We start from the raw sequence: 56735 nt of genomic DNA, 5'->3' as shown, positions 1-56735 counted from the left end.
GGGTCAGCCGGTCAGCCGGTCAGCCGGCGGCGCTGCGCGCGCGGGGAGGGTGGGGAGGGCGGCGGGACCATCGGGCCGATGTCCCCATCCGGTGCCTCGTCAATGTCGACGACCACCGGTGCGTGGTCGGATGCGCCTGTGCCCTTGCGGGTCTGCCGGTCAACCCAGACCGCTCGTACTCGCTCGGCGACCGGGCCGCTGGCAAGGGCGAGGTCGATGCGCATTCCCTTGTTCTTCGGGAACATCAGCGACCGGTAGTCCCAGTAGGTGAAGATCTGTTCGTCCGGCCACCGTTTGCGTGTGACGTCCACCAGGCCGAGGGCGGTGAGCTCCCGCAGGGCCTGTCGCTCGGCCTCGGTGACGTGGGTGGCGCCGACGAAGTCGGCCGGGTCCCATACGTCGGCGTCGGTGGGAGCGATGTTGAAGTCACCGCAGGCGAGTACCGGCGTGGTCGTCAGGGCTTTTTCCACGCATACCCGTAGCGCGGCGAGCCAGTTGATCTTGTAGGTATAGTGCGGATCGTCCACTGCCCGGCCGTTTGGCACATAAAGCGACCAGACTCGGATGCCACCGCAGGTCGCGGCCAGCGCCCGGGGTTCTGGCCCGGGAAAGCCGGGAGCGTCGGCGAGTCCCCGCTCGGTGTCGCCCAGGCCGACTCGCGAGAAGATCGCGACGCCGTTCCATCGGCCCTCCCCGTGATGTGCGACGGTGTAGCCGCGCCGGAAGAGATCTTCATCGAAGAGCTCCAGGAAGGCGTCATCGGAAAGCTTGGTCTCCTGTAGGCAGACCACGTCCGGCTGGACCCGGTCCAACCATTCGATCAGACGCGCCTGCCGTGCCTTCGCCGAGTTGATATTCCACGTCGCTACTCGCACCACCCGACGTTAGCCGGCTCGTGCCGCCCTCGGCCGAGGCGGTGTCCTCAACCGGACTGTTGTGAATCGGCGCGGTCGCGTTGGATGCGGCGTTGCGGGCGGATACCGTCACCGGGATACCGCGGGCGGATGCAGGCGGCGCGCGGAACACCCGGAGAGGGGGCTGCCCGTGGCTCGCGACAGGCTCTTACCGATGCCGCGGCCGGTGGTGACGGTGGCGGTCGCCACCGGGCTCGCCGGGCTTGTCGGGCTCGTCGGTTGTGGCTCGGTGTCGCAGGAGACGAGGCAGGCCGGTACCAGCGCGGTCTGTGCCCAGATCGACGCGCGGTCCGCCGACATCCGCGCGAGCGCGCAGACAGCCCGCTTGGCGGCTCTGGTCGTACGTGATCTCGCGCCGGACGGGGACATCCGTGATCTTGCTGATCGTGTCTCGCGGAACCCGGGAGAGATCAGCCTGAGGGGGCGGCTCGCAGACTGGGTCAATGACACATGCGCACGATGACAGGTCCGTAACGGGGATCATATAACAAAGATCTTCCACGCGGGCAAGGGCCCTTCTGACAAAGGTCTCACCGATGCAGTTGTCATGCGACTTGCAGATCGTAGCCCTCTTCCTACCGCCGGTACCGCAACGTTGCGCCGGGCGTCCCGCGCGGCGTTCGTCGGTTCAACGCGATCGGCGGTCACCGTCCCGGCCGGCTGAAACGCGGCCCCGGCCAGCTGAAGCACCGTCCCGGCCGGTTGAGGGCAGGGGTGGTCCGACTGGTGGGAATGCCGTTGAAGGAGAGGCGACTCGTGCGACCATCAGGCCGTGACCACGCCGGCGAACGCCTCCCAGGTCGAGGATCTGGTCCTGCTGGAACAGGCCGGGCACGCGCTGGATCTCCTGTTTTTCTGGGGGCACCATCCACCGCGGGGCAGTGGCCGTGGCGTCGGCGTGGGCTGTCTGAGCCAATGGTGGCCCTCCGCGTTCACTGTGGACGGTCTGCGTTATCCGACGGCTGAGCATTTCATGATGGAACGCAAGGCCCGGCTGTTCGGCGACGTGGCCGCGGCACGGGCGGTTCTCGCCGCGGCTGATCCGGCAGCCGCGAAAAAGCACGGCCGGCAGGTCCGCGGTTTCGATGAGGCAGTGTGGAGCGAGTGCTCCTTCGACATCGTGGTCCAGGGCAACGCCGCGAAGTTCGACCAGCATCCGCCGTTGCGTAATTATCTGCTCGGTACCGGCGAGCGGGTACTGGTGGAGGCCAGTCCGCTGGACCGGGTGTGGGGGATCGGCCTGACCGCTGACGACATACGTGCGCAGGCTCCGTCAGCCTGGCCGGGACGCAATCTTCTTGGTTTTGCGCTCATGCGGGTCCGGGCGATGCTGCGCGCGTCCACCTCGAGCGCGTCCGGGTAACGCGACCACCCTCCTCCCCGGACAGGGGCTCCCGCCGGAGCCTGACACCGCGATTGTGACCAGCGCCTCGCCGGTGCTTCCGCGCGGCCGCGCCAGGTATCCGCCGCCAGGCAGCCGTGCCAGGCAGCCGAGGCAGGCGTTTCCAGTAGACGTCTGCGCCACTGTGTCCGGATGCTCCCGGCACCCGGGCGCCCTCAGCGTAATGATCAAAACGAGCGGCGCCCAGAGCGGTGTGGGGAGGACGGCAATGACAGACGGTAGTATTTTCGCACGGCCAGGGATCGTTGCCGGGGTGGACGGCTCGCCTGGTTCTGTCGAGGCACTGCGGTGGGCCTGGCATACCGCGGCCATGCATCGGCGCTCTGTGACCGCTGTGCTGGCATGGACTGCGGACGGCCAGCCCAGGACCGTTCACCGGCAGGCGTGCGTTACTGATCGCGACGGGCTGACCGCGACGGCGGCTGCGGTTCTCGACTCGGCGGTTGCTCGGCTCCCGGCCTGCCAGCCACCTCCCGCGGTGGTCCGGCGGGTGGTCCACGAGCCCGCGGTGATCGCCTTGCTGGCGGCGTCGAAGCACGCGCCGATGGTGGTCGTGGGCTCGTGCGATCATGGTCTGCTTCATTGCTCTCCCCGCGGGTCGGTGGGCCAGGCGGTCGTCCAGCACGGCGCGGTTCCGGCCGTCGTCGTGCGGGGGCGGGGTTTCGGTGTGCCCGGCGACCGCCGGCCGGTGGCTGTCGGTGTGGACGGTTCGCCATCGTCGCTGGCCGCGCTGGCGTGGGCGGCCCGTGCGGCGACATACCGTGATGTACCGCTACGGGTGATACACGCGCTGGAGGTCGCGTCCACGCCCTATCCGGAGTTTCTCGCCTCGTCCGGCCGAGCTCTTGTCGATCAGGCAAACGATGTACTCGACGATGCGCTCGACAAGGGGCTGCGGGACGTTTCACCACGGCTGTGCGTCAGCAGCGAGGTGGTCGTCGACTCGGCCGCCCGTGCCCTGCTGCTGGAGTCCACGACCTCGCAGCTGCTGGTGATGGGCGCCCGCGGGCACGGGGGCTTCGCTGAACTCCTCCTCGGCTCCGTGAGCGATCAGTGTGTCCGCTACGCGCTCTGCCCGGTCGCGGTCATCCGCCCGCCCTACAGCTGATCGACGGCGGTGACGTGCAGCACGGCGGCGCCGGCTTCGTCCGAGGCGGCAAGGTCCACCTCGGCGCTGATGCCCCAGTCGTGGTCGCCGGCCGGATCGTCGAAGATCTGCCGAAGCGTCCAGCGTCCCGGCTCGGTGTTGATGATGAGGAGTCCCGGTCCGCGGGCGTCGGGCCCGGTGCCGATCTCGCCGTGCAGGTCGAAGTACGGCTGGAGGGCCTGTGCCCACCGGTCGCGGTCCCAGCCTGCGTCGGCGTCGAGCGCGCCGAGATCGTCGTAGCGGCGCAGCGCGGCCAGCTCCACCCGACGGAACAGCGCGTTGCGGACGAGGACCCGGAACGCGCGGATGTTGGTCGTCACCGCGGGCGGCCGTTCGTCGATCCGTGCCGAAGGCGCGTCCGGCGTCGGGTTGCGCAGCTGCTCCCACTCGTCGAACAGGCTCGAGTCGACCTGCCGGACCAGCTCGCCCAGCCATTCGGTCAGATCGGTGAGCTCCTCGGTCCGGGCGTCCTCGGGCACCGTCTGCCGCAGGGCCTTGAAGGCATCGGCCAGGTAGCGCAGGAGCAGCCCCTCGGAGCGGGCCAGGCCGTAGAAGCCGATGTACTCGACGAAGGTCATGGCTCGCTCGTACATGTCCCGGGCCACCGATTTGGGCGCGAGCTCGTGATCGTCGACCCAGGGATGGCCACGCCGGTATATCGCGAACGCGGCACCGAGGAACTCGTCCAGCGGCTTGGGGTAGGTGACGGCGTCGAGCAGCTCAAGGCGACGCTCGTACTCGACGCCGTCCGCCTTCATCTGGGCGACGGCTTCACCGCGGGCCTTGAACTGTTGCGCGGAAAGGACCTGGCGTGGATTGTCCAGCGTGGCCTCGATGATCGACAGAACATCCAGCGGATAGCTCGGCGAGCCCCGGTCGAGCAGCTCGAGCGAGGCGAGCGCAAAGGGCGACAGGGGCTGATTGAGCGCGAAGTCGAGTTGCAGGTCGACGGTGATCTGCACGGTGCGTCCCGTCTCGTCCGGGGTGGCGAGTTTCTCGACGATGCCGGCGGCGAGCAGCGCCCGGTAGATGGCGATGGCCCGGCGGATGTGCTGGCGTTGCGCCGGACGCTGCTCGTGGTTGTCGGTGAGCAGGTGCCGCATGCCGGTGAAGGCGTCGCCGGGACGGTTGATCACATTGAGCAGCATTGAGTGGCTGACGGTGAAACTCGACGTCAGGGGCTCGGGCTCGGCGGCCACGAGCCGTTCGAATGTCGGCACGCCCCAGGAGACGAACCCCTCCGGCGGCTTCTTGCGGACGATCTTTCGCCGTTTCTTCGGGTCGTCGCCGGCCTTGGCCAGGGCGCGTTCGTTCTCCACCGTGTGCTCGGGCGCCTGCACGACGACGGTGCCGACCGTGTCATAACCGGCCCGGCCGGCCCGGCCGGCGATCTGGTGGAACTCCCGGGCGCTCAGGTGGCGGGTCCGGGTCCCGTCGTACTTGGACAGCGCGGTGAACACGACCGTGCGGATCGGTACGTTGATCCCCACACCGAGAGTGTCGGTACCGCATATGATCTTCAGTAGCCCGGCCTGGGCGAGCAGCTCCACCAGCCGCCGATACTTGGGGAGCATGCCGGCGTGGTGGACACCGATGCCGTGGCGGACCAGGCGGGACAGGGTCCTGCCGAACCCCGCGGTGAACCGGAACCCGCCGATCATCTCGGCGATGGCGTCCTTCTCCGCCCGGGTGCACACGTTGATGCTCATGAGTGACTGCGCCCGTTCCAGCGCCGACGCCTGGGTGAAGTGAACGACGTAGACAGGCGCCTGGTGGGTGTTCAGAAGCTCTTCGAGCGTCTCGTGCAGCGGGGTGGTCACGTAGTGGTGGAACAGCGGCACCGGGCGCACAGCGGAGCGGACGACCGCGGTGGGACGGCCGGTCCGGCGGGTGAGGTCCGTTTCGAACCGGCTTACGTCACCCAGGGTCGCCGACATGAGGATGAACTGCGTGCGGGGCAGTTCCAGCAGCGGCACCTGCCATGCCCAGCCCCGGTCGGGGTCGGCGTAGAAGTGGAACTCGTCCATCACGACCTGGCCGACGTCGGCGTCGGCACCGTCGCGCAGGGCGATGTTCGCCAGGATCTCGGCGGTGCAGCAGATGACGGGAGCGTCCTCGTTGACAGCGGCGTCCCCGGTCATCATCCCGACACGGTCCGTCCCGAGCGTGGCGCACAGCGCGAAGAATTTTTCCGACACCAGCGCTTTGATGGGCGCGGTGTAGAAGCTGCGCTGTTTGTGGGCCATCGCGGTGAAATGGGCACCGGTGGCCACGAGGCTCTTGCCGGACCCGGTCGGGGTGGTCAGGATGACGTTGGAACCGGAGACCACTTCGATGAGCGCCTCGGACTGCGCGGGGTACAGGGCGAGCCCCTGGCCCTGCGCCCACGCGGTGAACGCGTCGAAGATATCGTCGGGCTCCGGAGTTGCGGGCAGCTGGTCGGCGAGCGTCATGGTAAATCCGATGGTGCCTGACGGATCGCGGACCCGGGGCCGCGACGGCCGGCGTTTTCAGGGCCGGCGCCTTCAGCTCCCCTCGACGACCTGACCAGCCGTGACCTGCCACTGACGCGTGGTGTGGACCACCTCGAGCATGCGGCGGTCGTGGGTCACCAGGAGCAGGGTGCCGGTGTAGTCGGCCAAGGCCGCTTCCAGCTGCTCGATCGCGGGGAGGTCAAGATGGTTCGTCGGCTCGTCCAGCACCAACAGATTGACCCCGCGTGCCTGCAGCAGCGCGAGCGCCGCGCGGGTGCGTTCGCCGGGTGACAGGGTCGTGGCCGGCCGTTTCATATGATCCGCTCGCAGGCCGAACTTGGCCAGCAGCGTCCGCAGGTCGGCGGTGACCAGCTCGGGCAACAACCGGGCGAGGACGTCGAGAACCGGGGCGTCGACGGTGAACAGCGCTCGAGCCTGGTCGACCTCGCCGACCAGCACCCCGGAACCGAGCGACGCCCGGCCACCGTCGACCGGCAGGTGGCCGAGGATCGCCGCCAGCAGCGTCGACTTGCCGGCTCCGTTGGGCCCGGTGATGGCCACCCGGTCGCCCCAGTCCAGCCGCGCGGTCACCGGTCCCAGGGTGAAGCTGCCGCGACGTAGGACCGCGTCGGTCAGCACGGCGACCACGGCACCGGAGCGCGGGGCCGCCGCGATCCGCAGCTCCCATTCCTTGCGCGGTTCAGGGACGACTTCCATGCGTTCGATCAGGCGTTCGGTCTGCCGGACCTTGGCGGCCTGCTTCTCCGACGTCTCAGCGCGCAGGTTTCGCCCGATCTTGTCGTTGTCGGTGGACTTGCGGCGGGCGTTCCGCACGCCCTTGTCCATCCAGGTCCGTTGGGTCTGGGCGCGTTCGGTCAGCGCGCCGCGACGGTCGGCGTACTGCTCATAGGCCTCCCGGGCGTGCCGCCGGGCCACCTCCCGTTCGTCGAGGTAGGCCTGGTAGCCGCCGCCGAAGAAGCTGACCTGTTGCTGCGCGAGATCCAGCTCCAGCACCGCGGTGACGGTACGGGCGAGAAATTCCCGATCATGGCTGACGACCGCCACCGCGGCCCGCAGCCCCGTGACGAACGTCTCCAGCCGGGCCAGCCCGTCGAGGTCGAGGTCGTTGGTCGGCTCGTCGAGCAGGAAGACGTCGAATCTGCTGAGCAGCAGCGCGGCGAGCCCCGCGCGGGCCGCCTGGCCACCGGACAGCGCCGTCATCGGCACGTCCAGGTCGATCGTGAGCCCGATGTCGGCCGCCACCACCGCCGCGCGTTCGTCGAAGTCGGCGGCCCCCAGCGCGAGCCAGCGGTCCAGCGCTGTCGAGTAGGTGTCGTCCGAACCGGGCTCCTGACGGGACAGGGCGGCGGCCGCGTCGTCCAGCCGGCGCCGGGCGTCGGTCACGTCAGCGCGCCGGGCGAGGAAGCCATGCACGGTCTCGCCGGGACGGCGATCGGGCTCCTGCGCGAGGTAGCCGACCGAGGCCGTCGACGGGGTGCGTACCACCGTGCCGTGCTCGGGGCTGGCCAAACCCGCGAGCATGCGCAGCAGGGTGGACTTGCCCGCGCCGTTCGCCCCGACCACTCCGATCACATCGCCTGGGCCGAGCACCAGATCGACCTGGCTGAACAGCGCTCGCCCGCCGTATCCGGCAGCCAGGCCCTTGGCGACGAGGGTGGCGTTCACACCCAGACGTTACCGGCACCGCCGAGCGAAGCCACCCGAAGCGTCTCGCCTCCGGTCGGGGCCGGGCCATCCGCCCTGGGCGTTGCCTGTCAGCGGCTGACGTTATCGTTGGTACGCCTGTCGTACGGGATGTGTCAGCAGGTGCAATCAGTGCCGGTCAACTGCTGGTGATCAATTGGTGGGGAGCGCAAGCGGTGGTTGGTGTCGCACGCCTGGCGGCGATCTCGTTCGACTGCTCCGAGCCCCATGCGTTGGCTCGGTTCTACGCGGAGTTGACCGGCGGCGCGATCGCCTTCAGCAGTGAGGACTTCGTCGCGGTCAAGGGGCCGCCTGTCTGGATCACAGCGCAACGGGTCCCGGACCATCGACCCCCGACGTGGCCCACGGGCGGCATCCCGCAGCAGGCGCACATGGAGTTCGCAGTCGAGGATCTTGAAGCGGTGCAGGCTCAGGCGATTGCCATCGGCGCACGGCTTGCCGACGAGCAGCCATCCCCGGACCGGTGGCGTGTGCTCCTCGACCCGGCGGGTCACCCGTTCTGCCTGACGACTCTCGTGCCCGCGGACTGACGGCTGGTTCGGCGTGGGTGGGACTCGGTGGGGGACGTGGGGGTTCCGGGGGGCTCGGCCCCCCGGGCTGGTATGGCGGAACGATCTGGTTCGGCGTGGGTGGGACTCGGTGGGGGACGTGGGGGTTCCGGGGGGCTCGGCCCCCCGGGCTGGTATGGCGGAACGATCTGGTTCGGCGTGGGCGGGACACGCCTCACCCAGAGTGGAGCGGGTGACCGGGATCGAACCGGCATGGCCAGCTTGGAAGGCTGGGGCTCTGCCATTGAGCTACACCCGCGGAGCGTCGCTTACACTACCCCGTAGGATACTGAAGCAACGCCTCGGGGCGTAGCGTAGTGGCTAGCGCGCCTGCTTTGGGTGCAGGAGATCGGGAGTTCGAGTCTCCCCGCCCCGACCGGTAATCTCGGCGCGTCCATCCGATCCACTGCCGCATCAGGAGTTAGCCGCGCCGTGAAGGCCACCAAGGAGACCCTAAGTCCCACCCGGGTCAAGCTGACCGTCGAGGTGCCCTTCGACGAGCTCAAGCCATCCGTTGACGCCGCCTACCGCAAACTCGCACGGGAAGTCCGGGTTTCCGGCTTCCGGCCGGGCAAGGTGCCTCCGCGCATCCTTGACCAGCGTCTTGGCCGGGGAGTGATCCTCGAGGAGGCCATCCAGAACGCCTTGCCGCGCTTCTACACCGATGCCGTGCAGCAGGAGGACGTAGACGTTCTGTCCCGTCCCGAGGTCGGCATCAGTTCGTTCGAGGACGGTGCCCCGCTGGTTTTCACAGCGGAGGTGGACGTCCGGCCGGACATCGTTCTTCCCGACTATGACGGCCTTGAGGTCATCGTTGACGCGCTCGAGGTGACTGACGAGCAGGTCGATGCGGAACTGACGACCATGCGTGAGCGCTTCGCCGTGCTCAAGCCGGTCGAACGCCCGGTGCAGACCGGCGACTTCATCTCCCTCGACCTTTCCGCGACCGTGAACGGTGAGGTCGTCGAGGGTGCCGAGGCTGCCGGTATGTCCTACGAGGTCGGTAGCGACACCTTGATCGACGGTCTGGACGCGGCGGTCATCGGTGCCGGCGAAGGAGAGAGCCGTACCTTTGTGACCGAACTGCTCGCCGGTGAGTTTGCCGGCAGCTCGGCCGAGGTCACGGCCACCGTCCGGGGTGTCAAGGAGCGTGAGCTCCCCGAGCTTGACGACGACTTTGCCACCACCGCCAGCGAGTTCGACTCGCTGGCGGAGCTGCTTGCGGACATCCGGGAGCGTCTTGTCCGTGATGCCGAGCGCAACCAGCTCGGGCAGGCGCGTGAGCGTGTTCTCGACGCTCTGATCGAGCGTGTTGACGTGCCGTTGCCGGTCTCGGTCCTCGATGGCGAGGTCGAGGCTCGCGAGCATCGTTTCGTTCATGATCTTGAACGGATGGGCGTTGACCGTGAGACCTACCTCAGAACACTTGGCCGGACCGACGAGGAGCGCCTCGACGACGTGCGGCGACTCGTCGAGAAGGCACTGAAGTCGCAGTTCATCCTGGACGCTGTGATTGATGCCGAGCGGTTCGGTATAGATCAGGGCGAGCTGATGGAGCAGGTGATCGGTCGGGCGCAGCGCATGGGCATGAGTCCCGAGGTCTTCGCTCAGCAGCTCGCCCAGGGGGATGGCCTTTCGGCGATCATGACTGACACGCTGCGGAGCAAGGCACTCGCCTTCCTGCTGCGACAGGTGAAGGTCGTTGACACGGCTGGAAGCGAGGTGGTGCCGCCTGATCAGTCGTCACCGATCGTCCTGCCGGACGAGGACATCGAGGACATCGAAGAGGTTGATCTTGATGTCGATGCCGCCACGGACACCGATGCGGAGGATGCGGGCGGGTCGACCGATCCCGCGCCCAGCGGCTGAGTCGCCCAGCGGCTGGTCCGTCCGTGGCCGGGTGAACGGTTGTCAGTGGCCCCCGGATATCCCGTCCGGGGGCCACTGCGCGTTCCATACGGCCGGAGCGCCCGCTGGCCTGGGCCTGCGGCTGGTCAGCCGCGCGGTCGTGGCTTTGTGATGCCGCCCCACGCTGTAGCGCCCGGCAACAGGGACGCGGCGCCGCGGGGCTGGGGCACGCACCTCGCCGTGTTGTCGTCAGTCGGCGCCCAGCACCAGGGCGCCTTCCTCCGCAACCTTGCCGGACCGGGCGCGGATGGGCCGCTCACTGATCGAACGCCCTATCCTCGGGCGCTCTTGGTCTCTCCAGGGAGTCGATTGCCCGCAATGCCCGGATTAACCGCCGCTGGGCCAGCCCGCCCTCACGCCCAGCGCGAACATCGAGGGTGAAGTCCCGGAACTGGCGCGGGTCACAGATAGTGTCGAGACGGTCAGATCAGCCGTCGCCAGCGCGAGGAAACCGAGGAGCTAACCGTGGGTAATATCGCAGCCCCGAGCCTGGTCGCCCCACAGCTGCGTTCGCCGGGGCAGGGTGGGGTCGGTTTCGACGAACAGGTCTTCAACCGTCTGCTCCGCGAGCGGATCATTTTCCTGGGTTCGGTAGTCGAGGATCAGATCGCCAACGCGATCTGTGCCCAGCTGTTGCTACTCAACGCCGAGGACCCGAGCCGGGATATCTTCCTCTACATCAACTCTCCCGGTGGATCCGTCAGCGCTGGTATGGCGATCTATGACACGATGCAGTACGTGGAGAACGATGTGGCGACGGTTGCGCTTGGGCTCGCCGCGTCCATGGGACAGTTCCTGCTGTGCGCGGGTGCGTCCGGCAAGCGGTATTCGCTTCCGCACGCGAAGATCATGATGCATCAGCCGTCCGGCGGCATCGGTGGTACCGCCTCCGATATCGCCATCCAGGCTGAGCAGATGCTCTACACCAAGCGCATGATGCAGGAACGGATCGCATTCCACACCGGCCAGCCGATCGAGCAGATCGAGCGGGATTCCGACCGCGACCGCTGGTTCACGGCCGAGGAGGCCAAGGACTACGGGTTCGTCGATCACGTCGTGGCCCAGGCCCGCCAGGTTCCCAGCGAGCGCTCGGTCAGCTAGCCGCGTCCCGCGGACACTCGGCCGACACCGTCGACATCCGGTAACCGACCACCACCCGCCGTCGCGGAGGCACCCACCATGTACCAACCGATCATCGGCCAGAGCTCGAGTGGCGCGCTGCCCGTCAGCCACTACGGGATCCCGCGTGTCATCGAGAAGACCAGCCGTGGTGATCTTTATCTTAATCCTTATGAGAAGTTGCTGCGGGAACGTATCGTTTTCCTCGGTATCCCGATCGATGACCTTTCCGCGAACGACGTGATGGCGCAGTTGCTTTTCCTGGAGTCCGAGGACCCCGACCGGGATATTTCGATCTATATAAACTCACCGGGTGGATCGTTCACCTCGTTGACCGCTATTTACGACACGATGCAGTTTGTCCGCCCGGACATCCAGACGATCTGCATGGGTCAGGCGGCGTCCGCCGCCGCGGTGCTGCTCACGGCGGGGACGCCGGGGAAGCGTTTCGCGCTGGAGAACAGCCGTATCCTGCTGCACCAGCCCTCTGGGCAGGGCGAGGGACAGTCCAGCGACCTCGAGATTCAGGCCAGGGAGATCCTGCGGATGCGCTCCCTGTTGGAGCGGATGCTCGCCAGGCACACCAGGCACACCGAGGAAGAGATCCGTCGGGACATCGAGCGGGACAAGATTTTCAGCGCGGCCGAGGCGCAGGAGTACGGGTTGATCGACGAGGTCATCCGGACCCGCAAGTCGTCGCAGCTGTTGGCGGCGCCGGCAGCGGGCCGTTAGCAGCAGGGACTGGGGGTCCGGTGGCCAAAGGCGGCGCGATGATGGTTTGCGCGCCGCCGGAGGCCTGGGTTGGGCTGGCTGGGCCAAAGGCGGCGCGATGATGGTTTGCGCGCCGCCGGAGGCCTGGGTTGGGCTGGCTGGGCCAAAGGCGGCGCGATGATGGTTTTGCGCGTCGCCGGAGGCCTGAAGGCTGGCTGGGCCAAAGGCGGCGCGATGATGGTTTTGCGCCGCCGGAGGCCGGGCCGGGTGCCCCGTCAGCGTTGTGCAAAAGCCCTGTCCGGAGGGCGCGGACGCGTGATGATCTGCCCGATGACCGTGGCTGACCTACACGAGCCGCACGATAGGGCTCTCACTGGACGGCTTCAGGGGGTACGGTCCCCACGGGGAGGCGGACAGCCAGCTCAAAGCCGTCGGCGTCAGGGCACAGCCATCGGCGGCGGGTAGACGCGGATGTGGATATACAGCCCAAAGCCGCTGGCGTCATGACGCAGCCGCTGCCGGCGGAGGGCAGGATAGTAACAGACAGGCGACGACCGGGCGGCTTGGCCGCCCCTGACCTGCAGGCGACACCATCGTCTGGACGAAGGGACTGAGTCCTCGGTGGCACGCATAGGTGACGGCGGTGATCTGCTCAAGTGCTCGTTCTGCGGCAAGTCCCAGAAGCAGGTGAAGAAGCTCATCGCTGGGCCCGGCGTCTACATCTGCGACGAGTGCATCGATCTCTGTAACGAGATCATTGAAGAGGAGCTGTCGGAGTCCTCGGATCTCAAGTGGGACGAGCTGCCGAAGCCGCGCGAGATCTACGAGTTCCTGGACGGCTACGTGGTTGGTCAGGAACAGGCCAAGAAGACCCTGTCGGTTGCTGTCTACAACCATTACAAGCGAGTCCAGGTGGGTGGTGGCGCGGGTAGCGACGCCAAGGGCGATGTTGAACTGGCGAAGAGCAACATCCTTCTGCTGGGGCCCACCGGATGCGGCAAGACGCTGCTGGCGCAGACCTTGGCCCGGATGCTCAATGTCCCGTTCGCGATCGCCGACGCGACCGCGCTCACCGAGGCCGGTTATGTCGGTGAAGATGTTGAGAACATTCTGCTCAAACTCATCCAGGCTGCCGACTATGATGTCAAAAAAGCCGAGACCGGTATCATTTATATTGATGAGGTCGACAAGATCGCGCGCAAGTCGGAGAATCCGAGTATCACCCGGGATGTCTCTGGCGAGGGTGTCCAGCAGGCGCTGTTGAAGATACTGGAGGGAACGACCGCGAGTGTTCCGCCGCAGGGCGGCCGCAAGCATCCGCATCAGGAGTTCATCCAGATCGACACCACGAACGTCCTGTTCATCGTCGGTGGGGCTTTTGCCGGGCTTGATCGAATAATCGATTCGCGGATCGGTAAGAAATCGCTGGGATTCCGCGCGGTCCTGCATGGCAAGGATGATCCGGATATTCCCAACGTCTTCACCGACGTCATGCCCGAGGATCTGCTCAAGTACGGCATGATTCCCGAGTTCATCGGCCGGCTGCCAGTGATCACCAGCGTGTCGAGCCTCGATCGGGAGGCGCTCATCCGCATCCTCACCGAGCCGAAGAACGCCTTGGTCCGGCAGTACAAGAAGTTGTTTGAGCTGGATAATGTTGATCTTGATTTTACGGGTGACGCCCTGGATGCGATCGCGGACCAGGCGATACTGCGGGGAACTGGCGCCCGCGGGCTACGGGCGATCATGGAGGAGGTCCTGCTGTCGGTCATGTACGACATACCGAGCCGCAAGGACGTCGCCCGGGCGGTGGTGACCCGCGAGGTCGTTCTTGAGCACGTCAACCCGACGCTCGTGCCGCGCGACGTGGCCGCCTCCAAGCGGGGTCCCCGCCAGGAGAAGTCGGCCTGATGAGCAGCCGGCCTGGCATCCCGGCGGACGCCGACGCCGACACAGCTGGGCTTGCCCGGGTGGAGAAGGCGCTGACCGAACGCTTCCCGCACCGGATGCTGCCCGATCTGGACCGTATGCGCGACCTCGTCGATCTGCTGGGCCAGCCCCAGCGTGCCTACCCCTCGATCCACTTGACGGGGACCAACGGCAAGACCTCCACCGCCCGCATGGTGGATTCGCTGCTGTGTGCCTTCGGGATCAGACCCGGCCGTTACACATCCCCGCATCTGGAGAGCGTGACCGAACGTATCTGCCTGGCCGGTCGCCCCGCGCCCGCCGCTACCTTCACCCAGGCATACGACGACGTCATCCCCTACGTTGAGCTCGTTGACAGCAGGCATCCCGAACGGGTCACCTTCTTCGAGCTGCTGACCGCGATGGCGTTCGCCGCCTTCGCCGACGCGCCGGTCGATGTCGGTGTCATCGAGGTTGGTATGGGTGGGAGCTGGGACGCTACCAACGTCCTGGATGCCGGGGTGGCAGTGGTGACCCCGATCTCCCTCGACCATCGGGAACTCGGTGCCACGCCTGGCGCGGTCGCGGTGGAGAAGGCCGGCATCATTCACGCCGGTGCGTTCGTCGTGCTTGCCCAGCAGCCGTTGGAAGCGGCGGAGGTGCTGTTGCGCCGGGCCGGTGAGGTCGGCGCGACGGTGGCACGCGAGGGACTGGAGTTCGGGGTCCTCGACCGTGATATCGCCGTTGGTGGCCAGCTGGTTGCCATCCGTGGGCTCGGCGGTGTCTATGAAGACCTGTTGCTGCCCCTGCACGGCGCGCATCAGGCTCACAACGCCGCATGCGCACTCGCGGCGGTTGAGGGGTTCCTCGGCGGCGGCCGTGAGATTCTCGACATCGACGCCGTGCGCGCTGGGTTTGCGCAGGCTGACTCGCCGGGCCGGCTGGAAGTCGTCCGGCGCTCGCCAACGGTCCTGCTGGACGGCGCGCACAACGTCGCGGGCGCGCATGCCCTCGTCGCCGCGCTGGAGGAGGCCTTCAGCTTCGATCATCTGGTCGGTGTCGTGGGGATACTCGCGGACAAGGACGCCGCCGGCATGCTGGCCGCGCTGGAGCCGGTGTTGCACGCCGTGGTCATCACTCAGAGCGGGTCGTCGCGGGCGATGCCGTTGGATGATCTTGCCGCGATCGCTGTGGATCTGTTCGGTCCCGACCGGGTGGAGGTTGCCTCGCGTCTCGATGACGCTCTCGACGCGGGTGTCCGGCTGGCGGAGGAGGACTCCCACCTCGCCGGTACCGCGGTGTTGGTGACCGGTTCACTTGTGACGGTGGGAGAGGCTCGCCGCCTTCTGCGTCGCTGACGGGTAGGTTGCAACTGTGCCAAAGGCCGCGTGATCGTGTTCTTTCGCGCTGTCGGAGGCGTGAGGGTTGTGTGACTGTGCCAACGGTGGCTCGATCATGGTTTTTTCGTGCCGCCGAGGGGCATGAAGATCGTGTAACCGGGTCAACGGCGGTGCGATCGTTCCTCCCGTGCCGCCTGCGGCTGCATGGCTCTGGTCCCACACCTGCCCATCTGAGTGAGTAGAAGGAGTTCCGTGTCAGTCGAACGCACACTCGTGCTGGTCAAGCCCGACGGCGTGAGCCGTGGCCTCGTCGGTGAGGTCGTTGGTCGGCTGGAGCGCAAGGGTCTGGCCTTGGTCGCGCTTGAGCTGCGCACGCTGGAGCGCTCGGTGGCCGAGGTCCACTACGCCGAGCACGCGGCCAAGCCGTTTTTTGGCGAACTGGTCGACTTCATCGTTTCCAGCCCGTTGGTCGCGTTGGTTGTCCAGGGGCCGCGGGCGATCGAGGCGGTGCGCGGCCTGATCGGCGCCACCGACCCGGTCAAGGCGGCTCCGGGATCCCTGCGTGGCGACCATGCTCTGGAGATCGGACAGAACCTCGTCCATGGTTCTGACTCGCCGGAGTCCGCCAAGCGTGAGATCGACTTGTTTTTCCCCGGGTTGATCTGATTATTTCTGACTGGTCCGGCATCGAAGGCCAGGGCGGCTCGCCCATGGCCGACGGTGCCGGACCGTTTGTCTGGATGGTCGAATTCGGCAGTCCAGGCGGCATCTCCAGTCGCCTCGGGTAGCATGCTTGTGACTCCGGGTGTTAGAACTGGTCGTACGGGTTGTGGTTGGCCGGCAGGTTGACCCGACCTGGCGCGCGGACCGTCGCGCGTCATGGATCCCGTACCGGGACGGCAGGCTCGGTTGGCCCGGATTAGGCTTTTGTCGTCTGTTGGAGCGGCTTCTACTGGATTGCCGGACTACCTGGATGGAGCTCATCGGAGAAGCAGTGGATACGCCCTCGTTACGGACACCGCCTGCCCTACAACTCCAGCACGCCCAGCGTGCGCACCCAGACCGCACACCCGGGAAGGCCGGCATCCGACGATGTCCAGTTCGTTGTCGTTCCTAGGCCGTGACATGGCCGTCGACCTTGGCACCGCCAACACGCTCGTCTACGTGCGTGGTCGCGGGATCGTGCTGAACGAGCCCAGCGTGGTAGCGATCAATACCACCACCACGGGTATCCTCGCGGTCGGCACCGAGGCGAAGCGGATGATCGGCCGTACTCCCGGCAACGTCGTCGCGATCCGCCCGCTCAAGGACGGCGTGATCGCCGACTTCGACACGACCGAGCGTATGCTGCGCTACTTTATTCAAAAGGTTCACCGACGGCGGCACTTCGCCAAACCGCGGCTGGTCGTGTGTGTCCCGTCTGGGATCACCGGAGTCGAGCAGCGGGCTGTGAAGGACGCCGGTTATCAGGCTGGTGCCCGAAAGGTCTATATCATCGAGGAGCCGATGGCGGCGGCCATCGGAGCCGGGCTGCCCGTCCACGAACCCACCGGGAATATGGTGGTCGACATCGGGGGTGGAACCACCGAGGTGGCGGTCATCTCCTTGGGTGGGATCGTGACGAGCCAGTCCATCCGGACGGCTGGGGATGAGCTTGACACCGCGATCATCTCCTACGTCAAGAAGGAGTACTCGCTCATGCTCGGGGAGCGGACCGCGGAAGAGATCAAAATGGCGATCGGCTCCGCGCACAAGATGTCGGACGAGCCCAGCGCGGAGATCCGCGGCCGAGATCTGGTCTCCGGCCTGCCCAAGACCATCGTCGTTACCGCCGAGGAGATCCGTAAAGCCATCGAGGAGCCGGTGAACGCGGTGATCGACGCGGTCAAGGTCACCCTTGACAAGTGCCCACCGGAGTTGTCCGGCGACATCATGGACCGCGGCATCGTGCTGACCGGTGGGGGAGCGCTGCTGCGCGGTCTGGACGAGCGCCTCCGCCATGAGACCGGGATGCCGATCCATATCGCGGACAACCCGCTGCACTCGGTCGCGATGGGTTCTGGTAAGTGCGTCGAGGAGTTCGAAGCGTTGCAGCAGGTGCTCATATCCGAGCCCCGCCGCTGATCTGATCGTGCCGAGTGGGATGTCGATCGCTGGGGATACGGGCCGACGGCTCGCTCACCTCGTGAACTGACGACGTTTCGGGCTGGCGCCGCCGGGCACCGCGGTACCCGTACCGGCCGCCGTGGATGGGCATCGTCGTGACTGGGCGTTGCCAGGTATGGGAGGCCGGCGGTGGGACGCGAAAACCGGCGCTCCCGCATGGTCGTCATCGGCCTGCTGATCGCGGCGTTCATCCTGATCACAGTCGATTACCGCTCGAGCGGCAGCTCGGCCGGCCCGCGGGGCGCGTTGCGAGGCGTGTTCGCAACGCTTGAGGGTGGTGTGAGCGCCGTCGCCCGTCCCATCGGACGGACGGCGTCCTCGTTGACGCACCCCAATCGTTACCAGCGGCGCGCGGACACACTCGCGGCGGAGAACGCCGAGCTCAAGCGCCAGTTGGCGGATGACGCCGAGGTGCGGCGGCAGGCCGCAGCCCTGGGTGACCTGCGCCTGCTCGCGGACCGCGGACAATACACGATCATTGCGGCAAGGGTGATTGCGATCGGCGACATCACCGGGACGGACTGGTCCGTGACGGTCAACGCCGGCAGCGCGGACGGCGTGGTGCCGGACAGGCTGGTGCTCGACAGCGACGGGCTTGTCGGGACGGTGCTGTCCTCGACCGCCCACACGGCGGTCGTCCGTCTTGCCTGCGATCCAGCAAGTCACATCGGCGCTCGCCTGGAGGGCACCCGGTTGCTCGGCGCGGTCGCCGGCGCAGGTAGCCCGGACGCCCTGACATTCACCCTCTATGACGCCACGCGCCAGGTGAAGGTGGGCGACCGCCTGGTTTCCTTCGGCAGCGCCGACTACGTCGGCGGGGTACCGATCGGCATAGTCACAAAGGTTCTCGACGCGAGTGAGGGGCTCTCGCGCGCGGCCGAGGTGACCACCTTCGCGGCCATGGGGTCGCTCGACCTGGTCGGGATCGTGGTGGGGAAGCTCCCGGCGGACGCCGGTGACCGGGTGCTGCTCCCGCGGCCCCCGCCCACACCGTCCCCGGCGCCCGCGGCACCGGCCAGCACGATCCCGACGACATCGGCGCTCGCCCCCGCGGCCACCGCCCCGGTCGGCTGAGGCTCGCGGTGTGGGACATGGGCGCACGTGACGTCGAGGTCCGGGGCAGGGCCGTCGCGGTTACCGTAGCCGCACTGGTCCTTTTGATCATTGTGCAGCTGTCGGTCATAGCCCCGCTCGATCTGCCGTTGGGAAGCCCTGACGTGGTGCTGATCGTGCTGACCTTCGTCGCGCTCGCGCGGGGGCCGCTGTTCGGCGCGATCATCGGGTTCGTGGTCGGACTGATCGCGGACCTGCTCTCGACGCACGTCCTCGGCCAGACCACGATGATTTTTTGCCTGATCGGCTACGGCGTGGGGCTCACCCATGACGAAGCCGGCCGGACGGTGTACCTCCCGATGATCGCGGCGGCGGCCGCCTCCGCGCTGGGCACGGCCGGCCAGGCGGCGCTGGCCGGCATTCTCGGCAACGCCAGCCTCACCGGCGGCCAGGTGTTCCTGCGCTCGGTCGGTGCCGTGCTCTACGCACTGGTCCTGACCCCGCTGCTGTTCCCGTTGGTGACGGCTGGGATGCGGCGTCTGTACAGGGACGATTCATGACCGGACGGCGGGTATGAGAGTGCCGCGGCCTGGGGACAGGTCGCTGGACGATCGCGTCGGTCTCCGGCTGCTCGTTCTGCGTGTGCTGGTCGTATCACTGTTGGTTACCCTTGGTGCCCGGCTGTGGGCGTTGCAGGTCCTCAACGGGGAGCATTACCGGCAGGTCGCGGAGACCAACCGGGTGCGCGATGTGGTCACCCCCGCGCCTCGCGGCCTGATCGTGGATGACCAGGGGCGTGCCCTCGTCCGCAACCGTACATCGCTGGTCATCTCGGTGAACCGGTCGGTGACCGACCGGCAGAAGGATTCCGGCAGGGCCGTGCTGGAGCGGTTGTCAAGCGTGATCGGTGTGCCCGCCGCCGATGTCACCAGGCGCATCCAGTACTGCTCGGCCTCGGTGAAGCCACCGTGCTGGAACGGCTCGCCCTACCAGCCGGTGCCGGTGGCCAAGGACGTCACCCCGCCCCAGGCGCTGGCGGTCATCGAACATCCCGACCGGTTTCCCGGCGTGTCGGCGGAGCTACAGGCCGTCCGCGAGTACCCTTACACTTTCTTGGCCGCACACGAACTCGGCTATCTCAGCCCTGTCACGCAGGAGCAGCTCGACTCCGACGGTGGCCGGCACGGCTACCACAACAACAGCCTGGTCGGTGTCGCCGGGCTGGAATACACCTATGACACGGCACTGCGCGGCTCCGACGGCGTCCAGCGGCTTGAGGTCGATCGGTTCGGGCGGGTTGCGGGCACGGCCTCGTTCACCGCGCCACGCAGCGGCGACAACCTGGTCCTCTCGATCGACGTCGGTGTCCAGCAGGCGGTTGAGCAGACGCTCAGGAAAACCCTGGACTCCCTCGGCGGGCGCGCCCGCACCGCGTCCGGGGTGGTGCTTGATGTGCGGACAGGCCATGTCATCGCCATGGCCAGCCTGCCCTCGTACGATCCGTCGGTCTTTGTGGGCGGTGTCTCCGAAGCGGACTACCAGGCGCTGTCGGACCCCGCCAACGGCATCCCGTTGCTGTCACGGGCCTACCAGGGCTCAGGCGCGCCCGGTTCGACCTTCAAGGCGGTGTCCACCATCACCGCGCTGACCAACCTGGGCGCGTCGACGGCTGGCAACTACGACTGCGGGCCGTCGTTGCAGATCGGCTCCCAGACGTTTCACAACTTCGAGGGGTCATCGGCCGGGCCGATCACGCTGCATCAGGCACTGGTGATCTCCTGCGACGTCATCTTCGACAAGTTCGCCTACGACGCCTGGCTCGCCGACGGCGGGCTCCGCAATGGCCGCGGCCCCTATCCCACGGCCAACGAGTACTTCGTGAAGATGGCTCGGGCCATGGGCTTCGGCAGCAGGACAGGAGTCGACCTGCCGGGAGAGACCAGCGGCTCGGTCGTCGGGCGCGACGGGGCGAAGGCGATCTGGACGCAGCTGAAGGACTCCTACTGCCGCCGGGCGCAGAACGGCTACCCGGAGGTCACCGACCCGGCCAAGGCCGAGCGGTTCCGCCAGTACGCGGCCGAGGCATGCGTGGACGGCTACCTGTACAACGGAGGCGCGTCGACCCAGTTCGCGATCGGCCAGGGCCAGTACCTGTCGGTCAGTCCGCTGCAGCTCGCGGTCGCCTACGCCGCGCTCGCCAACGGGGGGACGGTCTACCAGCCAACGCTCGCCAAGGCGGTGATCTCGCCGGACGGCAGGGTGGTGACGCCTGTCACGCCCAAGGTCGCGGGACGGGTGCCGGCCGCGCCCGAGACGCTTGCCTACATCAGGGCCGCCCTGCATGGCGTGACGAGCGAAACCGGCGGTACCGCCACCGGTGTGTTCGCGGACTGGCCGAACGACACCATCCCGATCGCGGGCAAGACTGGAACCGCCGAGGTCGAAGGGGCTGGGGATACGTCGTGGTTCGCGTCGTTCGCGCCCGCCAATGATCCGCAGTTCGTCGTGGTCGTGACCATCCCCGATTCCGGCACCGGCGCCGAGTACGCGGCTCCGGCGGTGAAAGCCATCTACCAGAGCATCTACGGCGTCGGGCACGACGCGGCGCTGCCTGGCGGTACGCCCCCGGCGGAGCTGCCGAAGATGACGCGGGACGGGATGTTCGCACCGACCGGTGCCTTGTCCGAGCGCTCTGTCGTCCCGTCCGCCATGCCCTCAGCGGGTGTTTCCGCCACCGGTGACGCCACGACGCGGGCGCTCGCCGTGACCGATGTGACCGATACGGCGGACGTGGCGGACGTGGCGGACGTGGCGGACGTGTCCCTGTCCGCCGAGTGGCGCCTACCAGTCGCCGGATCGCGCGGTGAGCCCGCGGCAGCGGATCCCGGCCGTTGTCCCACCCAGGTCAGTCGTTGTCCCGCCGCTGTCGGGCGTGGGCCACCGTGATTGCCCGCCCCGGCGCTTCGCCGGCACCGGGGCGCGGCCCGCGCGGCTCGCGCGGCTCGCGACGCCTTTCGGGCGGAGCCCCCGAATCGACCATGGAGGGAGTGCGCATGACGAGTCCGACGGCCCTGCGGTCCTCCCCGGTCCCGCAGCGTGGCCGGATCGGGCAGCTGCGCGACCGGGCATCAGGACGGCATTCCCCCTTGCGCCGGCTGGACTGGCCACTGCAGATAGCCGTGATCGCTCTGTCCATCCTCGGTGGGTTGCTGGTCTGGTCCGCCACCCGGCATCGCGAGGCCGAAAGCGGCGGCGACCCGCAGCTGTTTCTCAAGCGCCATCTGCTGAACCTGGCCATCGGGCTCGTTCTCGCGGGTGCCGCGACCGTGGTGGACTACCGGATCCTGCGCGCGTACGCCCCATTCGTCTACCTGGGCTCTCTCCTTGGCCTGGCCGCGGTCCTGCTGGTGGGAAGCACGATCAACGGCGCGCATTCCTGGATCGTGCTGCCGGCCGGCTTTCAGCTACAGCCGTCAGAGTTCGCCAAGGCCGCCCTCATCGTCGGGGTGGCGATGATCCTCGGGGAGAAGCACGACGACCGGGACACCGGGATCCGCCTCAACCCCGGTCACTGGGACGTGCTGCTGGTGCTGGGGCTGGCTGCCGTGCCGATGGCGTTGATCATGATGCAGCCGGATTTCGGCACGGTCATGGTCTTCGTGTTCGTCATCCTCGGCATGCTCGCGGTCAGCGGCGCACCGAGCCGGTGGGTGATCGGCCTCATCCTGTTCGGTGTTCTGTTCGGCGGGGCGATCCTGCAGTTCCATCTGCTCAAGCCCTATCAGGAGGCACGCCTGACCGAATTCGTCCAAAGCAACCAGAACACCTCCTCCACCGGGTACAACGTCGACCAGGCGATGACGGCGATCGCCAACGGCGGCGTCGCCGGCCGCGGCCTGTTCCACGGCACGCAGACCCAGGGCCAGTTTGTGCCCGAGCAGCAGACCGACTTTGTTTTCACGGTGGCCGGGGAGGAACTGGGCTTTCTCGGTGCTGGCGGTGTCCTGCTGCTCCTGGGCCTGGTGCTGTGGCGGGCCCTGGCCACGGCCGTCGACTCGGGCGACTCCTTCGGAACGATGATCGCAACTGGGGTGGTGTGCTGGTTTGCCTTCCAGGTGTTCGTCAATATCGGAATGACGTTGGGAATCATGCCGGTCACGGGCCTGCCGCTGCCGTTCCTCTCCTACGGCGGATCGTCGATGTTCGCGAACCTGCTGGCGGTGGGCCTGTTGCAGAATGTCCACCTGCGGGCACGCTCCGATCCGTACGCCTTGTGACGCCGCTCGGCGGACGGTGAATGTGCCGTAGGCTCGCGGGCATGTCCGGACAGTCGTTGTTCCCCCGTCTGGAACCGTTGCTGCCGCGGGTCCGTAAGCCCGTGCGCTACCTCGGCGGCGAAGGGAATTCCCAGTGCAAGCCCTGGGCGGACGCGATCGTCCGCTGGTGTCTGATGTATCCGGACGCCTACGAGGTAGGCCTGCCCAACCAGGGTGTCCAGATCCTGTACGAGATCCTCAACGAGCAGCCGGACGTCCTGGCCGAGCGTACCTACTCGGTCTGGCCGGATCTGGAGGAACTGCTGCGTGAGCACGGTGTCCCGCAGTTCACCGTGGACGGCCACCGCGCGGTCGGCGACTTCGACCTGCTGGGCGTCAGCTTCTCCACCGAGCTGGGATACACCAACCTGCTGACCGCGCTCGATCTCGCGGGCATCCCGCTGCATACCGTGGACCGGACTGATGATCATCCGATTGTGATCGTCGGCGGGCATGCCGCGTTCAATCCCGAACCGGTCGCGCCGTTCATCGACGCGGTCGTGCTCGGGGATGGCGAGCAGGCGGTTCTTGCGATCACCGATGTGGTCCGTGCCTTCCGGACCGCGGGCTCTCCCGGCGGGCGGGATGAGTTGCTCATGCGGCTGGCCCGGCGCGGCCTCGCTTATGTGCCGTCCTTCTACGACGTGGGCTACCAGCCTGACGGCCGTATCCGCGCGGTCACCCCGAACCGTCCCGGGGTACCGGCACGCCCCGCCAAACACACCGTCAGTGACCTGGATGCCTGGCCCTATCCGAAGGCGCCGCTGGTGCCGCTGGCGGAGACCGTCCACGAGCGGATGAGCGTGGAGATTTTCCGCGGTTGTACCCGCGGCTGCCGGTTCTGCCAGGCTGGCATGATCACCCGGCCGGTCCGGGAGCGGACCATCACCACGATCGGCGACATGGTGGCCCGAGGCCTGGACGCGTCCGGATTCACCGAGGTCGGCCTGCTGTCGTTGTCCAGCGCGGACCACAGCGAGATAGGGGAGATCGCCAAGGGGCTGGCGGACCGGTACGAAGGCACGCACACCTCACTCAGCCTGCCCTCGACCCGGGTGGACGCGTTCAACGTCACACTCGCCAACGAGTTCTCCCGCAACGGCCGGCGCAGCGGGCTCACGTTCGCGCCCGAGGGCGGCTCCGAACGGCTGCGGAAGGTCATCAACAAGATGGTCAGCGAAGATGACCTGATCCGTACGGTCAGCACGGCCTACGCCCAGGGCTGGCGGCAGGTCAAGCTGTACTTCATGTGCGGCCTGCCCACCGAGACCGACGACGACGTGCTCGCCATCGCGGATCTCGCCCGGGAGGTGATCAAGGCGGGGCGGCTCGCCAGCGGTCACCGCGACATCCGTGTCACAGTCTCGATCGGCGGTTTCGTCCCCAAGCCGCACACGCCGTTCCAGTGGGTCGGGCAGTCCTCACACGAGGTCACCGACCACAGGTTGCAGCTGTTGCGCAACGCCATCCGCGGTGATCGGGAGGTCGGGCGGGCGATCGGTTTTCGCTACCACGACGGACGTCCAGGCATCATCGAGGGCCTGCTCGCCCGCGGTGACCGCAGGGTCGGCGCGGTGATCGAACAGGTGTGGCGTGCCGGCGCCCGTTTCGACGGCTGGAACGAGCATTTCTCCTTCGAGCGTTGGGCTGCGGCCTGTTCACGCGTGCTGGAACCGCTCGGGGTGTCCCTGGACTGGTTCACCACCCGGGAGCGCGACGAACGCGAGGTGCTGCCCTGGGACCATCTGGATGCCGGGCTGGACCGTGACTGGCTGTGGTCGGACTGGCAGGAAGCGCTGCGTGCGACGGAGCTGGACGACTGTCGCTGGACCCCCTGCTACGACTGTGGGGTCTGTCCGACCATGGGGACCGAAAACCAGATCGGCCCGACCGGCCGGACCCTGCTTCCCCTGACGCCGACGGGATCCGGCCGTGCCTCGGCGTCCTGAGGGCCCGCCCCCACCACCAGTGGTCGCGCGGGTGCGGGTGCGTTTCGCGAAACGCGGTCGGCTGCGTTTTATGTCTCATCGTGACATCGCGAGGACCTTTGAGCGGGCGCTGCGGCGGGCGGCTGTCCCCATGGCGTACTCGGCCGGCTTCAGCCCGCATCCGCGCATCTCGTGGCTTGGCGCGGCGCCGACGGGTGCCGCCAGCGAGGCCGAGTACGTGGAGCTCGCGTTGGCCGAGCATTGTGATCCGCATGCGTTGCGACTGGCGTTGGACGCGGCGCTGCCATCCGGTCTGGACGTTCTCGCGTGCGCGCCTGCCACCGCTGCCCCGCTTGCGGACCTGGTCGACGCGTCGCGGTGGCGGTTACGGTTGCCAGCGGTCGCTCTTGATGAGCTGACCAGCGCCGTGGCCGCGCTCCTGGCCCGTGACCGGGTCGAGGTGGAGCGGGCGACCAAGGACGGACATCGCCGGTTCGACGTTCGTCAGGCAGTGGTCTCGATGGTTTGCCGTGCGGAGAACGACACCTGTGCGATACTGGATGTGGTTGTGCGGCACACGACGCCCGCCGTGCGACCCGACGACGTGCTGACCGCCCTTTGCGTGGTCGCTGCTCTTCGGCTGCCTGTACCACCCGAGCCGCTTCGGCTTGGTCAAGGTCGGCTGCTGGAAGACGGCACCGTGGCGGATCCGCTCATGCCGGACCGCGACGATGCAGGCCGGCTGGTCGGTCGACTCGATGCGTGATGCAGGGCGTCGCAGGATTCGCCGACGGTACCCCGTCGGACCGACGACAGTGGTTCCTGAGCGGTCGCGACTGCGAGAGCAGCGCGCCCGGGAACCCGAGAGGTTTCATAACCCGTGCCCGATGACATCGTGACAGACTCCGATGAGACACCGACCACTCGTTCCGCCCCACGGCGGCGGCGTGCCGCCGGACGGTCCGCGGGACCTCCGCCGGACGTCTCGACCGGCTCCTCGCCGGAGGCCCCGCAGCTGAGCGACCCCGTTGCTGACAGCGTTGCCCCAGGCAGCGTTGCCCCAGGCACGGACGTTCATCCGCCGGAGCCACCCCCGCGGTCCGTGGTTGGCATCGAGCCGCCGTCGGTCCCGTTCCTAGCTGATCTTACCGGTGTTCCGCCGGAGGCCGCCGCCACGCCCACGAGCGGGGACGGCGGTCCACCGGTACGGCCGGAGACGCGGCTGCGCCGTGGGCGGGCGGTCACCATGGTGACCTTCCAGGCGCCCGACACCGCGGCCCTTGACCTTGTGTCTCGCCGTCGGCGGCGCGGCGTCTCCTCGCCGTTCGACACCGACACGGCTGTCGCGGGCGCCGCCGGCAGGTCGTCCGACACCGGATTCGGGCCGGCCGGTACGGACCGGGGGAACCAGCGGCCAGGGTTCGGGATCGTGCTCGACACCGGTGACGAGCACGATCCCGAACCCGGCATCGCCATGGCCTATGCCGGCGGCGACGAGGATGGGATCTCCAGTGCCGCCGTGCCCGACGACGGCGACTGCGACGGGAGCTCGACACGGCGCCGTCGCAGAGGCCGCCGGGGCAGGGGGCGCGCGCGTGTCGAGGAGGAGGCCGAGGGCGCTGACGATACGTACCCGGTCGCCTTCGAGCGGTCCGGCGCGCGCCCGGATGGGTTCGACGAGAGCGACAGCCCCGGCCGGCCGGACCGGGCCGAGACCGACGATCCCCACGACTCCGGTGATGCCGATGCCGCCGGGCTGGCGGCAGCGGGCGGCGCGGACGGGTACGACGACGAGCAGCCGCAGGGAAGTTCCCGGCGGCGCCGACGCCGACGCCGCCGGGACGGTGCCGCGATCGTGGACGACACGGCCCCGGACGACCCGCCGGCCACGGTCGTCCATGTCCGCGAAAGCCGTGTCCGGGACGACGAGGTGCGCGGGGTCAGCGGCTCGACGCGGCTGGAGGCCAAGCGCCAGCGTCGCAAGGAGGGCAGGGACAGCGGTCGCCGCCGGCCGCCGATCGTCACCGAAGCGGAGTTCCTGGCCCGGCGCGAAGCGGTCGAACGGCGCATGGTCGTGCGCAACGCCGGTGACCGCACCCAGATCGCGGTGCTTGAGGACGGGGTGCTTGTCGAGCATTTCGTGACAAGGGCGAGCTCCTGGTCGTATGCGGGGAACGTGTATCTCGGCCGGGTGCAGAACGTGCTCGCCAGCATGGAGGCGGCATTCGTTGACGTCGGCAAGGGGCGCAACGCCGTCCTGTACGCCGGAGAGGTCAACTACGACGCCTCCGGGCTCGACGGGCGGCCTCGTAAGATCGAGCAGGTGCTGAAGTCAGGCCAGTCGATCGTCGTCCAGGTTTCCAAGGACCCGATGGGGCACAAGGGCGCCCGCCTGACCAGCCAGGTGAGCCTGCCAGGCCGCTATCTGGTCTATGTGCCGGACGGGCAGAACGCGGGGATCAGCCGGAAGCTTCCGGATACTGAACGCGCCCGCCTGAAGACGATCCTGAAAAAGATCACTCCGGAGAACGGCGGCGTGATCGTTCGGACCGCGGCCGAGGGCGCCAGCGAGCAGGAGCTCGCCCGTGACGTCGCCCGGCTGTCGGCCCAGTGGGAGGACATCTGCCGGAAGGCGGCGAAGGCCACTGCTCCCGCGCTGCTCTACGGTGAGCCCGATCTCGTGATCAGGGTGATTCGGGACATCTTCAACGAGGATTTCGCCGAGCTGGTCGTCCAGGGAGACGAGGAAGCCACGATGATCGAGGACTACGTCGACATGGTGGCGCCGGACCTGCGCGATCGGGTCCGGCGCCAGGCCGGCACGGCCGACGTGTTCGACACCTACCGTGTCGACGAGCAGCTTGCCAAGGCCCTCGACCGCAAGGTGTGGCTGCCCTCGGGCGGGTCGCTCGTGATCGATCGCACCGAGGCGATGACCGTCATCGATGTGAACACCGGCAAGTTCACCGGCAAGGGCGGCAACCTCGAGGAGACGGTCACCAAGAACAACCTGGAGGCCGCCGAAGAGATCGTCCGCCAGCTCCGGCTCCGCGACATCGGCGGGATCATCGTCATCGACTTCATCGACATGGTCCTGGAGAGCAACCGCGAACTTGTGCTGCGGCGCCTGACCGAATGCCTCGGCCGGGACCGCACCCGGCATCAGGTCGCGGAGGTCACGAGCCTCGGGCTGGTGCAGATGACCCGCAAGCGGGTGGGCCAGGGGCTGCTCGAGGCCTACAGTGAGCCCTGTGCCCACTGCGGCGGGCGTGGTGTCATCGTGCATCTGGACGGTCAGGCCGCACCGCCCGCGCGAAGCTCAGGGGCGTCCAGCCCCGCGGTACCGGGGCCGCCGACGGCGGGCACGGCCGCGGCGGGCACGACGGCCGAGGCCGGCCCGAGCGGCCAGACCGTGGACGCCGCTGTCGTGGAGGCGGGCTCCGTGACCACGGATACGGGCCTCTCCCCTGCCAGGCCGGTTGAGGCGACCGTGCCCGGGGACGCGGTCAGCCCCGGCGTGACGGACAACGCCACGACGAGCAATGGCGCGACGAGCAACGGTGCGAAGGACGACGGCGGGCCGGTCAGTTCGGCGCCGCCGTCATCGAACGCTGCCCGATCCGCCGGGGCTCGTGCGACCGGTCGTCGGCGGGCGTCACGCGCGGTCGCGGCACCGCAGGAGAGCGGTGAGGCCGCCCACACCGGGTAGGTGTCCTTGTGCTGATGCGTGTGCTGAGGCATGCGCGCTGACAGTGGCCTGGTCCAGCGCCGCGCTGGACCAGGCCTCCTGATCATTGGGTCTGATCGGCTCATCCACCCGGACGCCGCTCACTGATCGAACGACGACTCCCGGAACACGCCGTGGCCGCTGGCTGGTCAGGCTTCGCCGGTGGCCCAGTGCTGCGCCGCTTCTCGGCGGATGAGGTCGCGTTGGTCGCACTCGCGCACGAGCGCGTCCAGCCGCGCGCGGGACCGTCGCAACGCGCCGTCAACCGCCGCGCTGGCACGGCTGTTGTCGCCCATTTGCAGGGCGTACGAGGCGACGACCAGAGCCTGGACGACGTCGTCCTGGGCGGAGAGCGCATCGCTGTGGGCATCGCTGCCCGCGGCGGCGGCCTGCGGCCGGCCACGGAAGGCGCAGCCGTCCCTGGAAAGCCCGCGGGCACGCACCGCGAGCCAGCAGGCCGCGTAGGCTGTACTGAGCGCCCACGTCGCGCGTACTCCGGCTGGCAGGCCCACCAGCCCGTTGAGAGCGACCCCGAGCACCGTTGTGACGACCACCGCGGAGGCCGCGATCGTCACGGACCGCCGCCGGGGGTCCGTTGTCCGGGCTGAGGACACCAGCGGCCAGCCGGCGGTCAGGACAGCGGCGGCCGTGGTGGCACCGGCCACCCAGATCACAATCTGCCAGCCCATCGTGGCCCAACCCCCACCCAGGCCGCGGACGATGCGCGCGGCTCGCGTCGCGCTGTCGGCGGCCACCCGTTGCCTGTTGGCCCTGCTCGGGCACTGGCCGCCAGCCGGGAGCGCAGTGCTCGTTCCGATGGTTGCGCGCTGGTCGACGACACGCCATGGTTCATCGGTGCCATGGCCGGATACGCCCTGTGGCCCGGGTCGCGGCGCGGGGGCGGGGCCGCCGGTGTCGGGTTGGCGCAAGCGCCTGTTAAGGTAGTGCAATCAGGGCCGGGCACGGCTGTGTTTCCGCCGTGTGGGAGATGCCCGTCCGACTTCAGCAAGGAGAACCGGTGTACGCGGTCGTGGCCAGCGGCGGCAAGCAGCACAAGGTCGCCGTCGGCGATGTCGTTGACGTCGAGCTCGTCAAGGGCGAGCCGGGCGTGACCGTCAACCTGCCGGCGCTCCTGCTTGTCGACGGTGACGTGGTGACCCACGACAGGGACGCGCTCGCGGCTGTCGAGGTGACAGCGGAGGTCGTCGAGGTCGTCAAGGGTCCTAAGATCAGAATTCACAAATTCAAGAACAAGACCGGTTATCACAAGCGGCAGGGCCACCGCCAGAAGTTCACCCGCCTGCGGGTGACCGGTATCGAGACCGGGAAGGCCTGAACGACATGGCACACAAGAAGGGCGCGAGCTCCTCGCGCAACGGCCGTGACTCCAACGCCCAGCGGCTCGGTGTCAAGCGTTTCGGTGGTCAGTATGTCAAGGCAGGCGAGATCATTGTTCGCCAGCGGGGCACGCACTTCCACCCCGGCTCACAGGTGGGCCGGGGCAGTGACGACACACTGTTCGCGTTGGTCGCCGGGCATGTCCAGTTCGGTACCCGCCGGGGTCGCCGGGTCATCAATATCATTTCTGTCGAGGAGCTGGTGGCCGCCTGACGTCGGCGGCCATTCGATCAGGTGGGCCGACGCCCGCGTGAGATGAGGCTTTTCGCGCGTCCGGAGGTTCCACGCCAGGCACGCGGCGAGTGACGTAACGACGATGGAGAAAGGCAGCGGTGCCCACCTTCGTCGACCGGGTCGTCCTCCACGTCATCGCGGGGGACGGCGGGCCTGGCTGCGCGTCGGTTCACCGGGAGAAGTTCAAACCGCTCGGTGGCCCTGACGGCGGTAACGGCGGGCGTGGCGGGGACGTCGTTCTTCGGGTTGACCCGAGCGTGACGACCCTGCTCGAGTTCCACTTCCACCCCCATCAGCGGGCCTCTGGCGGTCGTCCGGGCCAGGGCTCCAACCGGCATGGCGCGGATGGTGTCGATCTCGTGCTGCCAGTGCCGGACGGCACGGTCGTCCTACGGCCGGACGGCGAGCAGGTCGCGGACCTTGTCGGCGCCGGGAGCGAGCTGGTCATCGCCCGCGGTGGCCGCGGTGGCCGGGGCAACGCGGCCCTTGCCTCCGCTCGGCGCAAGGCCCCGGGGTTCGCGGAGCTCGGCGAGCCGGGGGAGCGGCTTGACGCCGTCCTGGAGCTCAAGACCGTCGCGGACGTGGCGCTGGTGGGCTTTCCCAGCGCGGGCAAGTCCTCGCTGGTCTCGGTGCTCAGCGCGGCCAAGCCCAAAATCGCGGACTACCCCTTCACCACCCTCGTACCGAACCTCGGCGTGGCGCTGGCCGGTGACCTTCCGCCGTACACGGTGGCCGACGTCCCAGGCCTGATCCCCGGCGCCAGTTCCGGACGCGGCCTGGGGCTTGAGTTCCTGCGCCATATCGAGCGCTGCTCGGTCATCGTGCACGTGCTGGACTGCGCCACCCTCGAGCCCGGCCGTGATCCCGTCAGCGACCTCGACGTCATCGAGGCCGAACTGGCCGCCTACTCCGCGGACCTGTCGGACCGGCCGCGGGTGGTCGTCCTCAACAAGATTGACGTACCGGATGGCCGTGACCTGGCAGACCTGGTCACGGCCGAGATCGCCGCTCGTGGGCTGGCTGTGTTCGCCGTGAGCAGCGCCACCCGGGAGGGCGTCCGTACGCTCTCGCTCGCCCTGGCTGAACGGGTCGCCGAACATCGGGCGCTACAGCCGGCGCGGATCTCCCAGCGGGTCGTTCTCCGCCCCCGCGCGGTTGATGAGCCTGATTTCGCCGTCCGCGCACACGATGACGGGTTCGTGGTGACCGGTGCCAAACCCCTGCGATGGGTCCGGCAGACCGACTTCGGTAACGATGAGGCGGTCGGCTTCCTCGCCGATCGGCTGGCTCGTCTCGGTCTGGAGGCTGAGCTCGCTCGGCTGGGGGCGGAACCCGGTGTCGCGGTGACCATCGGCGATGTCACCTTTGACTGGGAGCCGCACCTGAGCGGGCGTGGTGGGCGTGGTGGGCGGCGTGATGCTCTGCCTGCCGGCTCGGCCGCCGGTGGATCCACGGCCGCCGGCTCATGGGGAGCTGAGGCGGTCTCGGTGGGATCCACTCTCGGCCCTCGCGGCAGTGACGACAGGCTCCGCAGCACCACCCGGTTGACCAGGGCTCAACGCTTCGCTCGCCGGGCAGCTGATCATGCCAGCGGCGCTGGGGACGACGAGGGTGACTCGTGACAGGGCCGATGTGTGACTGTTCGTGACTTTGTGGCACGGGCCAACCGGATTGTGGTGAAGGTCGGTTCGTCGTCCTTGACGACCGCGAGCGGCGGTATCGACGGTGATCGCGTCGATGCGCTGGTGCGGGCACTGCTGGCGCGTGCGGGTCGGCTGGTGCTGGTCTCGTCGGGTGCCATCGCCGCGGGCCTCGCGCCGCTGGGGCTGACCCGGCGGCCTCGAGATCTCGCGACCCTGCAGGCCGCGGCGAGCGTCGGTCAGAGCATGCTCGTGCACCGTTACGCCACCGAGTTCGGGACGGCCGGGTATCGGGTCGGCCAGGTGCTGCTCACCGCTACCGATGTGATCCGCCGCACGCACTACCGTAACGCCCGGACCACCTTGGACCGGCTGCTGGAACTCGGCGTCGTTCCCATCGTCAACGAGAACGACGCCGTCGCCACCCAGGAGATCCGGGTCGGGGACAACGATCGTCTCGCGGCGATCGTCGCGCATCTCGTCTCCGCGGATCTGCTGCTCCTGCTCTCCGACGTGGATGGTGTCTATGACGCCAACCCGCGGCGCGGCCCGGCCACCATGATCCGTGAGGTCCGGGCGGACGCGGATCTCGATGGGGTCGGCACCCGCGGCACCGGCAGCGCCGGGGTCGGGATCGGTGGTATGGCAACGAAGATCGAGGCGGCTCGGATGGCCGCCTCGGGCGGGGTCGCGACAATCATCACGTCGGCGGGGAACGCGGCCGCCGCTCTTGCCGGCGCCGATGTGGGCACGGTGTTCCACCCGACCGGCCCGCGCCGGGCGTCCCGCCTGCTGTGGCTGGAACACGCGACAATCCCGCAGGGCAGGCTGTTTCTGGACAGCGGTGCGGTGGCCGCGGTGGTCGACCGCCGGGTGTCGCTGTTACCTGCCGGGGTCACCAAGGTTGACGGTGACTTCTCCGCCGGTGACCCGGTTGACCTGGTCAGTCCGGCGGGCCTGTCGGTCGCCCGGGGGCTGGTCGCCTACGACGCGGCGGAGCTGCCGGGGATGCTGGGCCGTTCAACATCCGATCTTGCGGCTGAGTTTGGCTCGTTCTACGAGCGCGAGATCGTCCATCGTGACGACCTCGTTCTCCTCCAGTCGCGCCGCTGACGCCGAGCCGGGCGCCAGCAGACGCCAGCTGGCGTTTCGCCAGCGTGCTCATGGGCGCCGGTCTGGACGGTCCTGCCAGCGCTGGCCGCCGGCTCCAGCGTTGTCGGCCGTGCGGGCCTTGTCGGCCGTGCGGAGCCTGAAGGAGCACAGCGCGACCGGTGCCCTGGAAGCATCCCGCCGGTCAGGCGAGGCTGGTCCGGACATGGCTGCCACGGGCGCTCTTGATGACGGTGACCTGGGTGGGGATGCGCTGGCGCAGATCGGCGACGTGGCTGACGATGCCGACCAGCCGGCCGCCGGAGCGCAGGTCGTCCAGGACGTTCATGACCTCCTCCAGGCTGTCGGGGTCGAGGCTGCCGAAGCCCTCGTCGATGAACAGCGCGTCCATGGCCTGACCGCCGGACTCGGCGGTGACCACGTCCGCGAGTCCCAGCGCCAGGGAGAGCGCGGCCTGGAAGGTCTCCCCACCAGACAGGGTGGCGGTGTCACGCCGCCGGCCCGTCCAGGCATCCTCGACGAGCAGCCCGAGACCGGCCCGGCGCCGCCGGTCGCGGCGTTCACCGACATCGTGGACCAGGGTGAACCGGCCGCCGCTCATCGCCGACAGCCGCCCGCTCGCCGCGGCCGCGACCTCCTCGAGCCGGGCGGCGAGGACAAAGCTCGACAGGGGCATGCCCTGGCGGTTGTCACCGCGTCCCGCGGCCACGTCGGCGAGGCCGCGTATGTGCTGGGCGGCCTCGCGCAGCGGCGCCACCGCCGCGAACGCCTCGGCGAAGACGGCGACCAGGCCAGACAGGCGCCTGAGCCGGTCGCCCGCCCGCGCCGCCGCGGCGAGCGCCTCCTCGTGCGCCTCCCGGGCGGCTAGCGCGGCTGCCTCCCGGTCGGCCAGCGGTACCGGCGCCTGCGGGTCGACGGCCAGCTGAGGGCTGGCCAACCGGGATCGCACCCCGACCAGATCGTCCCGGTGGGCGTCCAGCCGCGTCTGTGTTGTGGCGAGCCAGCTGTCCTCCCGGCAGGCGGCTCGGGCGGTGGCCGTGTCCGGGAAGCCCGCGGCGCGGGCGTCACCGTCGGCCGCGGCTGACGCCCGGCGGTGTTCCTCCTCCGCCGAGACCGCCGCCGCGGCGGCGGCGTGGCACTCGGTGTACGCGTCCGCGAACTGTGCGATCTCGCGCTGACGTGCCGCCAGCTGGTCGGGGTCCCGCAGTTCCGGCGGAATGCCCGAACGCTGCCGGGCGGCCCGTACCCGGTATTCCTCCGCATGGGTGCGGGCGAGCTGCTGGGCCGACACATGACCGGCCACCTCCGCGGCGGCTCGTGTCTCCTCCTCGCGGAGCAGGGCAAGCGCCTGCTCCGCGGGTGGGAGATCGGCGGCGGTGGCGGCAAGCATGTCGGCGTGGCTGGCGAGGTCCGCCGCGGTCCGTTCGAACCCCTCGGCGGCTGGCTCGGGAGCAACCGGTAGATCCCGGCGCCGCGGGTCGGCGTCGCCACCGTCGTTGCCATCGCTGTTGCCGCTGTTGCCGCTGCTGCCGCGGTGAACGTCATGGCCGTCAGCGGCGTCGCCGCCCGCGCCGGTGCCGCCCGCGCCGTGCGGGGCCGAGTCGATGACTCCGACCACGGTGACCGTCGCGAACGACTCGACCGCACGGGACGGTGGTTCGCCGTCCGCACGTGCCGATCCTGTTTCCGCCGTGCTCCAGGCGGGCTCCACCCGGTTGGCGAGTTCACCCAGCAGAGTGCGAATTCGCTCATCGAGCCGGTCGGCATCGCGGCGCGCGTCGGTTGCGACTGCCGTGAGCCGGCTGGCCTCGGCTTCGGCGGCCAGCTCGTCGTCCTTGTCGACGTGGTCCGCCCGGACCTCGGCGGGGTCGGGGTGGGCGAGCGAGCCGCAGACCGGGCAGGGGGAGCCGTCGACCAGAGCGGCGGCCAGCTCGGCGGTGATCGCGTCGAACCGCTGGCGGCGGATGTCGCTGGCCAGGATGCGGGCGTCGCGGGCGGTCCGCTCAGCCTCGTCGGCACGGGTCATGGATTCGTGATGTTGCCGTACGGTGCTGGCCAGCTCCGCTGCCACCCGGGCCTGTTCCCGCGCTCCGGGGAGCGCCGCGGCGCTGGCTCGGGCCCGGTTCAGCCGGTCCTCGAGGACGTGCCGCCGCTGCGGCAGCTCGGTTCGCAGATACTCGGTAAGCGCGGTGAGCGCTGCCGCGTGGCTCTCGGCATCGGACTCGGCCGCCTGCGCCGCGGCGTCGTCGGCCTCCACTCCGGCCAGGACATGGGACAGCTGCTCCAAGCGTCCCACATCCGTGTGGCTGAGCCGGGACAGCCGCGCCAACTCGTCGACGGACGCGTCGTGGCGGGCACCCAGCAGCCGCAGCCTGTCACGCCCGGCATCCTGGGCACAACGCGCCCGCTCGAGGCTGTCCGCACGGTCCCACACGTGCTCCAGCGCCCGGCGCACCGGACTGGCGCGCCGGGCCGCGTCGAGTTCGGTGGCCATCGTCTCCATCGCGGGGAGCTCCGCTTCCAGCGTCGCAAGCCGCGCCAGCAGGCCGCGGCGTTCGGACTGGCGCTCGGCGAGCGCGCGAGCCTGCTCAAGGGAGTCCTCAGCGTGCCGGCGGGTGTCCGCCGCCACCGCGGCCCGATCGTCCGCCGCGGTGGCCGCCACCGCGGCGGACGCGGCGAGGCCGGCGACCCACTCCGGGTCGGCCTCGGGGTCAGCGGGTTCCGCCGTCTCCGCGGCTTCGGCCGCACGTGCCACCACCCGGACAAGTTCTCCGCGCGCGTTCGCCGCTCTCTCATCCGCGATCTTTGCCTGGTCGGCGAGCCACTGCTCGGCGTGCTCGAACCGGTTGACCCTGAACAGCCGCTTGAGCAGCCGCTCCCGGGCATCGTGGTCCGCCTGCAGGAAATCGGCGAAGTGCCCCTGCGGCAACATGATCACCTGGAAGAACTGTTCGGCGGTCATCCCCAGCAGCCGGCCGACCTCCAGGCCCACGTCATCGTTGCGCTGGGCCACCACCTCCCAACCGGCGCCGGCCCACCGCTCGAGCAGCGCGGTCGGGTTCACCCGGACACTGCCCTCGCCGCCACGTTTCGGTCGCTCCCAGGGCGCGGTGCGTGCGATCCGGAACCGCCGACCGGACAGGCTGAACTCCAGCCGCACCCACGGCGCCGTGCTGGCGTCGGCGTGATGCGAGCGCAGGTCGCGGGCGCGGGCGCGTAGCCCCGGGACAGTGCCGTACAGGGCGAACCCGAGCGCGTCGAGCAGGGTGCTCTTCCCGCCGCCGGTCTCGCCGCACAGCAGCACCAGACCGCCTGCCCTGAGCTGGTCGAAGTCCAGTTCGACGCTGTTCGGGAACGCCCCGAAGGCAGTGAGCTCCAGCCGGTGGGGACGCATCAGGCGGCGTCCTCGGACAGCCGGGCGTCATCCAACGCCGCCCGCAGCAACGACCGTTCGCGCTCGTCGGGCTCGGCCCGCACATGGGTGAGGAACGCCTCGGCGACGGCCAGATCGGTGCGCCCGCGAATACGCTGCCGGTAGTTGAGCCCGTCCGCGGCCCCGCCAGTAACCGGTTCATGGCTCAGGGTGAGCGTATACGGGAACCGGCGTTGCAGGGTCGTCATCGCGTCCATCGGGCGGACCGGGTCGGTGAGCACGACTGACACGAAGTCACCGGTATGCGCTTCGTAGACAGCCGAGGTCATGAGATCCGCCAGGGTGCCCCGCAGCCGGGCGAGGCTGCGGTACAGCGGCACCGGGATCTCCTCGACACCGGCCAGGCCGGTCGCGTCCAGCTCGACCAGCAGGGAGGACTTGGCGTCCGCCGCTTCCGAGAACGAGTAGGCGAGCGGTGAGCCGCTGTAGCGCAGGCCGTCGCGCAGGGCCTGCGGCTTGTGGAGATGGCCGAGGGCGGTGTAGGTGATCCCGGTGAACAGGTCCGCGGGGACCGCAGCCAGCCCACCGACGCTGATGTCGCGCTCACTGTCGCTGCCCGTGCCGCCATGCACCCACGCGTGGGCGCAGACGATGCTGCGTCCGCCGCGGCGAGCGCGCGCGGCGTGGACGGCACGCATCGCCTGCCGCATGATCGACGCATGGGTTGCCGCGGTACCGGCTGGCACTGTCCGGGCCACCCCGGCGTCTCCGGTGGCGGTGTCGGCCGCAAGGGTGCCGGTGGCGGCATCCGTGCTGGCGGTGTCGCTCGCGGCGCTGTCTGTGGTGGCGCTGTCTGTGGTGACGCCGTCGCTGGTGGCGGCGTCCGCCAGGGTCGCCGCCACCGCGGCCGGCTCGAGGTAGGGGATGGCGTAGACGTGGACCGGGCCGTGGGAGTCCTCGACGGTCACGGGATCGGCGACGGCAGCCACCTCCGTGCGGATGCGGACCCGGGGATCGAGCAGCCCGGCCTTGTCACCAAGGCGCGCGGGGGCGTCGTGATTACCGCTGATCACCACAACCCGCGCGCCGGCATCGCGCATCCGGGAGAGCGCTTCGTCGAACAGCCGCATGGCCGCGACCGGTGGGATGGCCCGGTCGTGCACGTCCCCACCGACGACAACGAGGTCGACCTGCTCGACACGAACAACCTCGACGAGGTGGTCGACGAACACGGCCTGGGCCGCCGACAGATCGAACCCGTGCAGGGCGCGGCCGAGATGCCAGTCGGATGTGTGCAGCGTGAGCATGCCATGCACGGTAAGGTGCGCCTCCGGCGGTTCCACACGCGGGTCCCGGACGGCGGCCCGCCCGTCCCGGGAGCGGCCGCTTCGGCACCGCGTCGAGGGCGTTTTCCAGAAGAAGGCCGGTAACCTCTGTAGTGAACCGGGGACATCAACCTCCGGCGGCGCGGAACATACCCGTTTCTGGCCCTTGAGCGGTGGGGCGCGTTCCGGTGGCAGGCGTCGGGTCGGAAGGAACTGATCATGAACACCATTGCCGAGGACGTCCGCCAGACCGCGGTCCGGGCCCGTGCGGCCGCGGCCACGCTCGCGCCGCTGTCGCGCGCGGACAAGGACCGTGCCCTGTACGCGATGGCGGACGCCATCCTGGCCGCTGGTCAGCCAGTTCTCCAGGCCAACGCCGAGGATGTCGCGATGGCCCGCGACGCGGGCACCGGTACGGCCATGGTTGACCGGTTGACCCTCACCACGGACCGCCTCGTCGCCATTGCCGGCGGTCTGCGCAAGGTGGCGGCCCTCGACGACCCGGTTGGCGAGGTGGTCCGTGGTCGGCGGCTTCCCAACGGCATAGAGCTGCGCCAGGTCAGGGTGCCTCTCGGCGTGGTCGGGATCATCTACGAGGCGCGTCCGAACGTGACGGTGGACGCGGCTGGGCTGTGTCTCAAGAGCGGTAACGCCGTGTTGCTGCGCGGCAGCGCGTCGGCCGCGCGTACCAATGCCGCGCTGGTCGCGGTGCTGCGGGAGGCAGCGGCCGGAGCTGGATTGCCCGCCGACGCGGTCGCGCTCGTGCCCGGTGCCGACCACGAGTCCGTCAAGCAGCTCATGCGATTGCGCGGTCTTGTGGATGTGCTGATCCCGCGGGGCGGGGCCGGTCTGATTCGTGCGGTGGTGGCGGAGTCCACCGTGCCCGTGATCGAGACCGGGGTCGGTAACTGCCATGTGTACGTCGACGTCGACGCGGATCTCGACCAGGCGCTGGCGATCGTCCTCAACGCCAAGACCCAGCGGGTGTCGGTGTGCAACGCGGCCGAGACACTGCTGGTGCACGTGGGTGTCGCCGACGCCTTCCTGCCCCGGGTCCTCACCGCGCTCCGCCAGGCCGGGGTGACGATCCACGGCGACGACGCGGTCCGCGCGCACGACCCGTCCGCGCTGCCCGCGACGGAGCAGGACTGGGCCACCGAGTACCTCTCGCTGGACATGGCGGTCCGGGTGGTGGGCTCCCTGGCCGAGGCCGTGGCCCATATCCGGCAATGGGGCAGCGGGCACACCGAGGCGATCATCACACGCTCGCTGGAGGCGTCCCGCCGCTTCGTCGCAACCTGCGACAGCGCTGCGGTCATGGTCAACGCCTCTACCCGTTTCACCGACGGTGAACGATTCGGCTTCGGCGCGGAGATCGGTATCTCCACGCAGAAACTGCACGCTCGCGGGCCGATGGGCCCCAGCGAGCTCACGTCGACAACCTGGGTCGGCGTCGGCGACGGCCATCTGGTGGTCTGAGAACCGCCGTGCCGGCGCCGCCAGGAGGCGCGCGGGGCGGGCCGGGGCGTCCGGATGTACCTCTTGGCCCGCAACGGACAGGTCCGGACATCTTGTCACTGGTTGCGAACGTGATCATGAGAAATCCGGACGTGGTTGTGCGATACCAGGTACCCATTGGGTTGATGTGGTTGTGCCGGTGTCGAAGGGGGCAGCTTGTCGATTCGCGAATCGGACGGCTCACCCGCGGGCCTTGAGTACGTAGCCAGGTTCCCATCCGCGGATTTGATCATTGTGGGATGCGGCGCCGCGGGGATGACCGCGGCGGCGGGGACGCTCCTGCCATGGGCGGGCGCGACCCTGTCCGATCGCGGGGCGGTCCTGCTTGCGGTCAGCCGTACCGGACTGGAGCTGTCGGCCAACGGTACAGTCGTGCTGCTGCTGGGTGTTGTCTGCGCCGCATCCTGCCTGTTGTCACCGGACAGGCGGCGTGCGCGTCCACTGTCCCTCGCGCTGGCGTCGGCCGGTCTTGTGATCACCGTCCTCGCCACGGCCGAGATCGATGCGGGGGATCCCCTGGCCGCGAAACTCCTCCAGCTACGGATCGGTACATTCCAGACGGACCATCCCGTGGCCAGTACACACGTGGGCCTGGGCCTGTGGCTCAGCCTCGCGGCCGGCGTCACGCTCAGCGTGGGCGGGGCCGGGTGGCAGCTGGTTGGCTGCTTCACCCGGGTCGTGGGTGACCCGGCCTGATGACGAGCGCGGGCGGCGCCGAGGCACGTGGGCGCCCCCGCCTTCCTGGTGATCGGATCGCAGCCGGCGAACAGGTCGAGAACGGACCGATTTCGGTGGCTTTCCCCTGTCGGTGGCACGAGCCCTTGGAACAAAATTGGCCTACGATTACACGTCTTTTTCGAGCCTTGCGGGCCCGCTTACCCTGCCGGCCGCGAGCGGAAGATACCGGGTCGCCTATCGCCGGGTCATGGTTGGCCGCGAGCTGTGGATGGTGCTGCCGCTGCTGGTGGCCACCGTCGGGTTGTCGTCGTTGTTCTTTGTCTGGCTGGTCCAGCCGGATCATTTTCCCCGGGGCGCGTACCTGGCGGCCCCGGTCCGTCTCGGCAATGCCGTCATGTTCCTGCTGATCGTCATTTCCGAGGGAATTCGGTTGCTTAACTCGATCACGCTCTGCTGGTCCGCGTCTATCATGCGCAATCCGGTGCCGGTGCGGCCGGCGGCCGGCCTGCGGATCGCCTTCACGACGACGATCGTGCCGGCAAAGGAACCGATCGATGTCGTGCGTGACACCCTGATCGCGGCCCGGCGGATCCACTATGGCACGCCGATTGACATCTGGTTACTCGACGAGGGGAATGATCCGGGAGTCCGGGCGATGTGTGCGGACATCGGGGTCCATCATTTCTCCCGCAACGGGGTCGAACGGTGGAACGAGCCGAAGGGGCGTTTTCGCACCCGCACCAAGCACGGCAACCACAACTCATGGCTGGCCGCCCACGGTGCGTCCTACGACATCGTCATGTCGGTCGATCCTGACCACATACCGTTACCGAACTTCGCCGCGCGCATGCTTGGCTACTTCCGGGACCCCGAGGTCGCCTTCGTCGTGGGACCGCAGGTCTACGGAAACTTCCGGAACTTCCTCACCCGCGGTGCCGAAGCCCAGAACTACATGTTCCATTCAGTGATCCAGCGCGCCGCGAACCGGTTCAACTGCGGAATGTTCGTCGGGACGAACCACGCCTACCGTGTCGCGGCATGGGAGCAGATCGGCGGGTTCCAGGATTCGATCACCGAGGATCTGGCCACCTCCTTCGCCGTGCACGGGGCGCGCCACCCGGAAACCGGCCGGCGGTGGAAATCGGTGTACACACCCGATGTTGTCGCTGTCGGCGAGGGGCCGGCGACGTGGACCGACTTCTTCAGCCAACAGCTGCGATGGGCACGCGGCTCCAACGAGGTCATGGTGACCGAGTCGGTGCGCCGGCTGCGGAAGCTGTCGTGGGGAGGCCGCCTGCACTACCTGATCCTGATGTTGCACTATCCGACGGTCGCCCTCACCTGGCTGATGGGGATGCTGCTCACCGTCAGCTATATGGCGCTGGGCTCCAGCGGAGTCACGGTGCGCATATCGTCCTGGTTGGCCCTCTACATCGATGTCGCGGTGGCGAGGCTTCTCCTCTACATCTGGCTGCGGCGTTTCAATATCAGCCCGCATGAGGAGAAGGGAACCGCCGGAATCTCCGGAATCTTTGTCTCGATGTTGTGTACCCCCTTTTACTCGACCGCCTTTGTCGGCGCGTTACTGCGGCGTCCACTCGGTTTCGTCGTCACTCCCAAGGGGCGTAGCGCCAGCCCCGATCGGCTCCTGACCTTCCGAAAACACCTCTTCTGGGCGATGCTCTCCACGGGTTCCATCACCGTCGCGGCAGCCTGTGGCAACGTGTACCCGGCCAACATGGTCTGGGCGGTGCTGTCGCTGCTCAGCTGCCTGGCACCCGTTGTCATGTGGGCGGTGTCCACGGCTGCCGGCCAGCGGCTCGCTCGAGGCAGTGGCTCAGCGGCGGCCCCGCCGCCGGCTGTCGTGCCTGTCCGGCCCGCGGGCCAGGTGTCCGTGAGCCTGCTGGAGGAACTCGACGGGATGCGTGCGCGGCCCGCGCCGCGGCCCGCGGCCCGGCCGGTCGTGCTGGTGGCCGCTCCGATCGGGTGGCGCGGGGAGGCCGTTGAGGACATGATCATGATGGCCATGTCATCCACAGCGCCGCCTACAGTGCCACCAGCGGCGGCGCGCGCGAGGGCCTACAGCGAGCAGAACACTCGGTGGCTGGCCCGCCCGGCGCCCACATTGCCGCCGGGAGATCCGGCTCGGCCCGTTGCGGCGACCAGGCAGAAAGTGATCAGAGCGGCGGCCGTCGTCCAACGGCCGATCGGGATGGGGCGGCCGATCGGGATGGGGCGGGCGAACGGGCGGCCGGTGCCCGGCGGTTTTTCGGCCTCCAGCGGTTACTCGGCGGCTGGCGGCCACCTGGAGGACGTCACTATGAAGCTCCGGCCGCGGCGTCGGCGGGTGTCCCGCGACGGCCTGCTTGAGGAGCTGACCTGATGGCCGTGCTGCCGGCCTCGCCCGGCCGGGCCAACCGGCTGCGCAGGTGGCGCATGCTGCGGTTCGGTGCCTTTCTTCTCGTCATCCTCGTGGGCAACGGCCCGTTCGCCGTTTCGTGGACCGCGGCGCGTTACGAACAGTGGCGGTCCCACCGGCCGGACTACATGCGCGGCCATGGACGCTGGGACGTTGTCGCGGACAGCGGCACGCGGTCGATCCACGCGGCGATGCTGCATACCGGGAAGGTCCTGCTCATGGCTGGCTCCGGTAACGACCAGGGCAGTTTTGACGCGAAGAAGTTCAGGACCGTGCTGTGGGATCCGATCGCGAACACCTTTACCGATGTCCACACACCATGGGATGTCTTCTGCGCCGGGCACGCCTTTCTCCCGAATGGTGATCTGCTGATAGCGGGGGGCACCAAGAAATACGAACTTCTTGCACCGGACTCCCCGGACGGTAAGAAGCACGAGTACGAGGGGCTCAAGGACTCCTACCTTTTCAACCCGGTGACCGAGCGATATGAGAAGACCGGTGAGCTGAACCATGCCCGGTGGTATCCGACGTTGGTGACCCTGGCCAGCGGCCTGGTGGTGGCGGTTTCTGGGCTCGACGGCAACGGCGACATCGACCAGGGCAATACCGAGTTGTTCAGCTCGGTCATCGGGACATGGCACGACCAGCCGGATCTCCGGAAGGTTTTTCCCACCTATCCAGCTCTGTTACTCGCCGGTGACGGCAGGCTGTTCTTCTCCGGCGCCAACGCGGGCTACGGCCCGGCGGGTGTCGCGGAGCGCCAGCCAGGCCTGTGGAACCTGGCGACCAACGCCTTCCAGCCGGTCGACGGGCTGCCCGGGCCGGAATTCAACGAGACGGCAGGGACGATCATGCTCGCTCCGGCCCAGGAGCAGAAGGTGATGTTCATTGCCGGTGGCGGGGTCGGCGACACCCAGGCGGCGACTGCCCGGACCGCGATCGTAGATCTTGATTCGCCTGCCCCGCGCTACCAGCGCGGCCCCGACATGTCGAGGGTCAGGCGGTACCCCGGCGCGGTGATCCTTCCTGACGACACCGTGCTCGTCTCCGGTGGTTCCACCGGCTACCGGGCCAGGGACTCCCGGGTCGCCGAGATCTACCATCCGGATACGAGCTCCTTCACCGCGGCGGCGGACCCGCACGTCGGCCGTGACTACCACTCCGAATACCTGCTGCTCCCGGACGGGCGGGTGGCTGTCTTCGGTTCGAATCCGTTGAGCGACGACAACACGTTCGAGACCCGGGTCGAGGTCTACTCGCCCGGCTACCTCTACCGGGGTGACCGTCCGAAAGTCATCTCGGCGCCGCCGCGGATAATCCGCGGATCGATGATCACTGTGGCATCGTCGCAGCCGGTGACAAAGGTGCGTTTGATCCGCCCGGGTGCCTACACCCATGTCACCGACACCGAGCAGCGTTCCGTGGCGTTACCGATCGTTCAACAGACAGCTGGCAACCTCACACTGGAGGTGCCCCAGAATCCCAATCTTCTTCCGTCAGACTGGTACATGCTTTTTGTGACCAACGGCGCGGGCGTTCCATCTGTCGCCACCTGGGTTCAAGTGGGATGAAAGTGATTGTACTGATCTCCAGGTTGGTGTGGCGTATCGATGTCGTCCGGCGCCGGGCCAGCCACCGCCGGACGCGAGCCGTCGGTCTGGCGGCAGCCGCGGCCCTCGCCGCCATGCTGGCTACTGGTGGGTGTGGCGCGGGAAGGCCGACCCGGAGTGCCAGCACGGCGGCGAACGGCGCCGGGCCACTTCACGCGGTCGGCGCGCAGTGCCCCGCGGGTGACCCGGCCGGTCGTGGCGCCGTGGCGGGCGCCGGACCGCACGGCCCGGTGCCCCGCGCGCCCTTTCTCGTCGATCCGAACAGCCAACCAGCCATGGCCGCACGTCAGGACGCCGCCAATGGGGCGAGCGCGGCGGCGATCGCGGCCAAGCCGATCGCCTTCTCGGTGGGGGACTGGCTGCGTGACGGTGTTCAGGCTGAGGTGGCGGCGCGTAGCGCGCAGGCGGAACGGGCCGGCGCCACAGCGGTCTTCATGGTCTATGCGATTCCGCACCGTGATGTCGGTGCCGGGTTCTCCGCCGGGGGAGAACCCGACGCTGCCGCCTACCGGGCGTTCACCCGGCAGGTGGCAGCGGGAATCGGTGCCCGTGCCGCCGTTGTCATCCTGGAGCCGGATTCGCTCGCGCAGATGGACAGCCTGCCCGCGGTCCAGCAGCGGGAGCGTTATCAGTTGCTGAACGACGCCGTCGACGTCTACGGCGGGCTGGCCCGTACCAGCGTCTACCTCGACGGTGCCAACTGTGGATGGACGGCGGCTCCGGTCATCGCGGACCGGCTGAGTCGGGCCGGGGTGCGGCGGACCCGTGGCTTCGCGGTCAACGTGTCGAACTACTACCGGACCGGGGACGAGATAGCCCGCGCCGAAGTGATCGCGGCGCTGATCGGCGGTGCGCATTTCGTCGTCGACACCTCGCGCAATGGACGGGGCCCGACCGATGGCAATATCAGAGATCCCTGGTGCAACCCACCCGGCCGAGGGCTCGGGGCCGCGCCGACCACCGACACCGCCAGCCCGCGGGCGGACGCGTTGCTCTGGATCAAAGTTCCAGGGGCGAGCGACGGGGAGTGCGGCCGGGAGAACCCCCCAGCTGGCGTCTGGTGGCCGGCTGAGGCCGACGAACTCGTCCGTAACGCGGAATCCTGACCATCTGCCCATGCCCATGCCCATGCCCATGCCCATGCCCATGGACAGAGGCCGGGACATGAGCCGCGGCGACGCCGCCGGTCCTTCCCCATGCGCTGGGAACGGGCTCAGCTCTGGTCGTCCGCCGTGCCGCCCATGACCTCGGCCGCGCGGCGGGCCAACTCCTCGGCCGGGACGTCTTCAACATGGGTCGCCACGGACCACCGATGACCGAACGGGTCCTCGAACTGCCCGGAGCGGTCGCCGTAGAACTGCTTCTCGACTGGGCGCAGGCTTTTGGCGCCGGCCTTGACCGCGCGGTCATAGGCCGCGTCGGCGTCCGTCACATACACGTGGATGCTGACCGGCGTTCCGCCTACTGTCCGCGGGCCCGCCGCGTCCATCTCGGGGAACTCGTCCGACAACATGATCATAGATGCGCCGATCACGAGCTCCGCATGGCCGATCTTTCCTCCCGGGGCGCCGATACGCATCCGTTCGGTTGCCCCCAAGACCTGGGTGTAGAAATCGATGGCGTCGGCCGCGCCGTCGACGTGCAGGTACGGGGTGATCACGGGGTAGTCGGTGGGGATCGGCTCGACTGCTGTCGTCATGGTTCCTTCTCCTTGGTCGGCTGACGCTGTGGGATTCGGTAGCTCGGGGCTTTGGCGATGTGCCCGGTCCGCCAGGCGGTGTGTGCTCGACGATAGCACATATGTTCGAATGGAGGCGGCCGCCGTCACCTTGTGGGCCACCAGGGGACGAACTGCTCATGTGCTGGGTCTTCCCAGACGGCCCACGGCCGGACACCGGAGCTCCACAGCTTCTCCAGGATGAGACGGTCCTTGGCCGTGTCCATGGCGCGCCAGAACCCGCGGTACCGGTAGCCGCCCAGCCGACCGGCCCGGACCAGCCGGCCGAACGGCGCGTCGACCAGATCCTCGCCCGGATGGAGGATGTCAAAGATCGCGGGCCGTAGCACGAAGAATCCCGCGTTCACCCACACGTCCTGTTCCGCCATGGGAGCGATTTCGCTGATCGTGGTTGACCGAGGCTGGAAGTCGACGGTGTGGATGCTCTCGGGCGGCCGTACGGCGAGCAGCGTGGCGACGGCGCCGGACCGGTGCGCCTCGTCGATCATTTGCGGCAGCGGGACGTCGGACAGGCCGTCCGCGTAGTTCGCGAGGAACAGGTCCTCGCTGTCAACCAGGCGCCGCACCGCCCGGAGGCGTTGCCCCACCGGCGCGCTGAGCCCGCTGTCGACGATCGTGACCGACCACCCGGCGGCCTCACCGTCGAGCAGATGATGTCGCGGCACACCCGGCAGCGCCGTCGGCTCGTCGGCACGCTTGCCGGCGAGATTCCCGACCCAGGCGCGGACGAACTCGCCCCGGAAGCCCACGCAGAGCACGAAGTCGGTGTGCCCGTATGTCGCATACCATTTCATGAGGTGCCAGAGAATGGGTTTCCCACCCACCAGGTGCATCGGCTTCGGCGCGTCCGTGGCACGTTTCGGCACAAATACCTGGTCCGCGCCCGTCTCCAGCAGACGCTGTCCCTGGCCGCCGCAGAACAGAACAACCTTCATGCTGGACTCTTTTCCCGCACACGCACACGGCAGGCGGGCCCACGCCGATATTCGCCCCCGCCGGTGTGTCCGGTGGTGCACGTGTCCGGGTCTGTCCTACGGCGTGTTCCGGGAGCCGTCGGTCGAGCGGGGAGCCGCGTCCAGGTGGCTGCTGGCAAGGCCGCGGGCCACACCGATACCGGATGAGCCGATCGCTTCGGCGCCCACCGCCCGCATCCTGGCCGACCAGCCGGTAGCTTCGCTTCCGCCGATACCCGGCGGCGTGCCGTGGACGGCTCGTCGAGTGGGCTTCGTGGATCGGGGTTCGTGGAGCAGAGAGGGGACGCGATGGGTGCCGACGGGCCGGCCGGTGGAACAGGTGCCGGAGCCGCGCAAGGTGTGGAGGTGGACCGAGTGGTCAGCGGGCTCGCTCCCGCTGACGCCGCGGCGGTGCTGGCCGATGAGGCGCTCGCCTTCGTCGCCGCTCTTCAGCGCGCTTTTTCTGGCCGCCGCGCTGAGCTGCTGGAGCGGCGGCGTGAGCGCCAGCGGTCCGTCGCCGCCGGAGCGGGCCTCGACTTCCTGGCCGAGACCACGGACATCCGCGGCGGCGACTGGGTCGTCGCCCCGCCCGCGCCAGGCCTGGCCGATCGCAGGTGCGAGATAACCGGGCCGACCGACGCGAAGATGGTCATCAACGCGCTCAACAGCGGGGCACGGGTCTTCATGGCCGACTTCGAGGATGCCAACGTGCCCACCTGGGCAAATATGATCTCCGGGCAGCGTAATCTGACCGACGCGATTATGCGGGTACTGATGTTCACGGGCGCGGACGGCCGCACCTACGCCCTGGGTGAGAAGCTTGCGACCCTGCTCGTGCGCCCGCGCGGCTGGCACCTGCCGGAACGGCATGTTCTGGTCGACGGCGAACCGGTCAGCGGCGCGCTTTTCGATTTCGGGATGTATGTGTTCCGTAACGCTCATGCGCTGGTTTCGAGTGGCGCCGGGCCATATTTCTATCTACCGAAACTGGAAAGTCACCTTGAGGCGCGGCTGTGGAATGATGTTTTCACCATGGCCGAGGACGCCCTCGGGCTCACCCGCGGGACGATCCGGGCGACCGTCCTTATCGAGACACTGCCGGCGGCCTTTGAAATGGAGGAGATCCTCTACGAGCTGCGAGAGCACTCCGCGGGGCTGAACGCCGGCCGGTGGGACTACATGTTCTCCACCGTGAAGACGTTCCGCGCCCGCGGCGCTGATTTCGTGCTGCCCGACCGCGGCGCCGTCACGATGACCGTGCCGTTCCTGCGTGCCTACACTGAGCTGCTGGTGGCCACCTGCCACCGCCGTGGTGCGCATGCCATCGGCGGGATGGCCGCCTTCATCCCGAGCCGTCGTGATCCAGCCATCAACGCACATGCGCTGGCAAAGGTCCGCGAGGACAAGGAGCGGGAGTCCCATGACGGTTTCGACGGCAGCTGGGTCGCCCACCCGGATCTGGTGCCGGTCTGCACCGAGGTGTTCGACGCCGTGCTTGGCGGGCACCCGAATCAGATCGACCGGCGGCGTGACGACGTCGCCGTGACCGCCCGGCAGCTGCTCGCGATCCGTGACACCCCGGGCTCGATCACCGAAGCGGGTCTGCGGAACAACATCAACGTAGCCATCCGTTACCTGGAGAGCTGGTTGCGGGGGACCGGCGCGGTTGGCATCGACAACCTCATGGAGGATGCGGCCACCGCTGAGATCTCGCGTTCGCAGCTCTGGCAGTGGATCGCCGTACGGGCCCGGCTGGCTGACGGCCGGCCGGTGACCGCTGATCTCGTCCGAGACATCGAGGCCGAGGAACTGGCCGCGATCCGGTCCGCGGCCGGCGCGCGCGCGTTCGACGCCGGGCGCTACGCCGATGCCGCGGCTCTGTTCGAGCGGGTGACATTGGTCGACGAGTTCGTCGAGTTCCTGACCGTCCTCGCCTATGAACAGGTGGAGTGATCTGGTCGCGGTGATGTCGCCCGCGCGCACCTGTCACTGGCACTATGGAAACGGTTCTCAAGTCGTACACGAGAGGTGTATATGCCGCTACAGGAGCATGCCTTCGCCGATGTGGCGGATGTCCGCGGACGCCTGGAGGCGGCTGGTTACCTTGCGGACCATGCGATCGCCACGACCGTCTTCCTGGCCGACCGGTTGCGCAAGCCGCTGCTCGTGGAAGGGCCGGCCGGGGTGGGCAAGACGGAGCTCGCCAAGGCGCTGGCTGCCGCGACCAGCGCCGAACTGATCCGCCTCCAGTGCTACGAGGGCTTGGACGAGGCTCGGGCGCTGTATGAGTGGAACTACAAGAAGCAGCTTCTGCGCATCCAGGCCGGGCGTAATGACGAGGCGTGGGACGAGACCCATGACGACATCTTCAGCGACGAGTTCCTGTTGCCCCGGCCGTTGCTGACCGCCATCCGGCGCAACGACCCGGCCGTGCTGCTCATCGACGAGACGGACAAGGCCGACGTCGAGGTCGAGGGGCTCCTGCTGGAAGTGCTCTCGGATTTCCAGGTGACGATTCCCGAGCTCGGCACGATTGTGGCCAGCCGCCGTCCGTTCGTGGTGCTGACCAGCAACGCGACGCGGGAGCTCTCCGAGGCGCTCAAACGTCGCTGTCTGTACCTGTACCTGGACTACCCGTCGGCGGCGCGCGAGAAGGAGATCGTCCTCGCTCGTGTCCCGGAGCTGCCCGAACAGCTTGCCGAAGCCATCGTCCGGACCATCCGGGCGCTGCGGGCGATGGAGCTGAAGAAGGCGCCGTCGATCGCCGAGACGATCGACTGGGCGCAGACCGTGCTGGCGCTGGGTATCGACACCTTGGACGAAGAGGCGGTGTCGTCCACGCTGGGTGTTGTTCTCAAGCACGCCAGTGACCAGGCGCGGGCGGCTGGCCAGCTCAAGCTCGGTCGGAACTGACCCGATCTGACCCGATCTGACCTGGCACATGACCTGATGTGATTCCTGATCTGGCCCCCGATGTGGCCTGAGGCGATGGGACGGCCGAGATGAGCGTGCTGGACCGCACGGTGGCGTTTACCGCCGCGCTGCGCAAGGCGGGCGTGCCGGTGAGCAGCGCCGAGACCGTGGACGCGGCCCGCGCGGCCGGCGCGGTCGGGCTACTTGACCGCGGAGCGCTGCACGCGGCCTTCGCGGCCACGATGTGCAAGCGCCCGACCCATCGGGTCACCTTTGACATGTTGTTCGACCTCTACTTCCCGCCGCGGATCGGTGCCGGTCTGTCCGTCGAGGGTTCCGGCGAGGGCGGTGCGGGCCCAGGCGAGGACAACGACGCTCACCAGCGTGGCGGCTACGCGGAGCTGGATCCGGACACGCTGCGCGAGGCTATGCGCGCTGACCTGCTGCGGGCACTGCTCGACGAGGACGACGAGACACTGCGCCGCCTTGCCAGAGATGCCGTGACCGCGCTCGGATCGACCCCTGGCGGGGCGGGGCAGCGCTCCTGGTTCATGTACCGGGTCATGCGGGCGCTCTCACCGGACTCCCTGGTCGCGGACCTGTTGGCCGCGATGCTCGACGGGGCCGCAACCGGGGGCCTCGCCGAGCGGGTCGCCCGGCAGACGATCACTGAGCGGATCCGTTCGTTCGAGGAGATGGTCGCCGCCGAGGTCCGGCGCAGGCTTGCCGAGGAACGCGGGGTGGACGCGGTGGCGACGACCGCGGTCAAGCCCCTGGCGGACCAGGTCGACTTTCTCCGGGCGTCCCAGCGTGATCTCGTCGAGTTGCGCCAGCAGGTCTATCCGCTGGCCCGCCGGCTCGCGACCAGGCTGACCGCTCGCCGTCGGCTGGGGCGTTCCGGCCGGCTGGACTTCCGCCGCACCGTGCGGGCCTCGCTAGCCACCGGCGGCGTGCCGTTGCGGACCCACCACCGTCCGCACAAACCGCACAAGCCCGAGCTTGTTGTCCTGTGCGACGTCTCCGGCTCGGTGGCGTCGTTCGCGCACTTCACCCTGTTGCTGACGCACGCGCTGCGGGAGCAGTTCACCCGGGTCCGGGCGTTCGCGTTCATCGACACCACCGACGAGGTCACCCGGTTTCTGCGGGGCTGCGACGTCGGCGACATGATGGCGCGGATCGCGAGCGAGGCCGATCTGATCTGGTTCGACGGGCACAGCGACTACGGGCATGCCTTCGAGGTGTTCGCACGGCGCTACCCTGACGCCGTCAGCCCGAAAACCTCCCTGCTCGTGCTGGGCGACGCCCGCAACAACTACCGGGCGAACGCCGCCGGAGTGCTGCGGACGCTGTGTGCTCAGGCCAGGCACTCCTACTGGCTGAATCCTGAGCCGCGCACCTACTGGGGCTCGGGCGACTCGGCCACCCGCGCCTATGCCGACCTGGTCGACGAGATGGTCGAGTGCCGCAACGTCGAGCAGCTCCAGGCATTCATCGAACGCATCCTCCCGGCATAGAGCGACCGGGGTCTCGTGCCCGGGGACCGGGATCTCGCCGGGCTGAAACCGGGGTGAACCGAACGGGCGAGGCGTGCGTCCAACCTTCCGACAGCTGATCGTTGATGGGAGGACGGCCGCGGTGATGGCTATGACAGGTTCGGCGACAGGTTCGGACACCCGGGAGCCCGACGGCCCAGAACGGACACGGCCGGCCGGGCCGGGAAGGGCTTCGATAAGTGATCGTTTCGTCGGAGGTGCCCCCGGCAGGCGCCGGATCTTTCTCTGTGCCTTCGCCATCGGGCTTGTTGTGATTGTCGCTGCTGCCTTCCTGCTCGGTGGCGTGCACTCGGACGGGGGATCCGCACCGGCGGTGCTGCCCGTCGCGCCTGGCATCGCTCCAGGCGCCGCCGCTTCGAGCAGCGGCGCTGGTGCGAACGGCGGCGCTGATATGAACGGCAGCGCTGGCGCGAACACCGATGCTGGTTCTGCCGCGGTCGGCGCACCGGCGCCGGGGCGGGCCAGCCTGCCCGAATCCCAACCGGATGGAACGGGTGACCAGGCCCGGCCGGCCGGGGCAGAGGTGCGGATCGTGCGTACCGGTTCTGTTTCACTGTGGGTGCGCCCCGGCGGGGTGGACACGGCGGTCACTGCCATCGAGACCGCGGCGAAGGGGCTTGGGGGCTATCTGTCCGCGCTGGACAGCAGCGGTTCGGCGTCGGCCACCGATAGCGGTGGCGAGCGTGCCAACGTCACCCTGAGGGTCCCGAGCGGTTCGTTTGAGCCGCTGCGCGGCCAGGTCGGGAAGATCGGCGAGGTTCGCGCCTCGACCGTTTCCACCCTGGACGTGACCGGCCAGTACGTAGATCTCCAGTCCCGGCTGAAGGCGTTGCGGAGCTCCCAGGACACCTATCTGGCGCTCCTGGCCAAGGCCGGGACGATCGGGGAGGTCCTCGCCGTCCGCCAGCAGATCGACAACGTGCAGTTGCGGATTGAACAGCTTGAGGGCCAGCGCCAGGTGCTGGCCGGCTCCAGCGATCTCGCCACCCTCACCGTCGGGATCAGTGAGCGGGGCACGGCGGCCGGAGGCGCTCCGGACGGCACGGACGGGGGTCTTGGCCGGGCCGTCCGGCTGTCCTGGGATCGCTTCGTCGGTGGTCTGACCCAGATCGTCGCGTTGATCGGGCCGATCATCCTGATCCTGCTGTCCGCCGCGACGGTGTACACGGGCTACCGGCTGGTTCGGCGGGTCCGCCGCCGAACCAGCCGACCGGTATCTCCAGCCCCGCCAGCCGATTCGGCCCCTTCAGCCAGTTAGCGGGCGAGGGCGGTGTCCACGACGGACTGCGCTTCGGCGAGGACGGTGTCCAGGTGCTCGGGTCCGCGGAAACTCTCCGCGTAGATCTTGTACACGTCCTCGGTGCCGGACGGGCGCGCCGCGAACCAGGCGTTCTCGGTGATGACCTTGATCCCGCCGATCGCCGCTCCGTTCCCGGGAGCATGGGACAGCGCGGTGATCACCGGCTCGCCCGCGAGCATGGACGCGTCCAGGTCAGCCGGGGTCAGGGATGTCAGGACCTCCTTCTGCGCGGGGGAGGCAGGCGCATCCACCCGGCGGTATGCGGGTGCGCCGTGCCTGTCGGTGAGTGCCGCGTAGTGCTGACCGGGGTCCTTCCCGGTCACAGCCGTGATCTCGGCGGCGAGCAGGCAGGCGATCAGACCGTCCTTGTCGGTGGTCCAGACCCGGCCGTCGCGGCGCAGGAACGACGCGCCCGCGCTCTCCTCCCCGCCGAATCCGAGGGAGGCGTCGATCAGCCCGTCCACGAACCATTTGAAACCGACCGGAACCTCGACGATCTCACGTCCGAGCCCGGCGGCGACCCGGTCAATCATGCTCGAACTGACCAGGGTCTTGCCGATCGAGGCAGCGCTGGGCCAGCCGTCGCGATGCGCGAACAGATAGGAGATCGCGGCTGACAGGTAGTGGTTGGGGTTGAGCAGGCCCTCGCCCGGCGTCACGATGCCGTGCCGGTCGGCGTCGGCGTCGTTGGCCAGCGCCACGTCGAAGGAATCCTTCAGGCGCAGCAGCGACGCCATCGCGTATGGCGAGGAGGGGTCCATCCGGATCTTGCCGTCCCAGTCGACGGTCATGAATCCGAACCGTGGATCGACCGTGGTGTTGACCACGTCGAGGTCGAGCTTGAAACGCTCGGCGATGGCCTGCCAGTAGGCCACGCTCGCGCCCCCGAGCGGGTCGACGCCGATCCTGACGCCCGCGCCGCGGATCGCGTCGAGGTCGATCACGGCTGCCAGGTCGTCGACGTAGGCCGTGACGTAGTCGTGCACGGCCGCACTCGTGCGGGCACGCGCGGGCGGGACCCGCGAGACCCCCCGCAGCCCGTCCGCGAGCAGTGCGTTCGCGCGGTTCTGGATCCAGGTGGTCAGGCCGGTGTCCGCCGGCCCCCCAGTCGGTGGGTTGTACTTGAATCCGCCGTCCGCGGGCGGGTTGTGCGACGGCGTGATCACGATACCGTCGGCGAGACCATGAGCTTTCCCGGCCGCGCGGCGGGCGTTGTGCGTGAGGATCGCGTGCGAGATCACGGGGGTGGGAGTGGCCTCGCCAGCCGGGGCGATCCGGGTATGCGTCTCGTGCGCGGCCAGTACTTCCAGCGCGCTGGCGAGCGCGGGCGCGGACAGGGCATGGGTGTCCACACCGATGAACAGCGGTCCGTCCACGTGGTGGGCGGCCCTGTGTTCGCATATTGCCTGTGTGATCGCGACGATGTGATCGGCGTTGAAGGAGCGGCGCAGTGACGACCCGCGGTGCCCGGATGTCCCGAACGAGACCCGTTGGGACGCCTCGCCGGGGTCGGGCCGCTCGTCGTGGTATGCGGCCAGCAGCGCGTCCACGTCGATGAGAATGTCAGGCGGCGCGGGCTGGCCCGCGAGCGGACTCACCGGCATCAGGTAGCCTCCTCGAGTCGGGATTAACAGAATAAGAACAGCGTAAGAACAGAATAGGAACGGATAGGGGAAACGAGAGCTGGACGAGAATGAAGAGCGACCGGCAACAGGGGATGTGGGCGTGAGCTGAGCTGGGCGGGGCGCGGGCGTCGATGCCGGATCATGGCGACGGCGAGCCCCGGCGAGTACGTGGTCAGCCTACGGCGATGGCCGGTGGCTCTGGCCCGGCGGGGCGGGGCGTTCCTCGCGGCCGGTGGCTACCAGGCTGGATTTCCGCCGCTGTGCCCCGGTGCGCTTGGTCCGGGCCGTTGGGCGCGGATGTGATACTTCCCGGAGAAGTCGAAATCACGGTGTGCTCTCGTTACGGTCCGTCCGTGAGGCTCGGGGTGATGGGCGGGACATTTGATCCGGTGCATAACGGTCATCTGGTCGCCGCCAGTGAGGTCGCGGCACTGTTCGATCTGGACGAGGTGGTCTTTGTGCCGAGCGGGCGTCCGTGGCAGAAGGCGGACAGAGAGGTGTCGCCGGCCGAGGACAGGTATCTGATGACCTTCCTTGCGACGGCGGGCAATCCACAGTTCACCGTCAGCCGGATTGACATCGACCGGAGCGGCCCGACCTACACCATTGACACCCTGCGGGACCTGCGCCTCGTGCGGCCGCGGGCCAAGCTGTTCTTCATCACCGGGGCGGACGCGCTGGCACAGATCCTCAGCTGGCGCGACGTCCGGGAGCTGTTCGGGCTGGCCCATTTCGTCGGGGTCACCCGGCCCGGCTACCAGCTTGAGCTCGACGCGAGCCTACCGGGTGACGCGGTCAGCCTCCTGGAGGTCCCGGCGTTGACGATCTCTTCTTCCGACATCCGTGCCCGGGTGAGCCGCGGGGCGCCCATCTGGTACCTCACCCCGGACGGGGTGGTGCGCTTTATTGCCAAAAGTGGGCTGTACCGACCGCGTGACCCAGCGGCGACGCCCGTCCCATGATCTTGTCACCTGTCCGCATGACGCGGCCAGGGTACCGGTACGGGCCACAATCAGGCACGTGAAAGCGTTAGGTATGTCAGGCTGGATGGGGCGGTACGCAAACCGCTCCGGCGCATACGATCGTTAGAGCGCCCGGCAATAGGGGTGTGGATCAAGGAGCGGGGCTGGGGTGCGTGCATCGCGAGGCTGCGGAGGGAGTCACCCCGGTGCTGGGTGGCGACCAACGAGCCGGGGTACCCGTGCATCGCGCAGCGATGGATGGGGAGCGATGCGGCGAGGTGCGTACCCCAGCCCCGCGACGCCGCGTCCCCTATTGCAGGCGCTCTTAACCGTAGTCGACGGGCATGCCCCGCAGCCAGCGGCTGCGCGATCATTTTTTTGACGCGCCGCCGGAAGCCCGGTGACCCAGTCAGGAGAGATGTATTCGTGACCGCATCCCCGCGAGCCGTCGAACTCGCCCTCGAAGCCGCGCAGGCCGCGGCGGACAAGCTCGCCAGCGACATCGTCGTGCTGGACGTCAGCGAGCGTCTTGCTATCACGGACTGTTTCGTGGTCGTGTCCGCCGACACTGAACGGCAGGTCAAGGCCGTGGTTGACGGCGTCGAGGAGCAACTGCGCGGGCTCGGGGCCAAGCCGTTGCGCCGCGAGGGTGAACGCGAGGGACGCTGGGTGCTGCTCGACTTCTCCGATGTTGTGGTGCACGTACAGCACGGTGAGGAGCGGACGTACTACGGACTCGAACGGCTCTGGAAGGACTGCCCGCGGATCGCCTTCGTCGACCGTGATCTTTCCCGGCATGTCGAAGTCGCTGGACCCGGTGTTGGTCGCTGGTGAGGATCCTGCTGTGGCGGCACGGCCGCACTGCCTGGAACGATGTCGGCAGGTTCCAGGGTCACGCGGATCCTCCGTTGGACGAGACCGGCCGGGCGCAGGCGCGGCTGGTCGCGCCCGCGGTCCGCGCGCTTGCCCCTGACGTTGTCATCTCCTCGGACCTGCTGCGCTGCCGGGCGACCGCGGCTGAGCTCGGCATTCCGGTCCGGATGGACGCCAGGCTGCGGGAGATCTCGCTGGGGGAGTGGTCGGGGCTGACGGCCGCGCAGGCGGCCCTCCGTTTCCCCGCGGAGGACGCGGCGTGGCGTCGCGGCGAGGACGTGCGCCGTGGCGGTGGTGAGACCTACGTGGAGGTCGGCGCCAGAGCGGTTGGCGTCATTAACGATCTTATTGCTGAAGGGCTCCCCGGTGAGGATGGGCTTGCCGTCCTGGTGCTGCATGGCGGCACCGCCAGGGCCCTGATCGGACGGTTGCTGGAGATACCGCCATCGGTCTGGTGGCGGTTCGGGCCGCTGAGGAACTGCTGCTGGACGCTGCTGCGTGGTGACGGCGGACGGTTCCGGCTGGTCGAGCACAACGGCGGCCCGTTGGCGCTCACCGGGGTTCCCGCTCCCGGCGCGTCCGAAGCGGGCCTGCCCCCGCAGATGCCCGCGGCCGCTCCGGACATCGAACCGGTACACTCGCCGAGTGCCCCCTGACGGGGTGCTCGGCGGAACCTGTAGGGTGTGAACGGTACGAACGAACGGCAAGGGTGACGAAAGCACGTCTGGGGCTGTGGCGCAGTCTGGTAGCGCATCACACTGGCAGTGTGAGGGTCAGGGGTTCGAATCCCCTCAGCTCCACAAGATCAATATAGGCTTTGAGTAGGTCGAACGTAGATATCGAGCGATCAGCGGTAGAGATCGCCGGAGCGCTCCTGGTAGCGGTTCAGCCCCACGGGGCACGCTCCAGCTGAGCCACGACCCACCGCGCGCCGTTGCGCCGGCTGTCCGTTGCCGCCAGTACAGCCCTGGCGTCGTCCGGCGTGAGCGGCTCGACCTGAGCATCAGGTCGAGGGCGTCTTCGAGGGCCTTCCACTGGGTGTGGCAGGTGTTGAGGACTCGGTAGGCGTTGGGTGTCACCGCCACCACTTAGAGCGCCCGGCAATAGGGGTGTAGATCAAGGAGCGG

44 protein-coding genes and 3 tRNA genes are annotated in these 56735 nt (G+C 68.6%); 37 read left to right on the top strand and 10 right to left on the bottom strand.

All coding sequences use genetic code 11. From position 1 onward, the window contains the following. Nucleotides 1–11: 11 nt before the first annotated feature. Nucleotides 12–875: an exodeoxyribonuclease III gene (locus tag MJ797_RS04525; RefSeq protein ID WP_239332101.1), complete on the bottom strand. Its 864-nt coding sequence runs from the start codon at nucleotides 873–875 to the stop codon at nucleotides 12–14. A gap of 193 nt (nucleotides 876–1068) precedes the next feature. On the opposite strand from MJ797_RS04525, the gene MJ797_RS04520 reads away from it, so the two are divergent. The 3 genes from MJ797_RS04520 to MJ797_RS04510 all read left to right on the top strand — a co-directional run bounded on the left by MJ797_RS04520 (nucleotide 1069) and on the right by MJ797_RS04510 (nucleotide 3424). Next, the gene (locus tag MJ797_RS04520) at nucleotides 1069–1377 is read left to right on the top strand and encodes a hypothetical protein (RefSeq protein WP_239332099.1); all 309 of its coding nucleotides are present in this window, start codon (nucleotides 1069–1071) and stop codon (nucleotides 1375–1377) included. A gap of 309 nt (nucleotides 1378–1686) precedes the next feature. Continuing rightward, nucleotides 1687–2277, top strand: coding sequence for an NADAR family protein (locus MJ797_RS04515; protein ID WP_239332097.1), 591 nt, complete (start codon nucleotides 1687–1689; stop codon nucleotides 2275–2277). Between the two features lie 247 nt (nucleotides 2278–2524). Next, nucleotides 2525–3424 (top strand): universal stress protein, encoded by a 900-nt coding sequence (locus MJ797_RS04510; protein WP_239332095.1) that lies wholly within the window; start codon nucleotides 2525–2527, stop codon nucleotides 3422–3424. On the opposite strand, the gene MJ797_RS04505 is transcribed toward MJ797_RS04510, so the two are convergent. Continuing rightward, nucleotides 3415–5916: an RNA helicase gene (locus MJ797_RS04505; RefSeq protein WP_239332093.1), complete on the bottom strand. Its 2502-nt coding sequence runs from the start codon at nucleotides 5914–5916 to the stop codon at nucleotides 3415–3417. The genes MJ797_RS04510 and MJ797_RS04505 overlap by 10 nt on opposite strands. 72 nt (nucleotides 5917–5988) lie before the next feature. Beyond that, entirely contained in the window at nucleotides 5989–7623 is a 1635-nt protein-coding gene (locus tag MJ797_RS04500; RefSeq protein ID WP_239332091.1) for an ABC-F family ATP-binding cassette domain-containing protein, read from the bottom strand. 194 nt (nucleotides 7624–7817) lie between these two features. On the opposite strand from MJ797_RS04500, the gene MJ797_RS04495 reads away from it, so the two are divergent. Further along, nucleotides 7818–8192: a VOC family protein gene (locus MJ797_RS04495; protein WP_239332089.1), complete on the top strand. Its 375-nt coding sequence runs from the start codon at nucleotides 7818–7820 to the stop codon at nucleotides 8190–8192. A gap of 203 nt (nucleotides 8193–8395) precedes the next feature. Here MJ797_RS04495 and MJ797_RS04490 read toward each other — a convergent pair. After that, nucleotides 8396–8469, bottom strand: a tRNA-Gly gene (locus MJ797_RS04490). Nucleotides 8470–8513: 44 nt separating this feature from the next. On the opposite strand from MJ797_RS04490, the gene MJ797_RS04485 reads away from it, so the two are divergent. From MJ797_RS04485 to MJ797_RS04415, 15 genes are all read left to right on the top strand, one after another. Next, a tRNA-Pro gene (locus MJ797_RS04485) sits at nucleotides 8514–8586 on the top strand. 56 nt (nucleotides 8587–8642) lie between these two features. Next, nucleotides 8643–10079: a trigger factor gene (gene tig, locus MJ797_RS04480; protein WP_239332087.1), complete on the top strand. Its 1437-nt coding sequence runs from the start codon at nucleotides 8643–8645 to the stop codon at nucleotides 10077–10079. A gap of 504 nt (nucleotides 10080–10583) precedes the next feature. Continuing rightward, the gene (locus MJ797_RS04475) at nucleotides 10584–11219 is read left to right on the top strand and encodes an ATP-dependent Clp protease proteolytic subunit (RefSeq protein WP_305039257.1); all 636 of its coding nucleotides are present in this window, start codon (nucleotides 10584–10586) and stop codon (nucleotides 11217–11219) included. Nucleotides 11220–11297: 78 nt separating this feature from the next. Further along, nucleotides 11298–11969 (top strand): ATP-dependent Clp protease proteolytic subunit, encoded by a 672-nt coding sequence (locus tag MJ797_RS04470; protein WP_239332085.1) that lies wholly within the window; start codon nucleotides 11298–11300, stop codon nucleotides 11967–11969. Nucleotides 11970–12569: 600 nt separating this feature from the next. After that, nucleotides 12570–13859, top strand: a complete 1290-nt coding sequence (clpX, locus tag MJ797_RS04465) for an ATP-dependent Clp protease ATP-binding subunit ClpX (protein ID WP_239332083.1) — start codon at nucleotides 12570–12572, stop codon at nucleotides 13857–13859. After that, nucleotides 13859–15214 carry a folylpolyglutamate synthase/dihydrofolate synthase family protein gene (locus tag MJ797_RS04460; protein WP_239332081.1) on the top strand — a complete coding sequence of 452 codons (1356 nt, stop codon included), beginning with the start codon at nucleotides 13859–13861 and terminating at the stop codon, nucleotides 15212–15214. Before clpX ends, MJ797_RS04460 begins: the two co-directional genes overlap by 1 nt. A 234-nt stretch (nucleotides 15215–15448) precedes the next feature. After that, the gene (gene ndk, locus MJ797_RS04455; RefSeq protein ID WP_239332079.1) at nucleotides 15449–15862 is read left to right on the top strand and encodes a nucleoside-diphosphate kinase; all 414 of its coding nucleotides are present in this window, start codon (nucleotides 15449–15451) and stop codon (nucleotides 15860–15862) included. A gap of 426 nt (nucleotides 15863–16288) precedes the next feature. Next, nucleotides 16289–17320: a rod shape-determining protein gene (locus tag MJ797_RS04450; RefSeq protein WP_013872948.1), complete on the top strand. Its 1032-nt coding sequence runs from the start codon at nucleotides 16289–16291 to the stop codon at nucleotides 17318–17320. A 171-nt stretch (nucleotides 17321–17491) separates the two neighbouring features. Beyond that, nucleotides 17492–18436 (top strand): rod shape-determining protein MreC, encoded by a 945-nt coding sequence (gene mreC / locus MJ797_RS04445; protein ID WP_239332077.1) that lies wholly within the window; start codon nucleotides 17492–17494, stop codon nucleotides 18434–18436. 17 nt (nucleotides 18437–18453) lie between these two features. Continuing rightward, nucleotides 18454–18975 (top strand): rod shape-determining protein MreD, encoded by a 522-nt coding sequence (mreD, locus tag MJ797_RS04440; RefSeq protein ID WP_239332075.1) that lies wholly within the window; start codon nucleotides 18454–18456, stop codon nucleotides 18973–18975. A gap of 13 nt (nucleotides 18976–18988) precedes the next feature. Beyond that, nucleotides 18989–21361, top strand: coding sequence for a penicillin-binding protein 2 (gene mrdA / locus MJ797_RS04435; RefSeq protein ID WP_374581405.1), 2373 nt, complete (start codon nucleotides 18989–18991; stop codon nucleotides 21359–21361). 107 nt (nucleotides 21362–21468) lie between these two features. Next, a complete protein-coding gene (rodA, locus tag MJ797_RS04430) occupies nucleotides 21469–22692 on the top strand; it encodes a rod shape-determining protein RodA (RefSeq protein WP_239332073.1) in 1224 nt (407 codons plus the stop codon). A 41-nt stretch (nucleotides 22693–22733) separates the two neighbouring features. Continuing rightward, complete coding sequence (locus tag MJ797_RS04425) at nucleotides 22734–24680, top strand: TIGR03960 family B12-binding radical SAM protein (RefSeq protein WP_239332071.1); 1947 nt, start codon at nucleotides 22734–22736, stop codon at nucleotides 24678–24680. Further along, the gene (locus tag MJ797_RS04420) at nucleotides 24664–25425 is read left to right on the top strand and encodes a TIGR03936 family radical SAM-associated protein (RefSeq protein ID WP_239332069.1); all 762 of its coding nucleotides are present in this window, start codon (nucleotides 24664–24666) and stop codon (nucleotides 25423–25425) included. Before MJ797_RS04425 ends, MJ797_RS04420 begins: the two co-directional genes overlap by 17 nt. A gap of 114 nt (nucleotides 25426–25539) precedes the next feature. Beyond that, nucleotides 25540–28368 (top strand): Rne/Rng family ribonuclease, encoded by a 2829-nt coding sequence (locus tag MJ797_RS04415; RefSeq protein WP_374581402.1) that lies wholly within the window; start codon nucleotides 25540–25542, stop codon nucleotides 28366–28368. 167 nt (nucleotides 28369–28535) lie between these two features. Here MJ797_RS04415 and MJ797_RS04410 read toward each other — a convergent pair whose 3' ends face one another. After that, the gene (locus MJ797_RS04410; RefSeq protein WP_239332067.1) at nucleotides 28536–29075 is read right to left on the bottom strand and encodes an MFS transporter; all 540 of its coding nucleotides are present in this window, start codon (nucleotides 29073–29075) and stop codon (nucleotides 28536–28538) included. Between the two features lie 329 nt (nucleotides 29076–29404). Here MJ797_RS04410 and rplU point away from each other — a divergent pair, with 329 nt between their 5' ends. The 4 genes from rplU to proB all read left to right on the top strand — a co-directional run bounded on the left by rplU (nucleotide 29405) and on the right by proB (nucleotide 32771). Next, nucleotides 29405–29722: a 50S ribosomal protein L21 gene (gene rplU / locus MJ797_RS04405; protein WP_239332065.1), complete on the top strand. Its 318-nt coding sequence runs from the start codon at nucleotides 29405–29407 to the stop codon at nucleotides 29720–29722. A gap of 5 nt (nucleotides 29723–29727) precedes the next feature. Then, nucleotides 29728–29997, top strand: a complete 270-nt coding sequence (gene rpmA, locus MJ797_RS04400; protein WP_239332063.1) for a 50S ribosomal protein L27 — start codon at nucleotides 29728–29730, stop codon at nucleotides 29995–29997. A 119-nt stretch (nucleotides 29998–30116) separates the two neighbouring features. Beyond that, nucleotides 30117–31640 carry a GTPase ObgE gene (gene obgE / locus MJ797_RS04395; protein WP_239332061.1) on the top strand — a complete coding sequence of 508 codons (1524 nt, stop codon included), beginning with the start codon at nucleotides 30117–30119 and terminating at the stop codon, nucleotides 31638–31640. 12 nt (nucleotides 31641–31652) lie between these two features. Next, on the top strand, nucleotides 31653–32771 hold the full coding sequence (proB, locus tag MJ797_RS04390) for a glutamate 5-kinase (RefSeq protein ID WP_239332060.1): 1119 nt from the start codon (nucleotides 31653–31655) through the stop codon (nucleotides 32769–32771). A 181-nt stretch (nucleotides 32772–32952) separates the two neighbouring features. Here the strand turns inward: proB and MJ797_RS04385 are convergent, their stop codons facing one another. Next, complete coding sequence (locus MJ797_RS04385; RefSeq protein ID WP_239332059.1) at nucleotides 32953–36162, bottom strand: AAA family ATPase; 3210 nt, start codon at nucleotides 36160–36162, stop codon at nucleotides 32953–32955. After that, nucleotides 36162–37448: an exonuclease SbcCD subunit D gene (locus MJ797_RS04380; protein WP_239332147.1), complete on the bottom strand. Its 1287-nt coding sequence runs from the start codon at nucleotides 37446–37448 to the stop codon at nucleotides 36162–36164. Before MJ797_RS04380 ends, MJ797_RS04385 begins: the two co-directional genes overlap by 1 nt. Before the next feature lie 237 nt (nucleotides 37449–37685). Between MJ797_RS04380 and MJ797_RS04375 the strand changes: the two genes are divergently transcribed. The 5 genes from MJ797_RS04375 (at nucleotide 37686) to MJ797_RS04355 (ending at nucleotide 44797) form a co-directional block, all read left to right on the top strand. Beyond that, a complete protein-coding gene (locus tag MJ797_RS04375) occupies nucleotides 37686–38945 on the top strand; it encodes a glutamate-5-semialdehyde dehydrogenase (protein WP_239332058.1) in 1260 nt (419 codons plus the stop codon). Nucleotides 38946–39140: 195 nt separating this feature from the next. After that, entirely contained in the window at nucleotides 39141–39680 is a 540-nt protein-coding gene (locus MJ797_RS04370) for a hypothetical protein (RefSeq protein WP_239332057.1), read from the top strand. A 136-nt stretch (nucleotides 39681–39816) separates the two neighbouring features. Next, nucleotides 39817–42045: a glycosyltransferase family 2 protein gene (locus MJ797_RS04365; RefSeq protein ID WP_239332056.1), complete on the top strand. Its 2229-nt coding sequence runs from the start codon at nucleotides 39817–39819 to the stop codon at nucleotides 42043–42045. Further along, complete coding sequence (locus MJ797_RS04360; RefSeq protein ID WP_239332055.1) at nucleotides 42045–43652, top strand: galactose oxidase-like domain-containing protein; 1608 nt, start codon at nucleotides 42045–42047, stop codon at nucleotides 43650–43652. Before MJ797_RS04365 ends, MJ797_RS04360 begins: the two co-directional genes overlap by 1 nt. Further along, nucleotides 43649–44797 (top strand): glycoside hydrolase family 6 protein, encoded by a 1149-nt coding sequence (locus tag MJ797_RS04355; protein WP_239332054.1) that lies wholly within the window; start codon nucleotides 43649–43651, stop codon nucleotides 44795–44797. Before MJ797_RS04360 ends, MJ797_RS04355 begins: the two co-directional genes overlap by 4 nt. Before the next feature lie 107 nt (nucleotides 44798–44904). Here the strand turns inward: MJ797_RS04355 and MJ797_RS04350 are convergent, their stop codons facing one another. Both MJ797_RS04350 and MJ797_RS04345 read right to left on the bottom strand, forming a co-directional pair. Further along, the gene (locus tag MJ797_RS04350; protein WP_239332052.1) at nucleotides 44905–45390 is read right to left on the bottom strand and encodes a glyoxalase/bleomycin resistance/extradiol dioxygenase family protein; all 486 of its coding nucleotides are present in this window, start codon (nucleotides 45388–45390) and stop codon (nucleotides 44905–44907) included. A gap of 125 nt (nucleotides 45391–45515) precedes the next feature. After that, entirely contained in the window at nucleotides 45516–46364 is an 849-nt protein-coding gene (locus MJ797_RS04345) for a hypothetical protein (protein ID WP_239332050.1), read from the bottom strand. 327 nt (nucleotides 46365–46691) lie between these two features. Between MJ797_RS04345 and aceB the strand changes: the two genes are divergently transcribed. From aceB to MJ797_RS04325, 4 genes are all read left to right on the top strand, one after another. Continuing rightward, nucleotides 46692–48335 (top strand): malate synthase A, encoded by a 1644-nt coding sequence (gene aceB, locus MJ797_RS04340; RefSeq protein WP_239332145.1) that lies wholly within the window; start codon nucleotides 46692–46694, stop codon nucleotides 48333–48335. 81 nt (nucleotides 48336–48416) lie between these two features. Then, nucleotides 48417–49295: a MoxR family ATPase gene (locus MJ797_RS04335; RefSeq protein ID WP_239332048.1), complete on the top strand. Its 879-nt coding sequence runs from the start codon at nucleotides 48417–48419 to the stop codon at nucleotides 49293–49295. An 89-nt stretch (nucleotides 49296–49384) separates the two neighbouring features. Then, nucleotides 49385–50809: a VWA domain-containing protein gene (locus tag MJ797_RS04330; protein ID WP_239332046.1), complete on the top strand. Its 1425-nt coding sequence runs from the start codon at nucleotides 49385–49387 to the stop codon at nucleotides 50807–50809. Nucleotides 50810–50939: 130 nt separating this feature from the next. Then, a complete protein-coding gene (locus tag MJ797_RS04325; protein WP_239332044.1) occupies nucleotides 50940–52106 on the top strand; it encodes a DUF4349 domain-containing protein in 1167 nt (388 codons plus the stop codon). On the opposite strand, the gene pgm is transcribed toward MJ797_RS04325, so the two are convergent. Beyond that, a complete protein-coding gene (pgm, locus tag MJ797_RS04320) occupies nucleotides 52103–53752 on the bottom strand; it encodes a phosphoglucomutase (alpha-D-glucose-1,6-bisphosphate-dependent) (RefSeq protein ID WP_239332042.1) in 1650 nt (549 codons plus the stop codon). The two genes, MJ797_RS04325 and pgm, sit on opposite strands and share 4 nt — an antisense overlap. Before the next feature lie 162 nt (nucleotides 53753–53914). Here pgm and MJ797_RS04315 point away from each other — a divergent pair, with 162 nt between their 5' ends. The 5 genes from MJ797_RS04315 (at nucleotide 53915) to MJ797_RS04295 (ending at nucleotide 56408) form a co-directional block, all read left to right on the top strand. After that, nucleotides 53915–54076: a hypothetical protein gene (locus tag MJ797_RS04315; protein ID WP_239332040.1), complete on the top strand. Its 162-nt coding sequence runs from the start codon at nucleotides 53915–53917 to the stop codon at nucleotides 54074–54076. A 50-nt stretch (nucleotides 54077–54126) separates the two neighbouring features. Further along, nucleotides 54127–54735, top strand: a complete 609-nt coding sequence (gene nadD, locus MJ797_RS04310) for a nicotinate-nucleotide adenylyltransferase (protein WP_255725451.1) — start codon at nucleotides 54127–54129, stop codon at nucleotides 54733–54735. Nucleotides 54736–55161: 426 nt separating this feature from the next. Next, a complete protein-coding gene (gene rsfS / locus MJ797_RS04305; RefSeq protein ID WP_239332038.1) occupies nucleotides 55162–55569 on the top strand; it encodes a ribosome silencing factor in 408 nt (135 codons plus the stop codon). Next, entirely contained in the window at nucleotides 55566–56264 is a 699-nt protein-coding gene (locus MJ797_RS04300; RefSeq protein WP_239332036.1) for a histidine phosphatase family protein, read from the top strand. The genes rsfS and MJ797_RS04300 overlap by 4 nt, the downstream gene beginning before the upstream one ends. A 70-nt stretch (nucleotides 56265–56334) precedes the next feature. Continuing rightward, nucleotides 56335–56408, top strand: a tRNA-Ala gene (locus tag MJ797_RS04295). Nucleotides 56409–56735: the final 327 nt, after the last annotated feature.

This window comes from Protofrankia sp. CiP3 (assembly GCF_917627345.1).
Lineage (GTDB): Bacteria > Actinomycetota > Actinomycetes > Frankiales > Frankiaceae > Protofrankia.
This window is presented reverse-complemented; position numbering and strand designations above follow the sequence as displayed.

Coding starts and splice junctions, on each gene's coding strand:
- MJ797_RS04520 (WP_239332099.1), top strand. CDS start 1,069: ATGCCGCGGCCGGTGGTGACGGTGGCGGTCGCCACCGGGCTCGCCGGG.
- MJ797_RS04510 (WP_239332095.1), top strand. CDS start 2,525: ATGACAGACGGTAGTATTTTCGCACGGCCAGGGATCGTTGCCGGGGTG.
- MJ797_RS04505 (WP_239332093.1), bottom strand. CDS start 5,916: ATGACGCTCGCCGACCAGCTGCCCGCAACTCCGGAGCCCGACGATATC.
- MJ797_RS04470 (WP_239332085.1), top strand. CDS start 11,298: ATGTACCAACCGATCATCGGCCAGAGCTCGAGTGGCGCGCTGCCCGTC.
- MJ797_RS04460 (WP_239332081.1), top strand. CDS start 13,859: ATGAGCAGCCGGCCTGGCATCCCGGCGGACGCCGACGCCGACACAGCT.
- MJ797_RS04450 (WP_013872948.1), top strand. CDS start 16,289: ATGTCCAGTTCGTTGTCGTTCCTAGGCCGTGACATGGCCGTCGACCTT.
- mreD (WP_239332075.1), top strand. CDS start 18,454: ATGGGCGCACGTGACGTCGAGGTCCGGGGCAGGGCCGTCGCGGTTACC.
- mrdA (WP_374581405.1), top strand. CDS start 18,989: ATGAGAGTGCCGCGGCCTGGGGACAGGTCGCTGGACGATCGCGTCGGT.
- rodA (WP_239332073.1), top strand. CDS start 21,469: ATGACGAGTCCGACGGCCCTGCGGTCCTCCCCGGTCCCGCAGCGTGGC.
- MJ797_RS04425 (WP_239332071.1), top strand. CDS start 22,734: ATGTCCGGACAGTCGTTGTTCCCCCGTCTGGAACCGTTGCTGCCGCGG.
- MJ797_RS04410 (WP_239332067.1), bottom strand. CDS start 29,075: ATGGGCTGGCAGATTGTGATCTGGGTGGCCGGTGCCACCACGGCCGCC.
- rpmA (WP_239332063.1), top strand. CDS start 29,728: ATGGCACACAAGAAGGGCGCGAGCTCCTCGCGCAACGGCCGTGACTCC.
- MJ797_RS04385 (WP_239332059.1), bottom strand. CDS start 36,162: ATGCGTCCCCACCGGCTGGAGCTCACTGCCTTCGGGGCGTTCCCGAAC.
- MJ797_RS04380 (WP_239332147.1), bottom strand. CDS start 37,448: ATGCTCACGCTGCACACATCCGACTGGCATCTCGGCCGCGCCCTGCAC.
- MJ797_RS04375 (WP_239332058.1), top strand. CDS start 37,686: ATGAACACCATTGCCGAGGACGTCCGCCAGACCGCGGTCCGGGCCCGT.
- MJ797_RS04360 (WP_239332055.1), top strand. CDS start 42,045: ATGGCCGTGCTGCCGGCCTCGCCCGGCCGGGCCAACCGGCTGCGCAGG.
- MJ797_RS04355 (WP_239332054.1), top strand. CDS start 43,649: ATGAAAGTGATTGTACTGATCTCCAGGTTGGTGTGGCGTATCGATGTC.
- MJ797_RS04350 (WP_239332052.1), bottom strand. CDS start 45,390: ATGACGACAGCAGTCGAGCCGATCCCCACCGACTACCCCGTGATCACC.
- MJ797_RS04345 (WP_239332050.1), bottom strand. CDS start 46,364: ATGAAGGTTGTTCTGTTCTGCGGCGGCCAGGGACAGCGTCTGCTGGAG.
- aceB (WP_239332145.1), top strand. CDS start 46,692: ATGGGTGCCGACGGGCCGGCCGGTGGAACAGGTGCCGGAGCCGCGCAA.
- MJ797_RS04335 (WP_239332048.1), top strand. CDS start 48,417: ATGCCGCTACAGGAGCATGCCTTCGCCGATGTGGCGGATGTCCGCGGA.
- MJ797_RS04330 (WP_239332046.1), top strand. CDS start 49,385: ATGAGCGTGCTGGACCGCACGGTGGCGTTTACCGCCGCGCTGCGCAAG.
- MJ797_RS04325 (WP_239332044.1), top strand. CDS start 50,940: ATGACAGGTTCGGCGACAGGTTCGGACACCCGGGAGCCCGACGGCCCA.
- pgm (WP_239332042.1), bottom strand. CDS start 53,752: ATGCCGGTGAGTCCGCTCGCGGGCCAGCCCGCGCCGCCTGACATTCTC.
- MJ797_RS04315 (WP_239332040.1), top strand. CDS start 53,915: ATGGCGACGGCGAGCCCCGGCGAGTACGTGGTCAGCCTACGGCGATGG.